At 66.1% G+C, this 50212-nt stretch carries 46 protein-coding genes and 2 pseudogenes (1 of these 48 cut by a window edge); 20 read left to right on the top strand and 28 right to left on the bottom strand.

The window, feature by feature from the left end; translation table 11 throughout:
- Positions 1 to 92 precede the first annotated feature (92 nt).
- Positions 93 to 218, top strand: a complete 126-nt coding sequence (locus P8A20_RS38495; RefSeq protein WP_306105465.1) for a hypothetical protein — start codon at positions 93 to 95, stop codon at positions 216 to 218.
- A 1216-nt stretch (positions 219 to 1434) separates the two neighbouring features.
- Here P8A20_RS38495 and P8A20_RS38490 read toward each other — a convergent pair.
- Positions 1435 to 1650: a hypothetical protein gene (locus P8A20_RS38490; RefSeq protein WP_306105464.1), complete on the bottom strand. Its 216-nt coding sequence runs from the start codon at positions 1648 to 1650 to the stop codon at positions 1435 to 1437.
- A 252-nt stretch (positions 1651 to 1902) separates the two neighbouring features.
- Here P8A20_RS38490 and P8A20_RS38485 point away from each other — a divergent pair, with 252 nt between their 5' ends.
- Positions 1903 to 2928: a hypothetical protein gene (locus P8A20_RS38485; RefSeq protein ID WP_306105463.1), complete on the top strand. Its 1026-nt coding sequence runs from the start codon at positions 1903 to 1905 to the stop codon at positions 2926 to 2928.
- 331 nt (positions 2929 to 3259) lie between these two features.
- On the opposite strand, the gene P8A20_RS38480 is transcribed toward P8A20_RS38485, so the two are convergent.
- Positions 3260 to 3574, bottom strand: coding sequence for a hypothetical protein (locus P8A20_RS38480; RefSeq protein WP_306105462.1), 315 nt, complete (start codon positions 3572 to 3574; stop codon positions 3260 to 3262).
- 328 nt (positions 3575 to 3902) lie between these two features.
- Between P8A20_RS38480 and P8A20_RS38475 the strand changes: the two genes are divergently transcribed.
- Complete coding sequence (locus tag P8A20_RS38475; RefSeq protein ID WP_306105461.1) at positions 3903 to 8774, top strand: DEAD/DEAH box helicase; 4872 nt, start codon at positions 3903 to 3905, stop codon at positions 8772 to 8774.
- Positions 8775 to 9014: 240 nt separating this feature from the next.
- On the opposite strand, the gene P8A20_RS38470 is transcribed toward P8A20_RS38475, so the two are convergent.
- Positions 9015 to 9731, bottom strand: coding sequence for a hypothetical protein (locus P8A20_RS38470; RefSeq protein WP_306105460.1), 717 nt, complete (start codon positions 9729 to 9731; stop codon positions 9015 to 9017).
- Positions 9732 to 10295: 564 nt separating this feature from the next.
- On the opposite strand from P8A20_RS38470, the pseudogene P8A20_RS38465 reads away from it, so the two are divergent.
- The 3 genes and pseudogenes from P8A20_RS38465 to P8A20_RS38455 form a co-directional block, all read left to right on the top strand.
- A pseudogene (locus tag P8A20_RS38465) lies at positions 10296 to 10589 on the top strand (WhiB family transcriptional regulator); the annotation flags it as partial.
- A 234-nt stretch (positions 10590 to 10823) separates the two neighbouring features.
- Positions 10824 to 11123 (top strand): RNA polymerase sigma factor, encoded by a 300-nt coding sequence (locus tag P8A20_RS38460; RefSeq protein ID WP_306105475.1) that lies wholly within the window; start codon positions 10824 to 10826, stop codon positions 11121 to 11123.
- Positions 11120 to 11422 carry a hypothetical protein gene (locus P8A20_RS38455; RefSeq protein WP_306105459.1) on the top strand — a complete coding sequence of 101 codons (303 nt, stop codon included), beginning with the start codon at positions 11120 to 11122 and terminating at the stop codon, positions 11420 to 11422. The genes P8A20_RS38460 and P8A20_RS38455 overlap by 4 nt, the downstream gene beginning before the upstream one ends.
- A gap of 106 nt (positions 11423 to 11528) precedes the next feature.
- On the opposite strand, the gene P8A20_RS38450 is transcribed toward P8A20_RS38455, so the two are convergent.
- Together P8A20_RS38450 and P8A20_RS38445 are read right to left on the bottom strand one after the other, a co-directional pair.
- Complete coding sequence (locus P8A20_RS38450; RefSeq protein ID WP_306105458.1) at positions 11529 to 11741, bottom strand: hypothetical protein; 213 nt, start codon at positions 11739 to 11741, stop codon at positions 11529 to 11531.
- Positions 11741 to 11932: a hypothetical protein gene (locus P8A20_RS38445; protein ID WP_306105457.1), complete on the bottom strand. Its 192-nt coding sequence runs from the start codon at positions 11930 to 11932 to the stop codon at positions 11741 to 11743. Before P8A20_RS38445 ends, P8A20_RS38450 begins: the two co-directional genes overlap by 1 nt.
- 156 nt (positions 11933 to 12088) lie before the next feature.
- On the opposite strand from P8A20_RS38445, the gene P8A20_RS38440 reads away from it, so the two are divergent.
- From P8A20_RS38440 to P8A20_RS38430, 3 genes are all read left to right on the top strand, one after another.
- Positions 12089 to 12637: a sigma-70 family RNA polymerase sigma factor gene (locus P8A20_RS38440; RefSeq protein WP_306105456.1), complete on the top strand. Its 549-nt coding sequence runs from the start codon at positions 12089 to 12091 to the stop codon at positions 12635 to 12637.
- 149 nt (positions 12638 to 12786) lie between these two features.
- On the top strand, positions 12787 to 12978 hold the full coding sequence (locus P8A20_RS38435; RefSeq protein WP_306105455.1) for a hypothetical protein: 192 nt from the start codon (positions 12787 to 12789) through the stop codon (positions 12976 to 12978).
- A 273-nt stretch (positions 12979 to 13251) separates the two neighbouring features.
- Positions 13252 to 13503 carry a hypothetical protein gene (locus P8A20_RS38430; RefSeq protein WP_306105454.1) on the top strand — a complete coding sequence of 84 codons (252 nt, stop codon included), beginning with the start codon at positions 13252 to 13254 and terminating at the stop codon, positions 13501 to 13503.
- 288 nt (positions 13504 to 13791) lie between these two features.
- On the opposite strand, the gene P8A20_RS38425 is transcribed toward P8A20_RS38430, so the two are convergent.
- The 4 genes from P8A20_RS38425 to P8A20_RS38410 form a co-directional block, all read right to left on the bottom strand.
- Positions 13792 to 14052 carry a hypothetical protein gene (locus P8A20_RS38425; RefSeq protein ID WP_306105453.1) on the bottom strand — a complete coding sequence of 87 codons (261 nt, stop codon included), beginning with the start codon at positions 14050 to 14052 and terminating at the stop codon, positions 13792 to 13794.
- A complete protein-coding gene (locus P8A20_RS38420) occupies positions 14049 to 14345 on the bottom strand; it encodes a DUF6247 family protein (protein WP_306105452.1) in 297 nt (98 codons plus the stop codon). The genes P8A20_RS38425 and P8A20_RS38420 overlap by 4 nt, the downstream gene beginning before the upstream one ends.
- Positions 14346 to 14445: 100 nt before the next feature.
- The gene (locus tag P8A20_RS38415; RefSeq protein ID WP_306105451.1) at positions 14446 to 15261 is read right to left on the bottom strand and encodes a hypothetical protein; all 816 of its coding nucleotides are present in this window, start codon (positions 15259 to 15261) and stop codon (positions 14446 to 14448) included.
- Positions 15262 to 15616: 355 nt separating this feature from the next.
- Positions 15617 to 15934 (bottom strand): DUF6221 family protein, encoded by a 318-nt coding sequence (locus P8A20_RS38410; protein ID WP_267042791.1) that lies wholly within the window; start codon positions 15932 to 15934, stop codon positions 15617 to 15619.
- 45 nt (positions 15935 to 15979) lie between these two features.
- Here P8A20_RS38410 and P8A20_RS38405 point away from each other — a divergent pair, with 45 nt between their 5' ends.
- Both P8A20_RS38405 and P8A20_RS38400 read left to right on the top strand, forming a co-directional pair.
- The gene (locus P8A20_RS38405) at positions 15980 to 16747 is read left to right on the top strand and encodes a transposase (protein WP_306105450.1); all 768 of its coding nucleotides are present in this window, start codon (positions 15980 to 15982) and stop codon (positions 16745 to 16747) included.
- 116 nt (positions 16748 to 16863) lie between these two features.
- Positions 16864 to 17808 carry a transposase family protein gene (locus tag P8A20_RS38400; RefSeq protein ID WP_371934449.1) on the top strand — a complete coding sequence of 315 codons (945 nt, stop codon included), beginning with the start codon at positions 16864 to 16866 and terminating at the stop codon, positions 17806 to 17808.
- A 128-nt stretch (positions 17809 to 17936) separates the two neighbouring features.
- Here the strand turns inward: P8A20_RS38400 and P8A20_RS38395 are convergent.
- Positions 17937 to 19141, bottom strand: a protein-coding gene (locus P8A20_RS38395; protein WP_306105448.1) for an IS3 family transposase whose coding sequence is annotated in 2 segments (ribosomal slippage) — positions 17937 to 18850 and positions 18850 to 19141 — 1206 coding nt in all. Because the reading frame shifts where the segments join, the coding sequence is not laid out codon by codon here.
- 141 nt (positions 19142 to 19282) lie between these two features.
- Complete coding sequence (locus P8A20_RS38390; protein WP_306105447.1) at positions 19283 to 22081, bottom strand: SEL1-like repeat protein; 2799 nt, start codon at positions 22079 to 22081, stop codon at positions 19283 to 19285.
- 77 nt (positions 22082 to 22158) lie between these two features.
- On the opposite strand from P8A20_RS38390, the gene P8A20_RS38385 reads away from it, so the two are divergent.
- Positions 22159 to 22365 (top strand): hypothetical protein, encoded by a 207-nt coding sequence (locus P8A20_RS38385; protein ID WP_306105446.1) that lies wholly within the window; start codon positions 22159 to 22161, stop codon positions 22363 to 22365.
- Positions 22366 to 22721: 356 nt separating this feature from the next.
- Here P8A20_RS38385 and P8A20_RS38380 read toward each other — a convergent pair whose 3' ends face one another.
- Both P8A20_RS38380 and P8A20_RS38375 read right to left on the bottom strand, forming a co-directional pair.
- Entirely contained in the window at positions 22722 to 23348 is a 627-nt protein-coding gene (locus P8A20_RS38380) for a hypothetical protein (RefSeq protein WP_306105445.1), read from the bottom strand.
- A 53-nt stretch (positions 23349 to 23401) separates the two neighbouring features.
- Positions 23402 to 24307 (bottom strand): annotated as a pseudogene (locus P8A20_RS38375) (IS3 family transposase); the annotation flags it as partial.
- 63 nt (positions 24308 to 24370) lie between these two features.
- On the opposite strand from P8A20_RS38375, the gene P8A20_RS38370 reads away from it, so the two are divergent.
- The gene (locus P8A20_RS38370) at positions 24371 to 26062 is read left to right on the top strand and encodes an ISAzo13 family transposase (RefSeq protein ID WP_445978187.1); all 1692 of its coding nucleotides are present in this window, start codon (positions 24371 to 24373) and stop codon (positions 26060 to 26062) included.
- A gap of 11 nt (positions 26063 to 26073) precedes the next feature.
- On the opposite strand, the gene P8A20_RS38365 is transcribed toward P8A20_RS38370, so the two are convergent.
- From P8A20_RS38365 to P8A20_RS38355, 3 genes are all read right to left on the bottom strand, one after another.
- Positions 26074 to 26373, bottom strand: coding sequence for a transposase (locus P8A20_RS38365; RefSeq protein WP_306105444.1), 300 nt, complete (start codon positions 26371 to 26373; stop codon positions 26074 to 26076).
- Positions 26374 to 26769: 396 nt separating this feature from the next.
- A complete protein-coding gene (locus P8A20_RS38360) occupies positions 26770 to 27705 on the bottom strand; it encodes a hypothetical protein (protein ID WP_306105443.1) in 936 nt (311 codons plus the stop codon).
- 27 nt (positions 27706 to 27732) lie between these two features.
- On the bottom strand, positions 27733 to 28887 hold the full coding sequence (locus tag P8A20_RS38355; RefSeq protein WP_306105442.1) for a hypothetical protein: 1155 nt from the start codon (positions 28885 to 28887) through the stop codon (positions 27733 to 27735).
- 334 nt (positions 28888 to 29221) lie between these two features.
- Between P8A20_RS38355 and P8A20_RS38350 the strand changes: the two genes are divergently transcribed.
- Complete coding sequence (locus P8A20_RS38350; RefSeq protein WP_306105441.1) at positions 29222 to 30646, top strand: competence protein CoiA family protein; 1425 nt, start codon at positions 29222 to 29224, stop codon at positions 30644 to 30646.
- Between the two features lie 125 nt (positions 30647 to 30771).
- Complete coding sequence (locus P8A20_RS38345) at positions 30772 to 31224, top strand: hypothetical protein (protein ID WP_306105440.1); 453 nt, start codon at positions 30772 to 30774, stop codon at positions 31222 to 31224.
- A gap of 533 nt (positions 31225 to 31757) precedes the next feature.
- On the opposite strand, the gene P8A20_RS38340 is transcribed toward P8A20_RS38345, so the two are convergent.
- The 9 genes from P8A20_RS38340 to P8A20_RS38300 all read right to left on the bottom strand — a co-directional run bounded on the left by P8A20_RS38340 (position 31758) and on the right by P8A20_RS38300 (position 41667).
- Positions 31758 to 32027, bottom strand: coding sequence for a hypothetical protein (locus tag P8A20_RS38340; protein WP_306105439.1), 270 nt, complete (start codon positions 32025 to 32027; stop codon positions 31758 to 31760).
- Between the two features lie 300 nt (positions 32028 to 32327).
- Positions 32328 to 34709, bottom strand: coding sequence for a UvrD-helicase domain-containing protein (locus tag P8A20_RS38335; RefSeq protein ID WP_306105438.1), 2382 nt, complete (start codon positions 34707 to 34709; stop codon positions 32328 to 32330).
- Between the two features lie 290 nt (positions 34710 to 34999).
- Entirely contained in the window at positions 35000 to 35998 is a 999-nt protein-coding gene (locus P8A20_RS38330; protein WP_306105437.1) for a DUF6083 domain-containing protein, read from the bottom strand.
- A 110-nt stretch (positions 35999 to 36108) separates the two neighbouring features.
- Positions 36109 to 36789, bottom strand: a complete 681-nt coding sequence (locus P8A20_RS38325; RefSeq protein ID WP_306105436.1) for a hypothetical protein — start codon at positions 36787 to 36789, stop codon at positions 36109 to 36111.
- Between the two features lie 318 nt (positions 36790 to 37107).
- Complete coding sequence (locus tag P8A20_RS38320; protein ID WP_200695352.1) at positions 37108 to 37509, bottom strand: DUF6009 family protein; 402 nt, start codon at positions 37507 to 37509, stop codon at positions 37108 to 37110.
- Positions 37506 to 39035, bottom strand: coding sequence for a DNA primase family protein (locus tag P8A20_RS38315; RefSeq protein WP_306105435.1), 1530 nt, complete (start codon positions 39033 to 39035; stop codon positions 37506 to 37508). Before P8A20_RS38315 ends, P8A20_RS38320 begins: the two co-directional genes overlap by 4 nt.
- Positions 39032 to 40144, bottom strand: coding sequence for a bifunctional DNA primase/polymerase (locus P8A20_RS38310; protein WP_306105434.1), 1113 nt, complete (start codon positions 40142 to 40144; stop codon positions 39032 to 39034). The genes P8A20_RS38315 and P8A20_RS38310 overlap by 4 nt, the downstream gene beginning before the upstream one ends.
- A 64-nt stretch (positions 40145 to 40208) precedes the next feature.
- A protein-coding gene (locus tag P8A20_RS38305; protein WP_306105433.1) for an IS5 family transposase occupies positions 40209 to 41017 on the bottom strand; the annotation gives its coding sequence in 2 pieces (ribosomal slippage) (positions 40209 to 40697 and positions 40700 to 41017; 807 coding nt in all).
- A 212-nt stretch (positions 41018 to 41229) separates the two neighbouring features.
- Entirely contained in the window at positions 41230 to 41667 is a 438-nt protein-coding gene (locus P8A20_RS38300) for an Imm1 family immunity protein (RefSeq protein ID WP_306105432.1), read from the bottom strand.
- Between the two features lie 384 nt (positions 41668 to 42051).
- On the opposite strand from P8A20_RS38300, the gene P8A20_RS38295 reads away from it, so the two are divergent.
- Entirely contained in the window at positions 42052 to 42264 is a 213-nt protein-coding gene (locus P8A20_RS38295) for a hypothetical protein (RefSeq protein ID WP_306105431.1), read from the top strand.
- A 939-nt stretch (positions 42265 to 43203) separates the two neighbouring features.
- On the opposite strand, the gene P8A20_RS38290 is transcribed toward P8A20_RS38295, so the two are convergent.
- Positions 43204 to 43743: a hypothetical protein gene (locus P8A20_RS38290; RefSeq protein WP_306105430.1), complete on the bottom strand. Its 540-nt coding sequence runs from the start codon at positions 43741 to 43743 to the stop codon at positions 43204 to 43206.
- 40 nt (positions 43744 to 43783) lie between these two features.
- Positions 43784 to 43981 (bottom strand): hypothetical protein, encoded by a 198-nt coding sequence (locus P8A20_RS38285; RefSeq protein ID WP_306105429.1) that lies wholly within the window; start codon positions 43979 to 43981, stop codon positions 43784 to 43786.
- Here P8A20_RS38285 and P8A20_RS38280 point away from each other — a divergent pair.
- On the top strand, positions 43974 to 44273 hold the full coding sequence (locus P8A20_RS38280; protein ID WP_306105428.1) for a hypothetical protein: 300 nt from the start codon (positions 43974 to 43976) through the stop codon (positions 44271 to 44273). The two genes, P8A20_RS38285 and P8A20_RS38280, sit on opposite strands and share 8 nt — an antisense overlap.
- 491 nt (positions 44274 to 44764) lie before the next feature.
- Here P8A20_RS38280 and P8A20_RS38275 read toward each other — a convergent pair whose 3' ends face one another.
- Complete coding sequence (locus tag P8A20_RS38275) at positions 44765 to 44887, bottom strand: hypothetical protein (RefSeq protein ID WP_268208585.1); 123 nt, start codon at positions 44885 to 44887, stop codon at positions 44765 to 44767.
- 162 nt (positions 44888 to 45049) lie between these two features.
- Between P8A20_RS38275 and P8A20_RS38270 the strand changes: the two genes are divergently transcribed.
- The 3 genes from P8A20_RS38270 to P8A20_RS38255 form a co-directional block, all read left to right on the top strand.
- Positions 45050 to 48091: a hypothetical protein gene (locus P8A20_RS38270; RefSeq protein ID WP_306105427.1), complete on the top strand. Its 3042-nt coding sequence runs from the start codon at positions 45050 to 45052 to the stop codon at positions 48089 to 48091.
- A gap of 384 nt (positions 48092 to 48475) precedes the next feature.
- Entirely contained in the window at positions 48476 to 49324 is an 849-nt protein-coding gene (locus tag P8A20_RS38265) for a restriction endonuclease (protein WP_306105426.1), read from the top strand.
- Between the two features lie 387 nt (positions 49325 to 49711).
- Positions 49712 to 50212, top strand: the 5' portion of a protein-coding gene (locus P8A20_RS38255; RefSeq protein WP_112489457.1) for an ABC-three component system protein. The gene runs 435 nt beyond the window's last position; 501 of the gene's 936 nt are visible here — the first part of the coding sequence; its start codon is at positions 49712 to 49714; its stop codon lies off the right edge, out of view.

The following is a 50212-nucleotide window of genomic DNA, read 5'->3' as shown; positions in this document are numbered from 1 at the left end:
TATGTTGAACCATGCTTATGCTAACCAGATGTTAGAATTCAGATCAGATCAGTGAACAAAACGTGTGACCAGTGATGTGTGCTGATGTCATCATGGCCGCCAACATCGCCGACTATTGCCGCGAGTGGGCCGATCAGGGCGACTACGAGCGCTGCGCGCTCGGGCGGTGCCCAGATCACGACGGCGGCGATCACCGCGCTCTCTGCAGTGGCAGCTGACGCTAGAGCCAGCGCAATAGTTCTCCGGTTGACCCGGCGGCATACTGGAAGACGTTGAGGACCTGCTTCATGTTCGGGTTCCCTTCAGCGCGCCGATCAGCTCCTGGGCCTGGTAACTCTGGAGGCTGGTCGGCGTTGCGTTTTTTGAGCGGTGACGACCGGAGCGAATGCCTCGGCACAGCTATAAGCCTGCCGACAGAAGCCCAGAACCCAAAATTTCACAAATCGGACATTAGGGTACTTAGCATCGTGGGAAGGGGTGGCGCTTACCCTGCCCCCAACGCGCGCGTTGGGGGCAGGGTAGCGCGACCCCTTCCACGGCGCTAGATATGCGGGCGTACAATTTTTTGTGTCACAGATCACATTCACAGTTGACGATCAATCACCTCGTATCAGTACCAACCGAGTTGAGGCGGGCCTGCCAGACCATCAGCTGAGGGCTAATCGCGCAGATGAGATGGACCAGCCGCATTTCAGATCGCGGCCTCGCACAGCAGAAAGGAGCGACCTGCTCGCCGCAGGCCTCCGCTTCCACGCCCCTCCCGACGAGACGGCTCCCGCCGCCCCTGGAGTCCCGGATCAGCCGAGAAGCAGAGCGCGGCGACGCTGAGGGCCGAGCCGGAGCATGCATGGCACGTGCACGCTTTGGCCTCGGCAGAGGCCGGGCCCGGCCCTGGCCCAGGCCGAGGCGACGCCGCCATCTGCAGCAGCAATTGGCGGCGTCGGGTGAGCCCATCGCGGATCTCCAGCGGGCGCTGAAGCTGAAGGCGTTGATGCCGGCGCCGGAGCGGCCGGTGCTCGCGCAACCGTCGGTCACTGGGTGGGTGCAGCTGCAGGGCGGATCCGCGGGGAGCCTCGATGAATAACCTGCGGCGAGCTTCGGCGGGTCTGGACGTGGCGCAGGGTGGCACCCGGTGTGGGTGCCACCCTCCGTCGCCCTGTGCCGTGTCAGGGGCGGTAGCCGCCTGGATGAGGGGCACGATCAAAAGTTCGTTGCTCTCACGACCCCACTACCTGTTCGTCGCACCATGGGCAAGGAAGCCACCGGATCCGCTCTCGTCCGCCTCGCCCGGTGGTGGATCGAGCCACAAAGCCACACAGACCGCCTTGGCAGGACAGGCTGCCCTGCCAAGGCGGTCGGCTTCGGGGCATCAGCCTCGGTTCTGGCCGTTGCGGAGTGAGGTGGCCCCTCTGATGGAGGGGCCAACCGGAATGGTCAGGGGCCAATCTCCCGGCGGAGAACCGGGATGCTGGCTCCGAAGGTCATCAGGCCGGCCATTACGCCGGCCGAGGACTGGCCTGTGCTGTAGAAGGTCAGGAACCCCATGGTGACACCGATGATCACTGCGATCATCAGCACGAGGGCGGAGTGAGTGCTGATCAGCGGAGGCTGGCTACTGGTGTCGTCAGGAGAGGGAGGTAGCGTGGTCAAGCTCGTTGCACCTTTCGAGTGTCTGGCAGAAGCGGCCCCGGGTGCGACCGGGGCCGTTCGCGTTGGTGCGAACGAACGCTGCCGCGTTCTGCCCAGCGGGGCACCCTGCCCCCCTGTGATTGCAATCCTGAAGGGCTTTCAGGGACCGCCAACGGGCGTACATTAACGCTTTGACCCGCAAAGTAGAGCTCCGCTAAGTGCTTCATTGCGGGTTAAACCGTCGAGGTCAATCCGCCAAAATTTGGGGGCCGTATGGACCGGGATGAGGAGTCCTTGAAGCGTCGGATACGGCGTCTCAGGGAGCTAGAGAAGAACGGCCGGCTTCGAGCGGTGAACGGCACACTCGCCGATGTGTGGCGTGAGGGCAGTGAGCCGAAGACGGTTCGTCTACGCCACAGCTTCGTGATCCGCAGGCCTGACGTAGTCGAGGAGCCTCCTGCGGCGCAGCTGCTGAACCCTCGCGGAGTCGCTCTCCGGTTCTACCTGCTGGCGCTCTTCGAGGCACAGTGTCGTCTTGCCCCGGGCGCTCAGTGGACGGGGGGTGACCGCCCATTTCGTGGGCGCCGCGGATGGAACGCCTTCATCGCCGTCGATGTGGCTTACAGCAGTACGACAGACACGTACGCCCGGGCTCTTGAGCGCACGCAGGAGACGAAACGGATCCGCCAGGTCAAAGGTGCGCTCCTCACCCTGGAAGGTCTGGGCGAGCAAGCACTGGTCGAGATCCCTCTCAAGAGAGGAGGCAAGTACCGGGACCACCAGGCCTTCAGGCTGATGAACGAAACGGGGCGGGGAGCCGCCGCGCTCACCCCCGATTACTACACCGTCCCGCCAGTGGACAAGCAGATGATCGAGATACCGATCGACTTCCTCCTCCAAGGGTGGGTGCAGGTTCTCCACCCATCGGAGATCTTCACCTGGCTCAGCTTCCGCCTTCTGAGCGCCCATTTCCCGGCCAGGCACCGTCTGTCCGGAAACTACCTGTACGCCAAGAAGCGTGAGCACTTCCATCTGCTTCGGGACTCGTGGGAGGACAGCTGCCAGACACTCGTGGAGTTCGGGCTCCTCCGCCGCATGCCAACGATCGCAGAGGCAACGGCCGCGAGGGCGACGCAGGGCATCTTCGGGATTCTGTTCCCGCAGTCTGGTGGGCTCGGCGGTCGGGAGGACCGCTACGAGCCGTACCGATATCAGCTGACCGACAAAGGCCTTGCCGCTGACGCCCTGGAGACGTGCATGAAGGAGCTGCTCATCAGGCTGAAGCGGCAAGGGCGGTGATTCGGGCGGTGAGGTGGCGCTTCTGCGAGGTAGCTGATGCTGCCGCCGGGCGCAGGTGCGGCTGCGCCGCGCGTAGCCGAGGGCGCACCAGGATCAGTGCTTATCCGTGGCAGGAATGGTGAGCCGGTAGGTGGCGCTGTCCAGTTCGGTTTTTTGAGGACGCCGGCTGTGGCGAGGTCGCGGAGGGCGCTGCGGGCTCGCTTCTCCTGCTGTCGCTGGTCGCCGTGGCCGTGGCCGGCGTCGCGGAGGGCCGTGACGGCGCGCTGGGTGTCCCAGGTGCCTCCTAGGGCGCGGATGGGCTTTTCCAGGGTCTGCGCAATGGTCATGGTCTTCACTGCTCCTGGTGGTACTTGCGCTTGTGGTTTTTGATGCTCTCCCGTGTCCCTCGGTAGCCGGGCTTGGTGGAGCACTCGTGGCACTCTTCCCAGACGCCGGCGTCGACGGCGGCGCGGCTGACGGAGTGGTGGGGGCCGTACCCGTGGGTGTGGAGGAACTCGGGCACGGAGGAGCCGTACTTGACGGCGACGAGGGCGGCTTCGGCGACCTTGTCATGGCCCGGGGCGAAGAACTTGCCGAGGCCGACTTCCTTCTCGCACCCGCACCAGCACGTGCCGGTGGGGATGAGGCGGGGCTTCTTCTCTGTCATGTCTCGAGAATGCCGCAACCCTTGGGTTGAGCACAAGAGTGCAACTCAAAGATGTCACCCAAGGGTAGGTGTGACAGGGCGCCGAGCACCGGGTAGGGCGGGGACACTGCCGGACGCCGAAGACCTCTGTCTCGACAGCAATATGACCGGTCACATCCGGCCTGGGAGCAACCGTCGGTCCTCCCCGGTGTCACGTACTGTTCCGGTTCTGGATCATGCCCTTGACCCATAGAATTGCGCATATTTTCGGCATTGATCTTCCGGTGCGTGAGCGGCGCGCTGGGACCGCAGTGGGGTGGGAAGCGCGTTGACTGGTACCACGACGACCGTGCACGACGTACTCAAGGCAATCCGTGACGGCTTCGCCGTGAACCGGGACCGCGGCACCCGCTTCGAGGAGCTCATGGTCCGGTACCTGAGCACCGACCCGCAGTGGACCGAGCAGTTCAGCCGCGTGTGGATGTGGTCCGACTGGCCGGGTGCGGAGCACGACAAGCGGGACACGGGCATCGACCTGGTGGCCCAGGACCGTGAGACGGGCGGGTTCTGCGCCATCCAGTGCAAGTTTTACGAGCCGCACCACACGATCCGCAAGGAGGACATCGATTCCTTCTTCACCGCCTCCGGCAAGGGTGCGTTCACCCGGCGGATGATCATCTCCACCACCGACAAGTGGAGCGACAACGCGGAAGCTGCGCTCGCCGACCAGCAGGTTTTCGTCACCCGGGTCGGGCTGTCCGACATCGCGGACAGCCCGGTGGAGTGGCACCTGCCCTCAGCCGGGGTGGATCACGAGGTCGAGATGACTCTGCGGTCGAAGAAGGCGCTGCGTTCGCATCAGAGTGCTGCGGTCGAGGACGTCTTCGCGGGCTTCGCCGAGCACGAGCGCGGCAAGCTGATCATGGCCTGCGGCACGGGCAAGACCTTCACCAGCCTGAAGATCGCGGAGCGTCTGCAGCAGGAGCGTGCCGCCTCCGGGCAGGGCGACCACACCACCGTTCTGTTCATGGTTCCTTCCATCGCTTTGCTGTCGCAGTCGCTGCGCGAGTGGTCCTACGAGGCCGAGGTTTCGCTGCGCGCCTTCGCCGTCTGCTCCGACACGAAGGTCGGCAAGCAGAAGGCGAAGGATGGCGATGACCAGGACATGGCCACCCATGACCTGGCTCTGCCGGCGACCACGGACCCGGAGCGGCTGGTCGCGCAGATGGCCAGTGTCGAGGCCACGCCGGGCCTGACGGTGGTCTTCTCCACGTACCAGTCGATCGCGACGGTCTCGGCCGCCCAGAAGAAGGGCCTGCCGCGGTTCGACCTGATCCTGTGCGACGAGGCCCACCGCACCACCGGGGTCACCCTGTCCGGGTACAACGAGTCCTCGTTCGTCCGCGTCCACGATGACAACTTCATCGGCGCCGACCACCGCCTGTACATGACCGCGACCCCGCGTGTGTACAGCGACGACACCAAGCAGGACGCCAAGAACGCGGAGGCGGCCGTCGCCTCGATGGACAACGAGGTCCAGTACGGTCCCGAGTTCCACCGCCTGGGCTTCGGCAAGGCTGTCGAGCAAGGCTTGCTCACCGACTACAAGGTCCTCATCCTCACCGTGGACGAAGACGTGGTCGCCAAGACCCTCCAGGAGGGCCTCGCCGGCGGAGACTCCGAACTGCGGATCGACGACGCCGCGAAGATCATCGGTTGCTGGAACGCGATGGCCAAGCGCACCGGCACCTTCGCCGACGGCTCCGGCTTCGGCGAGGACGAAGCCCCCATGAAGCGGGCCGTCGCGTTCTCCCGCTCCATCGCCGCCTCCCAGGAGTTCACCGAACGCTTCACCCAGGTCGTCGACGCCTACGAAGACTCAGACGACGAGATCCTGCGCTGCGAGGTCGACCACGTCGACGGCACCTACAACATCCTTCGGCGCAACCGGCTCCTGGACTGGCTCAAGCAAGACCCCGGCCAGAACCAGGCCCGCATCCTGTCCAACGCCCGCTGCCTGTCCGAAGGCGTCGACGTCCCCAGCCTGGACGCAGTGCTCTTCCTCAACCCCCGCAACTCCGTCGTCGACGTCGTCCAGTCGGTCGGACGCGTCATGCGCATCGCACCGGGCAAGAACTACGGCTACATCATCCTGCCCGTCGCCGTCCCCGCCGGGATGAGCCCGGAACAAGCCCTCGCAAAGAACGATCGCTTCAAGACCGTCTGGCAGGTCCTCCAGGCGCTGCGCGCCCACGACGACCGCTTCAACGCGACCGTCAACCAGATCGAGCTCAACAAGAAGAAGCCCGACATCATCGGCATCGGGCACATCGGCCCGGGCGACGAGACGTTCGGTGACAAGGACGGCTCCAGCACCGCGGACACCGCCAAGGACAAGGAAGCCCAGAGCGCCCAGCACGTCCAGGACGCCCTGTTCTCCATCAGTGACTGGCGTAACGCCATCTACGCCCGCATCGTCGACAAGGTCGGCGAGCGCCACTACTGGGAAACCTGGGCCAAGAACGTCGCTGAGATCGCCGAACGCCACGTCACCCGCATCAAGGCAGCGCTCGCACTGCCCGACAAGCGGGCCGCCTTCGAGGAATTCGTCACCGAGCTGCGGGCCACCATAAACCCCGACGTGAGCAGCGACATGGCGATCGACATGCTCGCCCAGCACATCATCACCAAGCCCGTCTTCGACGCCCTCTTCAAGGACTACGGCTTCGCCCAGCACAACCCGGTCTCCAAGGCCATGCAGGGCATCCTCGACATCCTCGACGACCAAGGCCTCGACGCCGAGACCAAAACCCTCGAGCGCTTCTACGACTCGGTGCGGATGCGCGCGGAGGGCATCGACAACCACGAAGGCCGCCAGCGCGTCATCGTCGAGCTTTACGACAAGTTCTTCAAAACTGCGACAAAGAAGGCAGCCGAGGCCCTGGGCATCGTCTACACCCCGGTCGAGGTCGTCGACTTCATCCTCCGCGCCACCGACCAGGCCCTGACCAAGCACCTCGGCAAGTCCCTGTCCGACGAGGGCGTCCAGATCATCGACCCCTTCGTCGGCACCGGCACCTTCCCCGTCCGCCTGCTGCAGTCCGGCCTCATCAAGCCCGAAGACCTCCTGCGCAAGTACACCAGCGAGCTCCACGCCAACGAGATCGTGCTCCTCGCGTACTACATCGCCGCCATCAACATCGAAGCCGCCTTCCACGACCTCGCCGGCGGCGACTACCAGCCCTTCGAAGGCATCGTCCTCACTGACACCTTCCAACTCGCTGAGGGCGGCGCAGCGAGGCTCGACGGCATGGACGTGTTCGAAGGCAACAGCGAACGCGCCAAAAAGCAGAAGACCCAGCCCATCACCGTCGTCATCGGCAACCCCCCGTACTCGGCGGGACAGGACAGCCAGAACGACGACAACAAGAACCTCAAGTACGAGACGCTAGACAGGCGCATTGCACAGACTTATGTCGCTCAGTCCACAGCCACTCTCAAGACGTCGCTGTACGACTCTTATATCCGTGCTATCCGCTGGGCTTCCGACCGCGTTCAAGACGAGGGCGTAGTCGCCTTTGTCTCCAACGGCGGCTACATCGACGGCAACACAGCCGACGGACTGCGCCTCTCCCTGGTGAACGAGTTCGACGCGATCTACTGCTACAACTTGCGCGGCAACCAGCGCACAGCCGGGGAACTTTCCCGTAAGGAGGGCGGCAAGATCTTCGGCTCAGGCAGCCGAAGCACCGTTGCCGTCCTGATCCTCGTCAAGGGCGGAACCGCCGCTGACAGTGGCGAAGGCTGTCAGCTCTACTACCGGGACATCGGCGACTACCTCAACCTCGAGGACAAGCTCCGCATCGTGTCCGGCCAGGCCCTCGATACGGTGGAATGGCAGCAGATCACCCCGAGTCCGGAGGGTGACTGGGTCAACCAACGCGACGAGCGGTTCACTACCTTCCAGGCCATCGGCGAGAAGGAAAAGGCTCTGCGGGAGCGGTCCGTCTTCGTCCTCCATTCCAACGGCCTCATGACTGGCCGCGACTCTTGGGTTTACAACTTCTCTCGACCGAAGCTCACGGAGAACGTCAAGTCGACGATCGATTTCTATAACGAACAGGTCCGCGGCTTCGAGGCGCACTGCGAAGAAACAGCACTGGCTTCCCCGTCAGCAGTCGACATCGACCGGTACATCGACAACGACCCGAAGAACATCAGCTGGAACCGGCCGGACAAGACGAATATCGCGAAGGGGCGGCGGTATGCCTTCGACGGCCAACGTCTCTTCACGTCCACGTACCGGCCGTTCACGAAGCAGCATCTGTACTTTGACTCGCAGCTGAACGACATCGTTTCCCAGCTCCCCCGCCTTTTCCCGACGCCCGAGCACGAGAACCTCGGCTTCTACGTCGTTGGAGAAGGGTCCGCAGTGCCGTTCTCGGTCATAATGCTCGACCGCCTACCCGACCGTCACGTCACGGGAGCAGGCAGCGGTGGCAAGTTCTTCCCCCGCTACGCCTACCGCGAGCTGAGCACCGGCGATGACCTCTTCGCATCTACCGAAGGCACCAGCGACGGCGACGCCTACGAGCGTGTCGACAACATCACCGACACCGCCCTCGCGGGGTACCGCAAGACGTACCCCGACCTGGCCATCACCAAGGACGATGTCTTCTACTACACCTACGGCTTGCTCCACTCCCCGGAGTACCGCGAGCGCTTCGCCGCGGATTTGAAGAAATCCCTGCCACGCATCCCCAAGGTGCGTGACTTCCACGGCTTCGCCGAGGCCGGCCGCAAGCTCGCCGACCTGCACATCAACTACGAACAGGCCGAGCCGTACAAGGGCATCGTCAAGACGGTGACCGGCGACGCGTCCGCCACGCCCCCCAGCGAGCTGTACCGGGTCGCCAAGATGAAGATCCCGAAGATCAAAGGGCAGGCTGACCGGTCGACGATCGTCTACAACACCCGGGTCAAGCTGACCAACATCCCGGAAGAGGCGTACCGCTACCAGCTCGGTGCCCGCTCCGCGATCGAGTGGATCATCGACCGCTACCAGGTAAAGGTCGACAAGGCCTCGGAAATCGTCAACGACCCCAACGACTGGTCCGACGACCCGCGGTACATCATCGATCTGCTCAAGCGAATCGTCACGGTCAGCCTGGAAACGATGAAAATCATCGACAACCTTCCGGAGCTGGACATCTTGGAATAGCTGGCAGGTCATGTCCTCCGCGCCGACACAGCGAGGGGTCCGGGTCGGTTTTGGCGTGTGGGTAGCGAGGCAATCCTGGGAGCCGCATCTGATACAGGCCCGCCATAGCGTCGGCGTCACTACACCACCAAGCGCGCTAAGGGCCGAGATGAGGGCTCAGGCGGCATACACACGCTGGTCATGGAGACGCCCCGCGCATGGAGGGGGCCCTCGATCGAGGGCCCCCTCCATGCGCCTTCGTTACTTGAGTGTCTTGGGCTGCCAGCGGGCGGCGGCTCCGATGGCGCGCGCCTCGTCGGAGACATCTGCCCGGAGTTGCTCTAGACGCTCGGCGTCGGCCTCTCCGCCGACGGCCGCTGCGTCCCATCCAGCACGGAACGCGGTCTTGTCGAGCGCGGCACGGACATCGCGAAGTGCAAGAAGCCCGGCCTCAATGACGTCCAGGGGCGCCGGGGTGGTGCGGCGCGGTGCCGGGCTCTTCTCAGCCGTGGCCACCTCGAGCTTCATCTCCTGCGCCGCGGCCTTCAGGGAGGCGACGGTGACCTTTCCGCCGTCCGCCTCCGCCCTCTCCAGCACTGTTCGGGCCTTGTCCTGCCCGTGCGTCTCGACGATCGGTGCCAGGACCTTCGCCTGTGCGGGCAGCAGGGGCCGGTTCGTCGCCTTGACGAGCGGGGCCACCAGGGCGAGGCACTTGCCGTCCTTGATGAATTCACAGACGGCCGTACGGTCCATGTGGAGCACGGTGGCTGCGTACTCGTCCAGCGACGCGTAACCGACCTCCTTGTGGAACTCGTCCCCCACGAGGATCGCCAGCGCCGCCCCGGCCTCGATGCGCCTGCGGACCCGGGCCGCGCGGACACTCCCCATCTCGGTGAGCTGCGCCCGGCGCAGTGCGTCCTCGACAACGGCCAGGCGCTCGGCCGGAGTGCCAGTGACCTCATCACGCTGGAGCGGCACGGCTGGAGGTGTCCGGCTCCGCGGCGTCCCGCTTCGGAGCGCGCCCGGGGGAGCAACCGGCGAGGCCGGCGGCGCGACGCCGGGTGTCAGGCCGAATAGGTCCCCCGTCGTGTCGGTCATGCGGCGTGGTCCCTTTCAGCGGCTCGGAGCAGTACCTCGCGGGCGAGGTCCTCGGCCACAGATGCCGAGGAACGGAGACCGCCCGCCCGTGGCCGTCCCGCTCGCCCCGGTCGGAAGATTCCCAAAGAAAAATGCAGCCGCGACGTCACGCAGCGGCCCCTCGCAGGCACTGACCCTTCGACAGCACCAACCAAGTTCATCGATCGGAGCCAGCGATGCTGGAGTATGAGGTTGCAGCCCTCGTTGCTGTGGCCGGTTGTCTAACGGGCATGTTGCGGATGTGGATCCGGGTGCACGGCGACAAGAGCATGGCTCGCACCCGCAGCCGGCATCGCAGTGAGATGATCCGGGGCCTGCCCTGCGGCAGCCGGGTTACCGACGAACACGACAAGATCACCGTTGAAGTCGGCAGACCGCGGACGACTGAAAGCCAAGGGGGCGGCAGTGTCATCGTGGGTCATTGAATGGTCAGAACAGGCGGCCTGCTCCACCGCTGATTCAGACGACCTGTTCGTGCAGTCCACGGCACAAGGTCGGAGCAAGACGGTGTGCACCGGCTGCCCCGTGCGCACCGAGTGCCTGGCCGACGCGCTCGACAACCGGGTCGAGTTCGGTGTCTGGGGTGGCATGACCGAACGGGAACGACGCGCCCTGCTGCGTAGGCGCCCCACCGTCAGGTCCTGGCGCGCTCTGCTTCAGAGCGCCCGCACCGAGTTCGAGCGGAGCAGCGGGCTCCTGGTGGAGGAACGGCCCAAGCCGCCGCAGGAGCAGTCAGTCCTGTCGGCGGAACAGGAGCAGCAGTACGGGGTCCTCTTTCGGGCCCGTTTCGTGCCGACCGTCGGGTTTCTGATCGCTGCGGGCGCGGGCCGGTACGATGCCGAAGATGCGGTACAGAGCGCCTTCGTGCAGCTGGCCCGAGTGTGGGAGTCGGTCACTCACCCCGCAGCCTGGCTGCGGACCACCGCCTGGCGGATGTGGCTCAAGGCCAAGGGGAAGGAAAAGACCTGGTCCCTGGACTCCGCTGCTCTGGGCGAGGTGACCATCCCTGACCCGTGTGGCGACATCGCCGAGCAGGTCGACCTCGTGCAGCTGCTGCGGCGGCTTCCTGCCCTGCAGCGCACGGTAATGGCCTTCGAAATCGACGGGGCCACACCCACGCAGACCGCTGATGCGCTCGGAGTCCCAGGCCCCAACGTTCGTCAGAACCTGCGCAGGGCACGTCAGAGCCTCGAGCGCATGCTCCAGGAACAGGACGAAGGAGGTGCACTGTGAGCAGCTCACCCAAGCGCCCTGCCGCCCAGCCGGAGGATGGCGTGCTGGCCTCGGCTATGCAGCGCCTGACCACCGCACTGAACGCGACCACAGACGTCGAAGGCAGGCTGGCCGCTGCCCTCTATGCCGCGACCCTGCCGCCCGCGCCCCTCGTGACTACCTCTGTCGACGCGTTCCTCGCTCACGGCCGAGAAGAGCTCCACACCACGCTTGAGGCAACCACGGATGTGGAAAGCCATCTGACCTTGGCACGGTACGAAGTCGACCTCGGGACTGCTGCACGGATAGGTGACACCTGACCTGGCTTGCTGGCTCGTCAGCTCGCTGGCTAACCACGAGCTGACGGGGTGCAGAACGCAAGCGGGGCGCCGGCCCCGGGATGGCTGGCGCCCCGCTGCCGTGCCGTCAGGCCAGTTCGGGTGTGGGCGCCTCGGTCCGGCTGCCGCTCAAAACATCCACGATGCGGAAGTCGTCGCGCTCCAGGGCTTCGACGATCGCCACGGCCATGCTCTCAAGCCCGTCCGTGTCGGCAGGTAGTCCGCCGTGCGCCTTCCGGTAGGCGACCATGGTGTCCACGATCCTGACCACAACCTCGATGTTCTCCGCACTGCTCTGCATCACGCCTCCTGTTCGTTGCTGCCGCCGTTGACCGCGCGGAGCCGCCGGTGAGCCTTGAACGCCCCCGGGTTCCGGCCAGTCATCGGCAAGGGGACGCCACGGTTGCCCAGGGCGGACACGGCCCACGCGGCCAGCCGGGACAGGGTTACGGCGGCCAGCGGGAAATCCAACGGAGCCCCCGAAGCGATCATCAGGGTATCCGCGCCGAGAACTTCGTGATGCTGCCTCACGTTCGGCGAGTGCCGAGCGTCCTGGTGTAAAGAAGCCAGGCGATGAGAGTACCCGGGGGATTACGACCTCCCCTGATCGGCTGGGGCAGCAGCTACTCATGATCGGAGCACGGCCCGATGACGCAGTCGTCCGGTGGTCCCTACGAGGATCGATCAGTCGAAGAGCAGATTCAGCACCTGAAGAGCCGCGAGAAGCACTTCAAGCGGGTGATCGAGAAGCGCATCGCGCGTGGACACATCGATGACGTGTGGCAGGAGGCACTCCTTCACATGTTCAAGCGTCTGCAGTCCGGGCCCCCGGTCGCGAAGCTGGACGCCTACATGGCGACCGTCTGCGTGAACGCGGCGACCGACCTGCTCCGCCAGCTCGGCCGACAGGCCGACGCCTTCGCCGGCGGAGACCTGGACGAGTTCAGCGAGACCGGCATCGTGATCGATTTCGACCGCGATGTGGACCTTGTGAGGGTCCAGTCAGTCATGCGCGAGGAACTGACTCCGCAGCAGCACAAGGTCTACATCCTCAAGCACTACTACGGGCTCGACTCCCGCAGCATCGCCGAACTGGTCGGTGCAGCGAGTGACAGCGCTGTGCGCCAGATGATCAGGGCAGCCAACCGGAGGCTTCGCGAACCGGCCGTGATGCGCCGGCTCGCCGCGGAGGACTAGCTCCTCCCTCTGGCCTACGGCTTGGGGTACCGAAACCCCCCGCAAATTCGGTACCCCCGACCCGCAGACCGGAGGGGAGGGCTAGCCCTGCTAGGCGCGCCTTCTCCCACCCACCCACCCACCCACCCACCCTTCCCGAAGGAATCACTGTGTTCGAACGAATCACCAACGCTTTCGCCGTGGTGCGGACTCTGCTGTCAGTGCTCTGGATCCGCGCGTACCGGCTCGTCGACAACCTGCTCACCGGTTCACCGGCGTGGGGGCGGTCTCCCGCTCGGCGGGCCACCGCCGCGCGGCTGCGCACTCACCGACTGGTGCGCCCGAACGTGGCTACGGATTAGGTGGATGAGCACTTGAACGGTCTCCTGTCAGAAGCCAACGAGTGATCCGACCCACCACATGAGTCACTGAATAATCCGATCAACGTCACCGGTCACGGTGAACACCTCATCGCGGCAGCAACTCGGGGGAGCCGGGCCCGTCGCTCACGCGACGGGCCCGGCCTGCGTCGTAAGGAACAACAACCGCGCAGCCGGAACCACCAGCCACTCGTTGGCACCCCCCTTCGCACCACCAGGCGCTGCGACCCCGTCCCCCCGAGGACTTCACCGAACATGACCACCCCAGCCCAGCTCCGGACCCAGAACCAGACGCTCACCCAGGACCTGGAGCGAGCCACCACAAAGATCAAGTACCTGAAGATCGCGCTCGCCGTCATGACCGGCATCATCGCGTCGCTCATCACCTACCTCATCGTCGGCAACCTCAACGCGACGCCGCTCCTCAGCGTCGGTTGGAGCGCCAGCGCGTTCATCGTCACCACCGGCTTCGTCTTCACCATCCAGGAGAAAATCTCGCATTCGTAACCACGAACACCCCAGAAGCCGAACGATTCGCCGGCACACACCTCCATGACCGCCGCGGTGCCCACGACCGGCAGAGCGGACACGGCCCTCGCGGGCGTCCGGGTGACATCGCTGCGCCGGGACCGATAAGCGCCGAGGAGCCGGGCTGTGGCCCCTCTGCGGGCCGAGCTGGGGCGTGTGCGGCACGAAGCACGCCCCAGCCATGGCCGAGGCGCAACATCTGCGGGAGCAGCTGGTGGTGCGGGGCGAGCACATCGCGGACCTGCATGGATCTTGTTCGCCAGGTCGCTAGCCGAGCCAGACGATGTCCAGGACCGCCAGGTGCCGAGTGAGCTGGCTGATCACGTACACGACGGAAAGCTGGCCGATGGAGGCCGCGCGGACGCCTTCGCCTTCGGGATCCCCGGTGTTCCACTGCGGCCAGCCCCACGGAGAGCGCACCGCGATGTCAAGGACGTCGCGGACCATCTCCCTGGCGGCCGGGGGAAGCTCGGTGAGTGTCTTCGCAGCCTGCGGTGACAGGCGTACCGCCCACGGTTCAGCGGTCATCCGCGGGCACCCAGGACGTCGTCCAGGTCCACGAAGGCTGCCTCGTCGCGACCGGAGTCCATGTAGGCGTCCACGGCCGGAGCCGCGGCGACGCGGAGCTGCCAGGTACGCACGACATCATGCAGCGGGGTCAGGCTGTAGGTGTGGCGGGAGTCATCAAGAGCCTTGTTCCAGTCCCGCTCGAAGGCCGTCACCCACGTCCCCGCGCGCCGGTCGGCCCGCAGCTGGGCGAGCACGTGGGCTGCGGCGGCCGGGGCCGGCGGGGCAGGGGCTTCCTCAGGCTGCGCGCTCATCGGGTCCTCCAGTGGTCGTACTGCCACGGTAGCCGTCACCGGGGCGCCGGAGGAGAGGTCGGCTTCCTCTGGGTGATCTGTCCGCCCGGCAGACGGTTCCCTATGGGGTGGCGGGTTGGTGGGGGTGCCCGAACTCGTCGTCGTCCGGGCTGGTGTCCTCTCCGGCGGACTCGCACAGCGGCCCGCCTTCCGGGGCTGCCCATACACCGGTCCAGCGTGGGTGACGGTCGGTGAGGGGCCGGTGGCATCCCCTACAGAGGAACAGTGGGGCTCCGTGGCCGCGGAGCCGTGCCGCCATGGCCTGCTCGCCGACCTCCGGAACGTTCTCGATGGCGGGGTGGAAGGCGTCGAAGCAGACCGACATGTTCCACGCCGCCGTGTCACAGGCGTCGGCCCAGGTGAGCTCGTCGGTCACCGGGTACCTGGCTCGCCAGCCGAATGTGGGCAGCCCGCCGTCCTCGGTCGGCTCCGCGAAAGCGGTGAGCACCGCCGCGTCGTAGTCGGGCCGAACCGCACGGATCTCTTCCTCGAGGAGGAGGCGCAGGACTTCGTGCAGCTCGTTGAGGGTGGCGAGGATCGCCTTCTCGGTGTTGGCGTGCGTGTCGGACTGAAGCCATGCGCAGCGGATCATGGCGTCGAGGGGCCAACCCGTGAGGACGGCTTGCTCAATCACGGGCTGGCCGCCTGTCAGGACGAGGCGGTGGCGCATCGGGAGGCCCTCGATGTCGCCCTGCCACTCAACGTCTTCTCCGGCTTCCGCGGCCTGGACGGCGTCCTGCACTGTGGGGTAGCGGTCGCGCAGCGGGTAGAACTCATCCGCGTCCGCCCGATCCGGTGCGGGCTCGGATGCCTGCCTCGTCGCCGTGGTGTCCGTGCGCCGGACGGGCTGACGGGGATGACGCTTCTTCTTCGGCACGTTGTCTCCTGAGGTGCTCAGGCCTTCGCCGGACCTTCATCATGTCCGTCCAAGTTTTGATTTTTCCGGGCTTGTATTGGCGTGTGATGTACGGGGCGGGGAAGCTCCATCAGTCTTTGGAGAGCTTTGAGTGCGATTCTGATGTTTGCCTTTGCGGCTTGTTCGGTGATATGGAGATAAGCGGCGACTTCTGAAATATTTTGGTCGGCGAGGTAGAACAGCCTCAGGCATTCAGCCTGCAAGGGTGCACGGCCTTCGAGATCCGCTAAGGGCTGTCCCGTAAACGATCTTCAGAGGGCGACGCGCGGCCCAGCACGCGGCCTTGCTGGGTCCTCTGCTCGTGTGCTGCCCGGCTTCAGGCCCGTGCGGGGAAGTCAGGATGGTCGGCGTAGGGCGAGGCAAGGTCACGTAGGTCGTGGCACGGCCAGGGGTCGCGGGCGTGACGGGCCAGGATGCGCCGCTTGGCTTCGACCTCGCGCAGGACGCGGGCCGGGTCGTGCAGTGCCACATGCAGAGCAATCGTGGGGTGGAATCCGGAGAGGTCAACCTGGCAGAAGTCGACCGTGTGTCCGTGGGCAGACCATTCCCCGCATCCGTCGCCGTCGCAGCGTCGGGCCAAGTCGGCCTCCTCGTCGAGCCGCGCCTTGAGAAACTTCACCAGCTTTTCAGTCATGGGAGCATTCTCGACGTTGTGCCGGCACCATGAAACGATCTTGTGGTGTCTGGTGTGATCACGGCGTCGGAGTCGTCCTGGATAACCCCGTTCACGGGGCTGAGCCCGCGTGTCTTCGGCAGGTTGGTGACTGAACTGCGCCGCGAGGGTGCGGATCCGGTGCGCAAGGGCCGCCCGTGGTCCCTTCCGCTGGAAGACCGGGTGCTGCTTGTCGCGGCGTACTGGCGCACGAACCTCACGTTGCGCCAGCTTGCCCCGCTCTTCGGGATCTCGAAGTCCGCGGCCGACCGAATCATCGATGACCTCGGCCCGTCGCTCGCGCTGCAGCCCCGCAAGCGATTCCGCAAGGACACCGTGCTCATCGTGGACGGCACTCTGGTGCCCACCCGCGATCACACCATCGCCGAGCAGTCCAAGAACTACCGGTACTCCACCAACCACCAGGTCGTCATCGACGCTGACACCCGGCTCATCGTGCTGGTCGGCCGGCCACTGCCCGGCAACCGCAACGACTGCAAGGCGTGGGAGGAGTCCGGCGCGAAGGCCGCCGTCGGCAAGACGATGACGATCGCCGACGGCGGCTATCCGGGCACCGGGCTCGTAATGCCCCACCGACGCCGCAAAGGCGAAGAGCTGCCCGACTGGAAGCAGGCCCACAACAAGTCCCACAAACAGGTCCGCGCCCGCGTCGAGCACGTCTTCGCCCGCATGAAGACCTGGAAGATCCTTCGCGACTGCCGCCTCAAGGGCGACGGGGTCCACCACGCCATGCTCGGAATCGCCCGCCTACACAACCTCAACCTCGCCGGATAGACGGGCAGTCGGGTTGGTCACCGACCACGTCCACACGCCTCAGAGATCATTTACGGGACAAGACTTACGAGCTCGTGCACGGTTAGCGGTGAGACGTCGATCTCGGATCGGCGATCATGGGCTGCGTGGTGGGGAACGTGACGCGCACAGCGATCATCAGCGACCGGAGGATCACGGGCTTGTCGGCCGCTGTGATCGCTGAACTCGTGTCGGAGGTGGGGCCGTTGTGGCATGAACGTCATCAGGCCAGGCTTGCGTCCAGGCCGCGGAAGCGTGCAGTTGGCGCTGGTGCGAAGCACCGCATGGTTTTCGTCGACCGGCTCCTGGCCACGCTCGTGCACCTTCGCCACGGGGTTACTCATGACGTGCTGGCCTGCTGGTTCGACGTGGACCGCTCGACCGTCACCCGTGCCATCGGCGAGGTGCGGCCCCTGCTCGCGGAGCGGGGATGCACGGTCAGCCCTGACGTGCGGCTGCGAACGCTGGCCGAGGTCGTTGACCATCTCGGCCAGGCCGGGAAGACCGGCATCATCGACGGCACCGAGATCCGTGTCCGCCGCCCTTCCGTCGGCCGCAAGGACCGGGACAAGTTCATCTCCGGCAAGAACAAGCAGAACGCCGTGAAGGCCATGGTGTTCACCGACGGGGACGGGCGGCTGCTGTTCTGCAGCCCGACCAAGCCCGGAAGCTGCGCGGACATCACCCACGCCCGCGAGTTAGGGCTGGTCAAGCTCCTGACCGACGGTCCAGCGGTCGAGATCCTCGCCGATGCCGGCTACCAAGGACTCGGAGCACAGACCGGCGGCCGCGTCGTGACGCCACCGCACCGCAAGTTCAAGAAGAACGCCCCGGACTGGTACGAGGAAATGCACGAGCGCCAGCGCAAAACGCACTCCTCACGCCGCATCCGGGTCGAACACGGCATCGCCCACCTGAAGAACTGGCGGGCGCTGGCCCGCCACCTCGGCCGCCGCGAGCACATGGACGACACCATCCAAGCCATCGCCGGCCTACTGTCCCAGCAACAGACCGCAGACCGGATCCCGGCTTGGCAGACGTGAGCACCACGGCTCCGCCTGGCACTGCGACGTCTCACCGCTAACCGTGCACGAGCTCGTTAGCTCATGCACTACATGGGGCAAACGGGTCCGCGGGAAGATGGGCCTTGACCCCGAATTCTGAACACGGGTTATGCGGCTTGTGGCAGCGTAGTTGGTGTGCGGTGGAGGGCGTTCTCGAAGGCGATGGGTGATCGTTGTCCGAGGCGGGAGTGTCGGCGTCGGGTGTTGTAGCGGTGGAGCCATCGGAAGGCGTCGAGTCGGGCCTCGCGCTCGGTCGGCCAGCTTTTTCGTCCTTGCAGGGTCTCGCGTTTGAAGGTCGCGTTGAAGGATTCGGCGAGTGCGTTGTCCGCGCTGGACCCGACCGCGCTCATGCTTCGCCGCACCCCTGCTGACCTGCAGGCTTCGGCGAAAATTTTGCTCGTGTACTGGGCTCCGTGGTCGGTGTGCATGATCGATCCGGCGAGACTGCCGCGGGTTCGGATCGCTGCGGTCAGGGCGTCGGTGACGAGGTCCGCGCGCATGTGGTCGGCGATCGCCCAGCCGGCCAGACGGCGTGATGCGAGGTCGATGACGGTCGCCAGGTAGCAGAACTTCCCGCCCTCGATGGGCAGGTAGGTGATGTCGCCGACGTACTTCGTGTTCGGCCTGTCCGCGGTGAAGTCGCGGCCGATCAGGTCCGGGGCCTTGGCGGCGGCCGGGTCGGGGACAGTGGTGCGGTGCCGGCGGCGCAACCGGATTCCTTCGATCCCGGACGCCCGCATGATCCGGGCGACGCGCTTGTGATTGACCGCGACACCGTTCTCCTCGCGGAGCTCGGCGGTGATCCTCGGGGCTCCGTAGGTGCCGTCCGATTCCTGGTGCACCGCCCGTATCCGGGCGGCCAGGCGGGCGTCGGCCACCTGCCGGGCGGCCCGGTCCGCAGCCGTCCGCCGCCAGTAGTAGAAGCTCGAGCGGCTGACACCGAGGATGCTGCAGAGCCGCTTCACGCCGTGACGGCGCTGGAGGTCGGCGACACACTGGAAGCGGTTCACCAGCGCGTCTCCCCGGCGAAATACTTCGCCGCTTTGCGCAGGATCTCCCGTTCCTCCTCCAGCTCACGGACCTTCTTCCGCAAGGCGGCGTTCTCCGCCTCCAGCGGTGCCGGCGGCAGGCCTGGTTCCTGTGTCCGCCGTCCTCGGGGACGGCTCACCCCGGCTGCCCGGACCCAGTTCCGCAGGGTCTCCGGGTTGATCCCCAGATCGGCTGCGACCGACCTGATCGTCGCATCCGGCCGCGACTCGTACAGCGCGACCGCGTCCGCCTTGAACTGCGGCGGGTAGTTCTTCATGACCACGAGATGTCCGTTCTCAGATCCTCAGGATCCAGTGTCTCGTGTGTCCAACATCCGGGGTCAAGGCCCGATCACCGGTGCGCTTGGACGCAAGGTCTCCGAGCCACGGAGCAGCCCTGAGGCTCATTGTCACCATCCCGGGACTTAATACTCGCCCTCCGGACTTGTCGTCCGCTGCCGCCGGCCTCGCTCCCAGGGCACTGTGGGAGTCCCATCCGGGTCAAGACCCCAAGGCCATCGGTTCAGGCTCACCGTGTAAACGGGACGTCCGGTGTCGGCAGCCTGCAGGTATAGAGCATCGGCTCCGCTCAGGTCCCCAAGCCCTTCTCGTAGATGCGCGAGCTGCACCAAGGCGGCAGTGTGGCCGAGGTCGGCTGCGCGCTGGACCAATCTCTCGGCGCTATGGGCATCCCCGCGTTTTTCCCAAAGTTGCGCAAGTTGGACCATTGCCGCAGTGTCACCAGCGTTGACGGCCTCCTGATAGAGGCTCTCGGCACTGTCCTCGTCGCCGCTACCCTCTCGCATCTGTGCGAGGAGGATGAAACCTTCCGTGTCATTGCTAGTGGCAGCGTTATGGGCCAAGGCTTCGGCGCCCTCCAGGTCCCCGTGGCGCTCTCGCAGCCCGACGAGCTTAACCAGAGCACTGGTATCGCCGTTGTCAGCAGCTTGCTGGTACAAGGCTTCGGCACCCTCCCTATCCCCACGTTTCTCCCGTGCCCGCGCCAACTGCATCATCGCTTCTACAGCACCAGCATTGACTGCCTGCTCGTACAGGCTCGCGGCGCCCACGTTGTCCCCTCGTCGCTCCCGCGCCCGTGCCAATTGGAGTAGGGCATCGATGTCGCCGTTGTCAGCAGCGTGCTGGTACAGGGTTTCGGCCCCGCTCATGTGGCCGTTTGGTTCGTGCAATCCAGCCGTACCGGTACCTTCTATGTCCCCGTGGCGCTCTCGCAGCCCGACGAGCTTAACCAGAGCACTGGTATCGCCGTTGTCAGCAGCTTGCTGGTACAAGGCTTCGGCACCCTCCCTATCCCCACGTTTCTCCCGTGCCCGCGCCAGCCACATCATCGCTTCTACAGCACCAGCATTAGCTGCCCGCTGGTACCAGGCTTCAGCGCCTACGTTCTCCTCACGCATCTGCCGTGCTTGTGCCTGCGAGCGTTGCATCATCGTTTCGACATCGGTTGTTGCGGCATCACCGGCGGTGGTTGCCTCTTCCAACACCGTCGCGACGACTCGGTTCTCCGATGCTTCTCTCAGCTTGGCCAGTCGAACCATGGCGATGGTGTTGCCAGCCTCAGCTGCCTGCTCAAAATAAGCCTCCGCGCTGTCTCGATCCCCGGCGAACTGCGCCAGCTCGGCTAACCGGACCTGGGCGTGCGTACTGCCAGTGGCTGCGGCGCGGTAGCGAAGGTGGTGGGCCCATTGCAGCCGATGGCGGTCCTGAGCAGCATTCGCGAGACTGTTGAGGTCGTCTGGACTGATGAGGTGGGCGTGGGCGGCGTGCCAGAAAGACGCTGGTGGGCAGAGTAGATGCCGACTGGTCCGGCCATGTTGTTCCAGGTAGTCAGCGAGCCGGAATATCGGACCGCTTCCAGCGGCCGCAGTGGCCACCGTTGTGCTATCCAGCTCGCCTGGTGGCCGACGCCGCGGCCGGATGCCAGTACGCCGCAGGGGAGCCTGTTTGCCATGCACAGGCTCGGCAAGTTCGGCATAGGCACGCTCCGCCCAGTCCTCGGGAAGCTGGTCGTAATCGAGATCGGCGAGATAGTCGGTGGCAGCATCTGTAAGGAAGGCTTGGGGCAAGTGAAGGCCCACGCCGAGGCGGCGAGCATCCATCGCCGTGTTCAATATTGCTTGGGCAGCCGGGGTGCCCTGCTGGTGGCGGCGCAGCAGCTCCGGTGCGCCTGCTAGATCCTGTGTCATTCGCCCGTCTGTACTGGTACGGGTGAGTGCGTCGGCCAGCAATCGGTCTCCGTTCTCGGCAAGGGCGGCTGCCCCCGCGAGAGCCTCGCGGTCGAAGGCTTCTGGGACGACCACGGTGCGGCCGGCGAGGAGCTCTCTCGCGCGACTGTGCGGATCCGGCGCTCTTGGGGCGGGCTGGGCAGTGAGCTGCGCGGCAAACTCGGGCCACAAGGTACCCAGAATGAGTACAGGTCCACGGGCGGAATCGGTAAGCAACTGGTGCACGGCGGCTGCGATGCGCTCGCCGTGGGCGACATCACCAAGGTAATGCTGGGCTTCGTTGAGCCAGACCACCGTCCGCGCCCCCACGCGCATCAGATCAGAGAATGCGGCCTCGGCCCGGGTGGGATCGAAGGGATGCCACAGCCTCCATCCCTGACCAGCAAGTGGCTGTACTGCTTCCCAGCACGCCCGAGTCTTTCCGGTCGATGAGGACCCAACCAGCATTACCAGTGCACTGGAGCCGGTACCCGCAGCATGCACTTCGTCAGCCAAAACTCGGTCGTGGGCCCGGGAAACATAGCCGGGAAGGATGCGCCCTGTGCCAGCTTTCGAGCCGGGCGTGATCAAGGCGGGCCCGGCCGGGTGGACCTCCAACTCGTGCGGGTTCCATTGCTTGATTGGTCGGCCAGGACATGCGCGCGCCTCATCGTCACTGTTGTCCCAGACTGCCGGTCCGCCGTTGCCGTCGACGGCGCTCCGGCGTAACTCCAGCAGTTCGCTTTTCGACAGTTTCAGCGCTTGGGCCAAGGCCGCCACTGTCGCGGCCGAAGGCACCGGGCCGTTCGGCTGAAAGGCCGTCTGGACCGTCGTTCGGCCCAAGTCGGCCCGGGCGGCCAACTGCGTCTTGGTGAGGCGGGCCTTGGCCAGACCGTCCTCCAGCCGCTCCCGCAGTGCAGTGAGTGCCGTGTTGCGCTCTGTCTTGCCGCTCTGCACCGGGCCGCTCCCGTATCCGATGTGTTCGTCGGTGTTCATCATCGATCGGGCGAACCACGGCGAGCAACGGTTCCAGGACATTCGGTCACGTCAACGCTTCCAAATTCTTGGAGATCGTCATGCCGGAGCCGGCCGTCGTCGTGTTCACCGCTGCACTCGTGGTCATCCTCGCCCTGCTTACCGCTGCCGGGGCAAGTAAGCTCGCCCGCCTGGACGGCGCCACATACCCCGCCGCCCTCATGCGGGGGGCCGCCGCTTTCGCCGCTGTGCTCACCGTTGCCGCCGCTGTGACCGCGGCGCTCGCCCCCTTCTTGTCTGGCCGGTGATCATGCTGACGCCAGCCCTTCGATGTTGGGGCGGTACGGAGGGAGACCGGAGAGCGATGACATTCGCCGTCCAGCTAGAGCTACCTTCCGCCTGATGATGGGCGCTCCACACACCATGGGCCCGCTGCTTGGGCAGCAGGCCCATGTCATGCGCGAACTCAGGGCGATTGATTGTCGGACCGCTGCATACGGCTGGCCGGTTGAGTTAGCGTCAGCTGAGCGTTGATCGACTGGATGTTCTGGTATCTCCGGTCCTGGCAAAGCGGCAGGGACTGTGGCATACCGATGGAACAACGGTGCTGTCCGTTTCTTGTGAACATGGAACACCAAGCTCCTGAGTGCCTCCCCCGGATGGACTAGCGGTGGCACGTCCTTCTGTCGTCGTAGAGTGCTTTCGCCCTTGCCGTCAGTTGTGTCGCTGCGTAGAGCATGTTGAGGAGTACGTCGGTGGAGCTGGAGAGACGTACTTGGACCACGTTGCCCACCTGGCTTTCGACGCTCCGCTCTAGCACCCCTAGCGTGGCCCATTCCCTGCCGTGTGCGAAGCCGCTGCAAATCTGCCAGAGGTTTTGGGCAAGGGTCTCCTTTCCGTCTCCCGCGACCTGGTCCACGAACGCCAGCTGCCGCTGCGTGCTCCATCGGCCACAGATGTCGTGCGGGTCCAGTCTGTTCTCCACTGCGAGGCTCCTGATCTCCTCTACGCGTTCGGCGTGCGGTCGGCCGGAGGTCTGGAGTCCGGAAAGGTCCATGAAGTCCTTGCCTTGGCGGACGTTTTCGTAGGCCCGTTTCAGGCATCGCCGTATTCGCTCATCGCGGCTGGCGGGTTCCAGCAGCCAGATCGCCTCTCCTGCGGCTTCGACGGCTGCGCGCAGCAGACTGTACGGGGCGTAGGAGTGGATGACTCTCGCTTCGAAGAGCAGGGCCTGAACCGCGTGCAGGTGGTCTGCCGCGTGCGTGAAGCACTGATACGCAGCGCTCGACACCATAAGCGTGGGAACCCGGGCGTCGGGCCTTGACCCCGAATTCTGAACACGGGTTATGCGGCTTGTGGCAGCGTAGTTGGTGTGCGGTGGAGGGCGTTCTCGAAGGCGATGGGTGATCGTTGTCCGAGGCGGGAGTGTCGGCGTCGGGTGTTGTAGCGGTGGAGCCATCGGAAAGCGTCGAGTCGGGCCTCGCGCTCGGTCGGCCAGCTTTTTCGTCCTTGCAGGGTCTCGCGTTTGAAGGTCGCGTTGAAGGATTCGGCGAGTGCGTTGTCCGCGCTGGACCCGACCGCGCTCATGCTTCGCCGCACCCCTGCTGACCTGCAGGCTTCGGCGAAGATTTTGCTCGTGTACTGGGCTCCGTGGTCGGTGTGCATGATCGATCCGGCGAGGCTGCCGCGGGTTCGGATCGCTGCGGTCAGGGCGTCGGTGACGAGGTCCGCGCGCATGTGGTCGGCGATCGCCCAGCCGGCCAGACGGCGTGATGCGAGGTCGATGACGGTCGCCAGGTAGCAGAACTTCCCGCCCTCGATGGGCAGGTAGGTGATGTCGCCGACGTACTTCGTGTTCGGCTGGCCTGCGGTGAAGTCGCGGCCGATCAGGTCCGGGGCCTTGGCGGCGGCCGGGTCGGGGACAGTGGTGCGGTGCCGGCGGCGCAACCGGATTCCTTCGATCCCGGACGCCCGCATGATCCGGGCGACGCGCTTGTGATTGACCGCGACACCGTTCTCCTCGCGGAGCTCGGCGGTGATCCTCGGGGCTCCGTAGGTGCCGTCCGATTCCTGGTGCACCGCCCGTATCCGGGCGGCCAGGCGGGCGTCGGCCACCTGCCGGGCGGCCCGGTCCGCAGCCGTCCGCCGCCAGTAGTAGAAGCTCGAGCGGCTGACACCGAGGATGCTGCAGAGCCGCTTCACGCCGTGACGGCGCTGGAGGTCGGCGACACACTGGAAGCGGTTCAGGACCCGTAATTTAACTACTGCCGGTTTCTGGCCGATACCTCCGCGACTCGATGCAGTTGGGCTGTTGTGGCCATTGCGGATGAAGTCCTGACGGTGCTGGATACGAAGTTCGCGGTGGTGCTGCCGCATCTGGACGAGCGGCAGCGCCGTCTGTATCTGGCTTCCGAGGCGGAGGCTCTGGGGCATGGGGGGATCGCGGCCGTGGCCAGGCTGGCGGAGGTTTCGGAGTCGACTGTGGCACGAGGGCGTGCGGAACTCGCGCTCGGAGCAACAGTGTTGGGGCGGATCCGTAGACCGGGCGGCGGGCGTAAGTCCGCTGCCGAGCGCGACCCTGGTCTGCTGGCGGCTCTCGAGTTGCTGATCGAGCCGCGTGCGGTGGGTGATCCAGTGTGCCCGTTGCGCTGGACCACCGCCTCGCTGCGGGACTTGTCCCAGGAATTGACCGTTGCTGGTCATCCGGTCAGTGCCCCGGTAGTCGGTGGTCTGCTGCGTGCGATGGGCTTCAGTCTGCAGGGCATGGCCAAGACGCGGGCCGGCAGTCAGGTGCCCGACCGAGACGCCCAGTTCCGTCACATCAACACCGCTGCCGAACGTTTCCTGTCGCAGGGCCTGCCGGTGGTGAGTGTGGATGCGAAGCAGAAGGAACCGATCGGCGACTTCGCACGCCGCGGCCGCACCTACCGCCCCAAAGGGCAACCGATCACCGCTCCGGATCACGACTTCTTCCGCCCCGACACCCCGTTCGCCATTCCATACGGCATCTACGACCTGGGCCGCGACAGCGGCTGGGTGAATGTGGGCACCGACCGCAACACCGCTGCCTTCGCGGTGGAGTCCCTGCGCCGCTGGTGGAAGGTCCAAGGGCGCCTCGATTATCCCAGCACCGATCGCTTGCTCGTCACCGCCGATGCCGGAGGGGCCAACTCGGCGGACTCCCGCCTGTTCAAAATGGGCCTGGCCGACTTCGCCGACCAGTCCGGGCTGAGTATCACCGTCATGCACTTCCCACCAGGTACTTCAAAATGGAACAAGGTGGAGCATCGTCTGTTCTCCCGGATCACCCACAGCCTGCGCGGGCAGCCGCTGACCAGCTACGAGGTACTGCTGGAGACCATCTCGGCCACCCGCACCAGCACCGGACTGACCGTCCAGGCCGTGCTGGACGAGAACGCATACCCCACCGGGCGCGTGCTCACCCGAGCCGAACGCCAGAGCGCCGAGCGACGCGTCGAACGCGATGAGTTTCATGGTGAGTGGAACTACACCATCGCCCCGCAGAACCCCGGCCAGCAGCCTCCGGAAGATTCACGGGCCGAGTCGGGCCCTCCGATCCCGGCCGGGGCCACCTTCCTCCTCACCCACCCCGCACTCACTGGCATGACCCGAGAACACTTCGAGCAGCTCGTGCTCCAGCTCGAACCGTGCCAACTGCTCTTGACCGAAGCCGAACGCCAGAGCGCAGACAGGGACGGTCGCGGACGTAACCCCGGTTTCGGGACCCTCGATCACCGCCACCGGGTCCTGGTCGCCGTGCTCCGCAGCCGCAACACCGTCACCTTGACTCTCGCGGCCGAACTGATGGGCCGCAAGCGCAACGTGCTGAGCTACCACGCCGGGAGGTCCAAACCGATGCTGGCCTTCGCCGGACCCGAGCTCGCCAGAGTCCTCGTCCTCCACAGGCCCCACCCTCCCCGTACGCTCGAAGCCTTGAAGCGCCTGATCGAGCACCACGACGAGATCAACTCAAGCAGTAGTTAAATTACGGGTCCTCACCAGCGCGTCTCCCCGGCGAAATACTTCGCCGCTTTGCGCAGGATCTCCCGTTCCTCCTCCAGCTCACGGACCTTCTTCCGCAAGGCGGCGTTCTCCGCCTCCAGCGGTGCCGGCGGCAGGCCTGGTTCCTGTGTCCGCCGCCCTCGGGGACGGCTCACCCCGGCTGCCCGGACCCAGCTCCGCAGCGTCTCCGGGTTGATCCCCAGATCGGCTGCGACCGACCTGATCGTCGCTTCCGGCCGCGACTCGTACAGCGCGACCGCGTCCGCCTTGAACTGTGGCGGGTAGTTCTTCATGACCACGAGATGTCCGTTCTCAGATCCTCAGGATCCAGTGTCTCGTGTGTCCAACATCCGGGGTCAAGGCCCGTCATCGCCGCTCAAGCTGCTGCCTTCCTCCACTTCGGGGCAGGTCTCATCTGTATCTCTGATCCATCCGTTGATCTGACGGAGGGATTGGGCAACGTACGGCGGCACGGGGATTCGGTCTTTCGACATGGCTCATGGTCCCGCAGAAGCGGCACCTTGTATCCCGATTTTCACCCGCGCCCAGAGTGAGGCCTGCGTAGGCCGGCCTGGTAGGCGGAGCCCTCATTGGAACTCGCCGGCGTACGACTGACACCGCACGCTCTTCGGCCCACAAGCCGAGCAGCCTTGTGAAGGGGGCTGGTGCGTCTGCCCTTACGTGTGCTTCTACTCTGGCGCGGGCTGTCGGCCGATCCGGGGAGGGTGGGGCCCTGCAACTGCACCAGTATCAGGCGCCGCCAAGCCAGCAACAAAAGTCGGGACGAGTACGCGAATGCGGCTTTCTGGGATGTCTCCGGCCATTGCTTTGACGGCTAGTTCGGTACCGGGTGTGGCAGCCGCACCGAAGAGTTGACGAAGGAGGCGCAGTCCTTCGGTAGCTACAGTGCCTACCCGCGGGTCTTTGCAGAGCGTCGCGAAGGAGCTCCTTACCTGACGGGCTGGAACGTTCGACATGATCCGGTAGATGTCGCCGGCGTCCTTGGCGGATAGCCGGTCTGCCCTCCCCTTCTCGGCATCGATGATCCGTTCGTGCAGCTTGTACGCCTTGGCCACGAGAAGCGCCGCGGGTCCGGCTACGTACGCTTGCACGCTGCGGTCGTCGTCCGGTGTGAGGCTGGAGATGGTCATCAGCGAGCGGTCCACGGCTGCCACCTCGAGGCCGGGGACCTTCTTGGCGGCCCAGCCGTCGTGTGGCGGCATCTCGGTGCTGCGCCTCTTCTTCGAGGCCGGCGCCAGGTTCGAGGGGACGAGGAGATCGACCTCTACGCTGACTTCAACCTCGCCCACCTGTTCGGTGCGTTCCCATAGGCCGACCTGCCGCTTGCCGTTCTTGTCGAGCTTGAGGGTGAAGCCGGCAGCATGCATTGCTTCCTCGAGCAGCGGCTGTTCGCCCAGGACTTCTGGGTCGATGCTGATGTCGCCGTCGGACGTGTAGGAGGCGCTGCTGATGGCCGCCTCGATGGTGCGGAGGTACACGGCTTGGGCACCGACGACGGTGAGCGCCTCTCGGTGGTTCTCCAATGCGATGAGCGCGTCCAGGAGCACCTTGCGGGCGGCTTGGTTCAGTTCGCCTTCATCGGTGCCTGCTGCTGCTTGCGACATCGTTCCCCCTCCGGACGTGGCGCAAGTCTAGAAGCGGGTGGGCTCGTCCCGGCGTGAAAGATCAGATCTGCGCCAGACATGTTCGTGGTCGGCCATGAATTCCAGGATTTGCTCGCCCTCGGCCGGCATGCGGCCCGGCCCCGAGAGGCAGTCCGTTGCAAGCTGGCTCAGCCCGACCTGCCACATGTCGCCGACGAGCATCGGCCGCTGCCACACGCTGTCGTCCTTCGCTCGCAGGATCAGCACGTCAGCGCCTTCCGGCACGGGCATGAGACCGAGCGTATCTGCCCATGCCTCCACGTTGAGCTCATGCTCTTGGACGTAGAGCATGAGCTGTCCTCCGACGGCCAGCGGCGCCAGAGGTCTGGCCGCGTAGGAGCCGGTAACCAGAACCTCGCGCCGAATGCTGTTAGTGCCGTCGTCGGCCATATTCGCCAGCTTGCGCAGCACTGCTTTGATGCCGTTCGGGGCGAGCATGCCGGTCGGCTCGGCGGTGCGCAGGAGGTCCGTCTGGTTTGCCCTGGCCCGCAGCAGCCCCTGCCAGTCCACCGAAACGATGTCCCTGCCGTCGCGCTTGATCAGCAGTTGATCGTCCAGGGCGTCGAGCAACCGCGACACGTAGGGCAGGCTCAAATCGGCCCCGTGGGCCAGTGCTGAGGCGCGGTAGGGCGGAGCAAAGTCAGCCAGAAGCCGTACAAGTCGGCCGGCCTTGAGGCCGGTGAGCAGCGGCTTGCTGGACGGCGGCCTGTGCCCGGCGGGAGCACGGTCAGCGCCCTGGGTGTGGATGACAATGGCGGGCCGACTCACACGCAGGGAAACGTTGCCGGTCAGGTCCAGGTAGTCGATTCCGTTCGCGCGCAGCGCTTCCTGCGCCAGCGGGCTGATCCACGGAGAGATCACCAGCAGTCGGGTGTGCGAGTTCACCCGACGTACGAGATGCGCCATAGACGTCAGGACTCCGCCAGCGTCCTTCGGGGTGACTCTTTGCCGGGCCTCGACAAGTAGCGAGACGTAGACGCCGTCATCGGACTTGATCTGGAGCATCGCATCCCAGCCGTGGTCCCCGCCGGGGAGCTGGTCAGGTCGCAGAGCGACCTCCCAGTCGGGTCCGAGCAGCTGCTGCAGATGCGTACACCCCTGCTCAAGCAGGTTCTTCTCCCTCTGGTGTGCGCTCGTCTCCATGCCCTCAGCATGCCATGGCAAGTAGGCTCTCATCGAAAAACTTGCCGAATATTAGAACTTTCCTGGCCTTGTTAAGTTGATAGATTCAGCAAGCTTCGCGATCTGGGGGACTTTCCTCAACAAGGAAAGTCCCCCAGATCAGCAAGCTGCATCGCTCGTCCCGCGCCGAGGCGCAGCCGAGGAGCCCTGATGCAGGAGGGCCGGCGGGCTCCGTGAGCTCCGAGCCAGCTGTCTCTCCAAGCGCAGGTCAAGGGCGCTTGTCAGTGGGCCCTGGTATCTCCTGTCGTGCCAGGTACGCCACAGAGAACGCCGGATCGCCAGGGAGATGCGATTCATGCCCTTCACTGCGCTGCACGCCGACTACGGCCGCCTCGATGCCACCCTCGCCGACCTCGGGCACCACCTGGACTGGGCCCAGGTCCACAAAGCCCGCCCCCGCCCTGCGCTCCTCTGTCCGCAGTGTGAGTGGGGTCTGCACGCCAAGGTCTCCCGCTACGGAGTGCGGTTCTTCTGCCACGACCCCGGACGGCCACCCTCGTGCGAGCTGTCGAACGAGTCATGGGAGCACCACATGCTCAAGCTGGAGCTGGCAGCCGCGATTCGGGAGGCGGGCTGGTTCGCGGAGCTCGAGGTGGCGGCCGCGGACGGTTCGTGGCGCGCGGACGTCATGGCCACCTCTGTTGACGGCACCCAGCGCATGGCGTGGGAGGCCCAGTTGTCCCAGATCACCAACGACGACATCGAGTACCGCACGGAACGCTATCGGGGTGAGGGCATCCGGGTGTGCTGGGTGTCCCCGCACAAGAAGCCGCCGCAGTGGATCAGCGCGGTGCCCGCGGTGCGGGTGCGGGCACCGGAGGACCGGGGTGGGGGCTGGATGGTGGACGACGGTCTCGCCGGGTTCGACTACGCCGCCGGCGGCTGGGGCTTCCGCGAGGAGCAGCTGCAGCAGTTCGTTCGGTGGGTGCTGGGCGGGCAGGTGGTGTCGGTGGAGAGCTATCCGCGCTACCGGCGCGTGCCGCGGGTGGTGGACGGCAAGCAGGTGCGGTTTCGCCGGGGCCGGTGGTGGACGTCCCTGCAGTCGGCCGACGCGCAGACGAGGCATGAGTCGATGCGGCGGCGCCAGGATGCGGCCAAGGAGGAGCGTGAGGCGCGCCAGCGGGAACGGGAGGAGGTGGCGGAGCGTCGGCGCAAGGAGCTGGAGGAGAGGGAGCGGATCCAGAGAGCGGAGGAGGCCGAACGCCGGGCCAAGAAGGAGGCGGAGGAGTTCCGTATCCGCATGGAAGCGTGGGAGCGGAAGTGGGCCGAGGAGAAAGCCCAGCGCGAGCGGGAGAAGGCCGAAAAGGCTCAGCGCCACGCTCGGGAAGAGGCTGAGCGGGAGGAGCGGGAGCGCCAGGCCGTGGGAGCGGCGAACGCGTGGTGGGGCCGGCTGTCGACACAGCAGAAGAAGGAACTCCTCGCCGCCGTGACTGAGCGGGCCTGGCGCGAGGAGAAGCTCTGGATCACAATCCCCGACAACCCGCTGATGGATCCCGCCTACGCATACGGGGTGCCGCTGTACACCCAGGGCAAGCGGCGCCGGTCCCTGTACGGAATCGTGCGCCCCTGCCCAAGCCTGATAGCCGCTTCGTCCCGGGCACGGGAGGAGCACGCTCTGGTCCGCAGCGCCCAGGAGGCGAAGGAGCTGCAAGAGGCAGGGCACGAAGGACGCATCACGCACTTCGACCTGCCCGAGCACGAACAGCTCTTCATGTACTGACAGTGGGCTGACGAGTAGGCCGAAGTTTGTGCTCCCCGCTGAGCCAGCGAGAACCGACGCACGCTATACAGAGTCGTACACGAGTCGACACCCTGTGGGGAGTCGTACACGACACTGGAGAGGTCATGGATCAAGAGGCAATGCGCAGCGCTGTCGTCGGCGCACTCTCCGACGTAGAGGCGGTGAAGGAGAAGCTCACGGGGTTGCTAGCCGAGATCGACGGCACTGCATCCTCGGTAAGCATCCCCCGTCAAGGTCTCTGGACCAAGGAGCAAGTCGGCCTGCTGTGGGGCAGAGCCAGTCACCTCACCGGAGTTCACGCACTCTTCCAAACCACCGCCGAGCAGGCCGGAACGACGGTCACCTTCACAACCCTCATCGAGCGTTCCGGACTCGACGAACGCCAGCAACGCAACGAACACGCACGTCTCAGCCGGCTCGCCAGCGAGCTGTTCGGCGAAAAACGGTGGCCTATTGAAAACTGGCAGGGCGGCTACAACACCCACAGCGGCAAATCCGAAATGCTCTACCGGATGGACCCGCAGATCGCCGAGTGGTGGCTCACCCTGGTCGACTGACGACACAGCGGGCTCCAAGTCACCGTCAGTGGATGTGTGATCCGCTGGAATCGCTGCGAGTCAGTGCGCTTCCTGCGGTTCACCGCAGACCGTACATACGCCAGGCTGCATGATCCCGACGTGGAAGTCGTGGTGGAAGCCGCCCGGCCCCTCGTAGTCGCGCATCGCTTTGCTCGCGCAGTCCCGGTTGTCCGCGACCCGGCACCGACCACAGCAGTCGTGACTCGTGATGAAATTCTTCGCCTTCTTGCTGCACGCATTGTGGCCGCAGCTCCGGTACCCGCCGGAGCCGCTGTTCCAGTGGGTGCCGAAGCTGCCCGGGTCGTCTCGAAATCTGCTGAGGACCGCCTCGTCCGACTCGCCAGCGGCACGCGGCCTTGCGTTTACGACGAGGTGACCGACTACTACGGCTACGCCCAGAACGGCCCATGGCCATCTGCTACTCATGTGTTCCCTCTTGTGGTCGGTTCAGCGGCGCCGGAATCGGCTGCCGCCGCCGGCCGGAATGAGTACCTGGCGCGGCAGGGGGCGACCTATGCATTTGGCTTGACCCACCCCACGGGGGCGTTGTCGGCGTACTGCTCGCGGTCGCGTTCGGGCAGCGGTGTGTTCTTCGGCGGGATCAGCGCCCGCGCAGGCTTCTCGGGCTGCGCCTGCACCACCTTCACCCACGACGAGCGCTCCGGCTGTGGCAGCCGAGGCGGCTCCACCAAACCCGCCATGATGCGGGCCGCACGCTCGCGGGCCGCAGCCTTCGCCGCAGCCTTCCGGGCCCGCTTCGCTTCCGGTGTCTCCTTCGGCATGGCCACAGGTTATGGGCTCGCGAACCGTGGCGCGGCAGACTAGGAAGAACCCACCTGGGCTGTCTCACGGTCGATTTCGGTTCCGACATCGGACTCATGTCGAGGACCTGCCGCATGCATGGCCAGCTGCTAACCCCGCCGGGTGCCGACCCCTCGAAGGGCGAGGATCGAGGCGATGCCCCAGGCGAGGCCGGTTAAAGCGCAGGCGATGCCGGGTGGGTCCGGGGGTGGCGGCCCAGACCATGGCCACGCTGCAGGCGCCCCAGCCGGCCCAGGTGAGGCTGAGCTCTTTGAACCCGGTCAGCTCCGCTTGCTGGAGCGGGTGGAGCGCAGGTCTTCACGTAGGGCCGTGCGCAGCTGCGGGAGCGTGGTACGGGCGCCCAGCGTGGTGAGGAATTCGGGGACGCTCCAGCGGATCAGGGTGCCTTGCCGGGCGAGGTAGAAGCCGATGTCGTGGATGTCGTATTGGTTGTCGTAGTCGAGGAGGAGGTAGCCGGCGAGCTGCTGTACCTCTTCTCTGCCCAGGCGGTGGGGTCGGGTGACGGCCTTGCAGTCGATGAGGAAGCCGCCGGTGATGAAGTCGGCGTCGGCGTGGACGTCGGTGCTGCCGGTGAACGTCGGTCCGCATACGCGTTGGTGGGCGGGGAGGTCGCGCAGGGGTGTGAAGGGCTTGTCGGCGAGGTTCATCTGCTCGTCGATGTCTTCGAGGACGTAGGCCGGTACGGCGCGTGTTAGGCCGTTGATGGTGGTGTGCTCGTCGACCAGGGTGAGGAGGTTGCGTTTGCGGGGGAAGGTGCCGTTGCGGTAGATCGCCTCGAAGAAGCTGGTGACGAAGCAGAGCCTGGTCAGTTCGTCGTCGTCGAGGCGGCGGGTGGCGTCTGACAGGTGGGCGCGGAGGCGCCCCAGGATGCTGCTGCCGATCATGTAGAGGTTCTGGCGTACCGCGGTGCTGGGTGCTCCGTCGATGGGATGGTTGCTGCCGATGATGTCGACGCCGGCCTGTGCGGCGGGTCCCGGGTCGGAGCCGAGGGCCAGGCGCAGCCGGTAGTCGATGGTGTGGCCGAGGGCGGCGTAGTCGGGGCGGCGTTCGTTCAGGGGCTGGACGGGGTGCGGGAGGCCTTGGATGTGCTGGAGGTAGGAGGCGATGACGCGTTCAGGGTGGGGCAGGTGGCGGGCCAGGAACGTGGACATCGGGGAGCGCGGGTATTTGAGCTGTCCGGTCAGGGGCAGGCGCGCCAGTGGAAGGCCTTCGGGGGTGGTGTGCGCTGTCGCGGTGGTGAAGCGGGTCTGCAGGCGTTTGATGCCGGCGGTGTCGAGTTGTGTGCGGGCCCGGGTGACGGCCACGTAGACGAGGCGTGCGAGGGCGGGGTGCACGGCGCTGGTGTCGTCGGGCGGGGTGAAGCCGGGGCCGATGCGGACGCGGTTCCATTCGCGGCCCTTGGCCTTGTGGACGGTGGAGACGACGACGCGGGCTTGTTCCTCGTCGCTCATCTGCTGGACTGTGCGGATGATCTGGTGGGGGCCGTAGGTGTCGACGATGTCGACGATCGCTTTGAGGTCGGCGGCGGCGGAGTCCTGCTCGGCGTACTCCTGAACTTCGCCCCAGGAGGAGAAGAGGGCGAGGTCGTGGTGCGAGGTGCGGCGGCCGGCCTGCAGGTCGATGGCCGCCTTCGCGATGCTCAGCAGGGGCTTTCCGCCGCCGACCAGGGCGACGGGCACCTTCCGGTCCAGGAAGCGCAGGACTTCCGCGAGGGCGTCGGCGTTGCCCCGGCACAGAACGGCGTCGGGGACGTCCACCTCGGTCAGCTCGGACGGTTCCGCGGCGTGACCGGTGAGCTGCATGCTCGAGGTGGCCGCGCGGAGCCAGTGGTTGGCGACATCTGCGATGGGCGGGCCGAAGCGGAAGGATTGGGTGAGCTCCATCCTCGTGCCAGGGAAACTGCTCATGATGTCCTTGGCGTGACGCCATTCGTAGATCTGCTGGGAGGGGTCTCCGACGCAGACGCGCTGGGCCTGTTGCGCGAGGAAGATCTCTTCGAGGACCGGGTTGGTGTCCTGTGCCTCGTCCAGCAGGATGTAGTCGGCGCGCAGCCGGGGGCGGGTGAGCGCCCACATCTTCAGGTAGTGGTCATGCTTGAAGGGCAGGGTGCCGTTCGGGGAGCAGATGTCGTCCCAGGCCCACCGTGCCCGGGGCAGCAGTCCTTGGACGACGTATTGCTGGCCCGCGTCGTCGAGCCCGTGGACCGTGCCCAGGTGGCGGGCGGTGACCTGTTCGTCGGTGGAGTAGCAGAAGTGCTTGACCATCTCCATCACGAGGTGGGCCAGGGTCGTGGCTTTCAAACGGCGGCTGCCGACGGCCAGGTCCCGGTCCAGGTTGAGGAGCTGCGCCGTGCGCCACAGCGGCATGTGCCGTGTGGCCTCCAGGCGGGCCTGGAAACGGCTTCCCACCGCACGGTAGGCCAGTGCGTGCGAGGTGCTGCAGTGAACGTTGGACCCGAACCGGGCCTTGGCCTCCAGCGCGATGGGCTTGTTGAACGCGATGTACATGCCGCGACGGCGTGACGCGGCACCCATCATCACCAGCGTCGACGTCTTCCCCGTACCCGCACCGGCCACCAGAGCGAGATCATGGCCGGCGGTGAAGGCGTCTCGTGCTGCCGCCTGCTCCTCGGTCGCCTTCACTTTCGTCCCCTTCGCGCGTTTGCTACCCGCTCACTCCGCCAACCAGCACAGGCCGACCGGGCAGAGTCTGGTCAGGCGCAGCATGGCCGAAGGCACTGACAACCTGCAGCTAGATGGGGAATGACTGTTCGGAAACGCAAACAGATGGCCGAAATATGGTCTGTCGCCGGGCCCCGGCCCCGGCGCACGGACACGGCGGTCGGGGCGGTCTCGGTGGCCACGCCGAAGCGCCTGGCCGACACCGGTCTGAACGGAGCACGGACCCACTGCAGAAAGCTTCGTTGCCCCGCTTAGGGAACTTCCTCGGGCGCCTGCCCCCAACGCTGGTGAACGGCACGACGGCGGCGCAGGAGCTTCTCGCACTGCCAGCACATCCACCCCTCCTCCGGTGAGAGTACCGAAGTGTTTGTGCACGAGGGGCCTGCGCATTTCGTGCGTTCGCCCGGCCCGTCGTGGATCACGAGGAGGGCGTCCTCGGTGTTCAGGTCGTAGCCGGTGGGCCGTTCGGTCAGGACGAACGCATCGTGACGCAGCGGGTGGAAGGGGACGAATTCGTTCTCGGTGTGGTCTGGCTGGGGGGAGTTGAAGTGGTCGTGGCAGCGCTGGTTCCACCAGCGAAGGGAGACATTGAAGTCGGGCAGGTGCCATACCCAGATGCTGCCCCCGGTGAGGTTGAGGACCATCTGGCCCAGGCGGCCGGTGGCCTGCTCCTCGTTGATGGCGACCCGTTCCCAGCGCCCTTCGCTCAGATCGGCGACGCGGCCCTCACACCGGTGCTCGGTGTGCTCGTCCCTGGCAATGCATTGCAGATCCTCGATCGCGCACGGGCCGATCCGCAGCAGGCTGTGATAGCCGACCACATGGCGCACCTGGCGTACCTTCTCTGGCCCGGGGCTTTCGACCTCTTCCGCTGCCACCGGATCGTCCGGCTCGACGAAGGGTTCGAACTCGCCCCGCTCGATCGCCGTGCGCATCCGGACTGCGAGTCGGCGGACGAGGTCCTGGATGGTGGGCGGGAGGTCGGGATGGTCGACTGCGGGGCAAATGGCGGGGTGAGGGACCCGGCAGTAACCGTTGGAGGCGTCTGTGCCCGGGTAGGCCACCCCGCGGTTGATGTGCCAGCGCAGACTCGTCGGCACGCGGCGACTGGGGAACTCGTTGGTCAGCGGGATCCGCAGGGCGTCGTAGCGCTGGAACCACTCGACGGGTGTACCGCAGTACTTGCAGAGGGATGCCCCGGCCTGCCGAAGGATCTTCGTCTGGTTCGAGCGGTGGAGGTGCATGGACATGGGGTGCGCTCCCGCTCCCGGCTCGCCGTGGTGCCTGCATCACGACAACGAGGTCTGATGACTCAGGACACGGCAAGGAGGGAGCGGCATGAGCGCTGGCCGGGCGGGGGTCAGAGAGAGGTCAGGCGCCAGGCCCGTACGGACGGGCTCTCAGGTGCTGCTTCCTCTGCCAGTTGCAGCGGGCCGTGAGGTTTGGCCACCCGCTCGGCGAGCCACGCTTCCAGATGTTCCGCGTGCGGCCTCTCTCCGAACCGGGTTCGGGGTACATACGGCATGAGCACTGAGGTCGCCAGGAGCTCGGCTGCGGTAGCCGGCTCAGCGAGGGCGCGGTGGTCTTTCCACTCCTGGAAGAAGAGGGTCCACACATGGTCGGGGTTGACGTCGTGTTCCTCTCCCACGGGAGCTGGAGAAGGCGCTGCCGGATCTGGCGCCTTGGGACAGTTAAGGCTGTTGCGTTCATCTCGCCAGGCCCACGATTCCTCTGAGCCGTGGGCGTCCAAGCGCTTCTCGAGGTACACGCCGCAGTAACGGCACAGCCGGGCACGAAGGATTTGTGGGTTGCACCGCGGGCAGTCCTTCTGGTCGATGCGGCGCCTACCAGGGCTGTGACACTTTCCGCACCAGTCTGCCGGCAGAGGCTGGTGGTCCCCGGGATAGATCGGATCCGCCTGCCGGGCGGCCGTCATCACGGCAGCCCGGGCGGTGGCAATGCTGGCGTAGGCCACTGCCGCAGAAAACCGACCGGCTTCGGCATGCTGCTCGGCTACGTCGAGGAACTCCTCCGGTGCCACCTGTGCCTCCTGGCAGTAGTCAGCGGCCGCTCAATCGTTGGCGGCACAGGAGTAACTGATCGACCGGGCTCCAGGTTCTTCCGCCGACAGAAGCTGTCTAGGACACCGCAACTCAGAGATCGCCAACTGGGAGCGAGCCCTCAGCACTCTCCCCTGCTGCCGTCTGAATCCGAGTGGGCAATCGGGCATCAGAGAGAGTCCATGAGGTTCTCAAGTTCGGCCATCTTCCGGTCGTAGACCTCCAGGCCGGCCAGCACTGGGGTGACAGCGGTCGCGGCCTTCTCCGGTGTGAATGGCCGCCGCAGTGATCACTCGGGGTCAGAGGGGGAGGGTTATGCCGAGTTCCTGCATGGCAGTGGAGGGAGGGCCGCCTTCGGATCGCTCGGTCTTGTACCCCTTGACGCCGGCTCCGAGAGTGCGGGGGTCGACGGCTTCCGCGGGAGCGCCGGTGGCGTAGAGCCCTTCGGGCTGTGTGTCCCGGTCGTGAGGGAGGAGCCAGAAAACGCGGCGGCGGAAGGTGCCTGAAGAACGGGAAGCTTTGGCTTGGGGGCTAAGCAGGGCATACCCGATCATCCGTCCATCGCGGTGGTAGGGGGGCTTGCCGCGGCGGGTGGGCAGGCGGTCCAGGCTTTGGCGGACGTAGTCGAGGTCGGTGGTCTCTTCGAGCCAGACGAGTTCGATCTCGTGGCTGATCTCGTCCTCGGTGATCAGGGAGCTCATGTGGTCGCCTGCCTCTCCTGCTCGGGGAGCAGTCCGATGCCTGGGTAGTACTTGCGCTGGTTGGAGAGGATCATTTCCTTGGGGGATGCCAGGCCGGCGAGTTCGCGGGCTCGGGCGGCGAAGGCGCGTGAGGTCATGGCGGGGGCTCCTTCTTCCTGGCACCAGGTGCGGTAGGCGGTGTAGAGGCCTGTCTGCTCGGCCCGTAGTTCGGGGCCGAGGGTGCAGCATTCTTCGAAGAAGCGGCCGGTGTGGTCTTCGGTTTCGGCGTAGGCGGTGGTGGCGATGCGTACGCGTTCGGGTCCGGTGAGGTCTTTGTCGCCGGCGAGGTAGCGGCGGGCTCCGTCAATGAGCCAGCCGAGGATGCCGGGGCCTTCTTCGGTGACGAGGATGTCGGCGAGGTTGTCGATTTTGCGGTCGTCGGAGACGACCCGGGTGAAGGGGATCAGGCGCATGCGGCGCCAGAACGCGAATCCGCCGGTGCCGACCTCGGGTCGGTGGTTGCCCAGGAGCCAGAGTTTGTGGGTGGGCTGGAAGCTGAAGAAGTCCTGGCGCATCCGGCGGGCCTTGATGCGGTCACCGCCGGTCAGCAGCTTGACCCTCGCTTCGTCGAACTTGTCTCCGTGCTTGACCTCGGAGCAGACGATGACTCGTCGTCCGTGGAGCTCGGCCAGGTCGGTGGGGTGTCCTTCGTAGGGTCGTGCCATGAGGAAGCCGGGCGGGGCGGCGTCGGCGTAGTCGCCGAGGAGCTTCATGAGGACGTCGAGGAGGACTGACTTGCCGTTCTTTCCTGAGCCGAAGAGGAAGGGCAGGACTTGTCCTCCGACGTCGCCGGTGACGGAGTAGCCGAGAAGGAGTTGGAGGAACTCGATCATCTCGGTGCCTTCGGCGTCGTCGCCGAAGGTGTCGGTGAGGAAGCGGTTCCAGCGGGGAGTCGGGCTGGGTCGGGGCCCGACGGAGGTCGAGCGGGAGTGGAAGTCCTTGTTGGGGTCCGGGGTCTTCAGCAGGCCGGTGCGCAGGTCGACGATGCCGTCGGGGGTGCACAGGGCGTAGGCGTCGGCGTCGAGCCGTGCGGCATTGAGGACCATGCCCGGGGCTGATTTGGCCTGGGTGAGCATGGCGTTCATGCCGGTGGTGGACAGTGCTCGGCGGCGGTGCTGCTGGAGGGCCTGGGTGGTGTAGAGGCCGCGAGGGTCGCTGGAAGCGATGCTTTCTGCGAGGTCGCCAGCGGCCCAGACGACGGTGTCGTCCTCGTCGATCTGCCAGCGGGTGGTGTCCCACCTGTACCAGCCCATGCCGGGGACATGACGGTAGTCGTTGGCGTAGAGCTTGACGAACAGTTTGGCGTTGCCCCGGTCGGTGAGCGTGTCCGGCAGCAGCCCGTGCTGGGTCGCTTCCCCTGCGCTGGCAGTCGCGGGTGGTGCGAGGGCTTGGGCCGGCAGCGGCAGGGTGGCTTGTTCGCGGATCTGTGCGGCGACGAGTTGCGGGTCGAAGTGGAAGAGCATGTTGTCGTTGCCGGGTGATGTCATCGGACGCTCCCGGGGTACAGGGGGCGCTTGAGCCCGGCGGCCATGCCGCTGCGGATGATCTGTTCAGCCCGGTGGTTCTGGCCGGGGCGGGCGGCGGCCGCGGTCTGCAGGAGAAGGTCCTCGGCTTCCTGCTGGGAGAGGCGGCTTGCGGCGACGAGGCCGCCGAGGGTGTAGGCGGCGCGGTTGAGGACGTCGGAGAACCCTCCTCCCTCGGCGACTTGGCCGCATGCTTCGACCGGGGCGAGCACTGAGGCGAGGGTGTTGTGGGTGTGGTTGCGGCCGCCGCCCGCGGCGATGACGGCCTGCTGCGCTCGCGGGGGCACGGCACGGGGGGCAGGGACGTCCGAGGCAGGTAGGTGGCCGGTGCGTTCGAGTTCCTGGGCCAGCCAGTCAGGCAGGACTGCAGGACGGCGCACAGAGCCAAGCGGAGTGTAGGTCCCGGCGGCCGTGGTGGTGCCCGGCGCGACGATGTAGCCGCCGTTGGCCCGGACATCTACCTGCCAGGCCAGAGCACGCCCTGGGCTGGAGCCGCTGGAGCACTGCCAGGAGCGGCTGTCCCCCACCCGGTACCAGACGTGGAGCCCTCCGGAGGGTGTCCGCACGCGCAGGGTGCCGGCGTCGTCTGCCGGGCTGGGCATGTCCCGCAGGGCTGCGAGTACGGCGATGGTGTGGAAGCCGTTGGTGAGGCCGGCAAGGTTGACCTGGTCGCTGATGGGGATGCCCGGCAGGATCCTGTCGCGGCCAGGAGACTTCGTGGCGTGGGCGTCGATGTCGATGACGACCAGCCCTGCGGGGCCGCAGGCAACGCCGGTGCCGAACTGCGGGTTCTTGCCCCACCAGCGGTCGATTCGGCGCTGGTCCAGCGTCGCCGCGTGGAAACTGTGGCACCAGCGCCCCTCGGACGGGCAGGCGCATTCTGCACGGGAGTGGCCGGGTTGGCGGCACATTTCACAGTTTGCCGCGGGGGTCTTACGGCCGGGGGCCAAGGGGTGGACCGGCCAGCCCTGGCGGGCGCACCACCTTGCCGTAGCAAGTGGCACATCAGCGACGGAAGGAAGGAAGCCTTCGTCCCGTGAGTCGCTGGGGTAAATGCGCAGGTCAGCAGGCATCAACACCCCCTCAAAGCGACCGAAGCGACTGAACAACAAACGCACCTTAGAGCTCGTAACACGATCATGATCTGACCCTTTTGAGGCGTCTGAAGCAGATGAGGCTGCAGGCGAGGGAGACGAAGGCGTCGTGGAGTTCGGTGCGGCGTTCCCAACGGGCTGCGAGGCGTTTGAAGTGGTGGAGCAGGGCGAAGGTCTGCTCCACCACGTAGCGGAGCTTGCCCCGGCCCTTGATATTGGGTGATCCCTTGCGGGAGATGACAGGCAGGATCCGCCGGTGACGGAGCTCGTCGCGGTGTGCGTTGGAGTCGTAGCCCTTGTCACCGAGCAGGGCGTCGGGCCGTCGGCGGGGGCGGCCTGGACGGCCCGAGACGGGAGGGATCCCGTCGACCAGGGCGAGGGTCTGGGTGACGTCGTTGACGTTGGCCGCGGTCGTGATGACCTTGAGCGGGGTGCCGCGTCCGTCGCAGATCAGATGGTGTTTGCTGCCCGTTTTCCGCCGGTCGACCGGCGACGGACCGGTGTCGGCGCCCCCTTTTTCGCGCGAATGTGGGAACCCTCCACACACGCACGTGACCAGTCGAGTTCACCAGCCGCATTCAGCTCGGCGAGCGGGACCCGGTGCAGCCGGTCGAAGACTCCTGCCTTCTGCCACCGGTCCAGACGCCGCCAGCACGTCTGTCCCGAGCCGAACCCCAGCTCCAAGGGCAGAAGTTGCCAGGCTATGTCGTTGTAGAGGACGAACAGAATGCCCTGCAGGCAGAGCCGGTCCGACACCGGCCGCGGCCCCGGCGACCGATCCGGCCACGGCGGCAGCAACGGCTCGATCAACGCCCACAACTCATCGTCCACGATCCACGGTCGAGTACCCACACCCTCACGAACGGCCGAATCGTCGCACCGGTAACGCCCAACCAGGACACTTCAACAAGATCGTGTTACGAGCTCTGAGGGCCTGTAAGAGATTCCCTGCAAAAGTCTTGAATATCCTCCACTATTCGTTCTACTCCCCGGTGGCCCGTCACGAAAGATCGAGGGTAGTGGATGCTGACACTCGCCAGTCGATTATCCAATCCCGGGGTGCGTCAAATTCCCGGCGCTTCCTGCCACTTGACACACGCGGGACGCATCCCTCCAGAAAGAAGAAACTCCTTTACCGCCTCACGCACTAGAGGGAGTGGGATTTCTGCCATGGAAGGAAATTCCGTTGGATTCCCCGCGATGTGATAGACGACATCCCCACCTTGAGATTTCGAGGAATCAATTGAGATGTGGTTCTTGTCGTCAATGAAACTTACGATTCCGACCTGCCGCTTCCCGTTCACCCCAACCAAAAACTCATGGTCGGGAAATCCTGAAGGAAGCAGTTTGCGCTGCAGGCACTGAAGCGTGGCCATATTCTCGAATTCTTCTCCGAAGGCAAGAGATTCGATCAACGCATCGACATCCTCGGATGAGTAAATCATCGCGGGGTTATCTGCGTGTTGCTGCTTGTAGTAGGCCTGCACTTGAATCTTCGTCACTTTCCGCCTATCCGTTCCTGTACGTATGGGAAGTGTATCCGCCCTTCCTTATATGGGTGTACAGTCAGTTGCTTTTGCCGAAAATGGAAGTCTGATCACTCAATACGCGACTGGGGTTGCGCGAGGAGAGGGTGGAATCGTGCGCGCCCGATAGAGGGTCAGGAGCATGACCGATCCTCGATTCACGAAGCGGCCCACGGGCCGCAGTCAGGCGTCGCAACCCACGGTCGCCGCCGTCGGCGGTATCTGACGTGGTCTTCGCGTCCCTCGGGGCGTTTCGTGCGATTGGGGTCCGTCAGGAATTGAGAGAGGTACTCCGGTCTGGCCGCTGATCCGTAGCCCTTGCGGCGGGCCGAGTGTGGAGGGCGCGGGGCGGGGCGTCCGGTGTCTCAGAAGCGCGCTCAGGCTGTTGAGATCGCGCTTGCGGAGCTGTGTCGGGCCGGGGGCTACGAGCGGGGCCTGGCCGCGCGGTTGGCCCGCACGCACGGCGGTGGTGCGAGCACGTGGGAGCGGGCCGTCGCCGACGCACGGACCACGTACGCCGCCGAGCTCGGCGCGCACGACGGGGCGCAGCGGCCGGCCGTCCCGCCGGAGTAGGAACACAGAAGTGCCGCCACCTGGTCGCCGGTTGGTCGCGGGTCCGGAGCCCCTGCGACGGCCAGACAGCGGGACAGGCCAGGTAGAAGAGGGGAAGTCCGAGCACGCACCGCCGGAAGGATGGGGTTTGACCTGCGGTTGTGCGAGGAGCGGCGCGCGGCGGCTGTAACAGGTGTTGTCGCACCTGCTGTCACAGGCGGTGTCACGCCGCATCCAGGGCTCCCTGGGAGCGGGGCGGCACCATGTGGTGCCGCCGGGAGGCTCCGGGCCTGCGTCAAGGGAAACGCGGCAGGGTGCTGAGGGGGATGCCAAGCATCGAGCGTTAACGCGCTACAGAAGATCACGCAGGGGACGATGCGATGGCTATGCGTGGGCTTAAAGGGTTTCTCGCACCCCATCCGCTAGCCAAAAAATTCCGATGATTAAAACAAATATGCCACCGGCCCTGAGCGTGTTCACTGTGGCCGCCCCGACGTTCACGAAGTCGGAGACTCGCACGAAGATTCTCCCTGTCACATTCCAAAAGTTTCCGTGATGGGTTGTAACAGGGGTGTTGGCGTCGAAGCCAAAGAACGGCTATCGGTACAGAGAACTCCCCAGGGCAGCAAAAGTATTCGGCTGAGCTCGGTGCAGGCCTCGAAGTCAATGCAGGTAAGAACCCCTATACCTGGGCCAGCGAAAAGGTAGTAACGGAAACGAGGGGGGCGGGTTCGGATGCTAACAATCCTTGGCGGTGTCATAATTCTGTTTTTCGGAATCTCACTTCTGGGAACCTTTAAATTCCCGATGTCGTCTGCATTGCTACTGAGAGCCGACGCGCCAATACTAAAGGCCGTCAAGGTCGCGTTGGCAGAGCTGCGCCGGGCCGGGGGCTACCAACGCGGCATGGCCGCGCGGTTGGCCCGCACACACGGCGGCCGTTGTGTCGGTCTTTGAGGGTCACCTCAAGAAGCCGAAGAGGCCGTTCCTCCTGGCCTCTTCCCGGCCTTCCTCCTCCTCGGCGGCCCGGGCCGCGGTATCCGCCTGCTCGCGTCTTCTGGTGCGGGTGCAGTCGCTGCAGTCAGTGCCGGTGGGCCGGGGCTCCCAGTCGTTGGGCAAGACTTCGCGGCCGCAGGTCGGGCACGGCCACGCCGCCGCCTTCTGCCGGCGCTCGGCCTCTTCCTCCTCCTGGCGCTCGCGTTTCTCCTGAGCGTGGTGCTCGAGGCGGCGTTGCTCTTCGCGTGCGTGGTAGGGGCGGTAGTCGTCGGGGTTGGCGAGGGCGTGCTCAAGGCTTTCGAAGGCGGGCTGTCCCAGGGTGTCGAGGGCAGGCTGTCCGATGGTGTCGGGGGCGGGGTGTCCGAAGCGCCACCAGACGGGGCCGTGGGGTCCGCGCTGCTGGAGGCGGGTCAGGGTGGTGGCCAGGACGGGGATGGTGCGGGCGTAGTCCCGGTAGCCGTCCCTGGAGGCCCCGTCATAGCTGCTACAGCCGTGCGAACTCACCGCGAAAACTCACTGCCGCAGGTCAGCGGCCTGCCAGCGGTCAGTTGACGACCTGGACCTCGTGGACGGCGGCAGTGAACTCCGTGGTCCTGGTCTCGGTGAAGGTCCCGCCATCGTTGAGGGCGGGCGCGGTCCAGGTGACGGTCCAGGCTGCGGTCGCGGTCCCCTTGAACCGTCCGCCCGGCTGTTCGTAGGAGGGACGCTCGTACAGGTGCCCGCAGTCCGGCGACGTGGTCACCTCCTGCGACTTCCTGTACGGGGTGCCGGGCCCGTGGCAGATGACGGTCGCGCCGTCACCCATCGCCCACCGCACCCTCGTTACCTTCGCGGTGGCGGTGACGGTGACACCGCCGGCCGTGGCCGTAGCGGTCGCCGGCCCGAACGTCGAAGGGGACGAGGTCGCCCACATCCACATCGGCATCCCCACCACATACGTCCCCGCGGCCCGGGGACTGGCCACCTTCGGCCCGTCCAGGCGCATCGGCGCAGCCGCCCGCCGCGCGACCAGTGGCGCACTCTTCGAGGTGTGACGTAGAGCAACTGATCGGCTGCTTCTGTCGTCCATAAAAGGCATGACGTCTGCAAGCCCGTCTCTGACTCCTCCCGAATGGCCGCATTGCGGTGACGGCTCCACGCCGGAGGACCCTGTCGGCTGCCGCGGCATCCATGTCTCGGGCCGCAGCCGGTGCCTGGCTCATCTGGCCTCGGCATGCACCTTCCCCCTCAGTCCCAACACCACAGCCCTGCTGCAGCCCTGCGTGCAGGCTAATTGACAGAACTCCCCGCCACAGAACCCACAGCCCCACTCCACCCCCGGAGAGCAGCCTGGGGCAGGCACCTGACGGCCCACGGGGTTGCCATCTGGCGCGTCTTTTGCCCCGCGGTCGCGGTCCAGTCGCGGAAATCGGTGGAGAGGGGATCTGCGGCCTTGGACGGGCGTGTGTTACATCGCTGCCGGGGCCGGGCGTTCCGTGCACAGCACGAGAGGCCCGGCCCTGGAGCTCTGCGGCCTTGCAAGGGGCTACGGGGTGATCTGGTTGAGGAGCCAGGCGGTGATAGCGCGGACAGCGCCAGAGACGGTTCCGGTGAGGGCGGCGCAGGCCAGGGCCAGACGCTCGGGGCGTGTCATGGGTGTTCGGGACATGGGACCTCCACTGAATGTGTAGCGAGTGGGCGGTCGCCCGGCTCGATGACCACGATCGAGGCGGGTTGAAGATCATCTCCCGGTTGCGACGTGGCATCAGGTGGGCTCGGTGTATCGGCTGTTCAGGCCGACTCGGGGCCAGGGTCGGGGCAGGATGGTGCGATGAGTCGCGACAAGGAAGGCGGTCCGGCCCGGCGGCCGCGTGTGCTGGCGAGGGCGCGGGTCGGCTGGCCCCGGCCGCTGCGGGAGCTCAAGGATCTGGTGTACAAGGTGTACCTCGCGGCGGGGACACCGAGCTTGGACGAGATAGCCGAGGCCATCCGCAAGGGCGACCTGGTGGGATCGCCGAGCCGGGACACCGTCCGGCGCTGCATCAGCGACCCGTCCCTACCGCCCAGCCAGGCCGACATCGTCTCCATCGCTGCGGTGCTGGCCCGCCTTGCCCGGTGGGACGGGCAGGACATGACTGCGCGGGTGCGCGGACTGTGGGTCGAGGCACGGATGGCTACGGGGGTGGGGCGGCCTGTCGGCGAGTTCGAGGACGACCTTGTCCTGACCGATCTGGAGGTCCACCCGGCCCTCGATGTCGACGGTGCCCGCGGCCGGCTCGGAGTGCTGCCGGCTTATGTCCCTCGTGAGTTCGACCGGCAGGTGCAGTCGGTGGTTGAGGCCGCTGAGGCTGGACGCAGCGGCCTCGTCGCTCTGGTCGGGGATTCGTCGACAGGCAAGACCCGCGCTCTATGGGAAGCGGTGCGGAGCCTGCCGGAGCCCTGGCGGCTCTGGCATCCACTCGCCCCCACCCGACCGGATGCGGTCCTGGCCGAACTGGCCGACGTGGCCCCGCACACGGTGATCTGGCTGAACGAGGCCCAGTTCTACCTTGCTCCGGAGCCGCTGGGTGAGCAGGTGGCCGCGGGTCTGCGGGAGCTGCTGCGCGATCCGGCGCGGGGCCCGGTGCTGGTGATGGCGACCCTGTGGCCCGGGGAATGGCAGACGCTCACCACACGCACCGACCCGGACCGGCACACACAGGCCAGGGAGCTGCTGGGCGGGCACAGGATCGATGTGCCGGAGACGTTCACGCCGGACGACCTGGTGACGCTGGCCGCGACGGCCGGGGCTGATCCACGGCTCAGGGAGGCGGCCGAACGCGCGCAGGACCGCCAGGTCGCACAGTACCTGGCCGGCGTGCTCGCCCTGATGAACCGCTATCACGCGGCTCGGGGCGTCACCCGGGCTCTGGTCCACGCGGCCATGGACGCCCGTCGTCTCGGTGCCGGCCCGCACATCCCCCTGGCCTGGCTTGTCGAGGCGGCGCCCGGTTACCTCACCGAGACCGAATGGAACGCCACCGATAGGGACTGGCTCGCCCAGGCCATCGATTACGTCACCCAGGACTGCACCGGCATCCCCGGCATCCTCACCCCCGTCGAAACCACCACGCCACGCAACCAGCGAAAGCGCCGCCCGGCCGGCGGAGTCGAGCCGGCCGGGCGGCATGCCCGGGACACGTACGGGCCGCAGTACCAGCTGGCCGACTACCTCGACCAGTACGGCCGCCGCCACCGCGCCGACCAGATCCCGCCCATCGACTTCTGGACCACAGCCGCCAGCCACGCCCACCCCGCCGACCTCTACACCCTCGGCAACGCCGCGTGGGACCGAGGCCTTTACCGCGACTCGACCCAACTCCACAAACACGCCACCACCCACGGCAACGGCAACCCTTACGCCGCCAGCCAACTCATCCACCACCTTCGCACTCTGCACCCCAAGGACCCCCGTCCCGCCGAATGGGCCAGCACCCACGCTGCCCTCGACGACCCAGACGGGGTGAGCAGTCTGCTGAATGCGCTGCGGGAGATCGGGGCGGAAGAGCAGCTCGGTGCGCTGCTGGCCCGAGACCCCGCCACGCACGTAACCCTCGACAACCCAGCCGCGGTGGCCGGCCTGCTGGCCGAGCTGCAGGAGGTCGGGGCGGAAGAGCAGATCGGTGCGCTGCTGGCCCAAGGTCCTGCAACGCACGTCGTCATTGACAACCCGCTCGCGTTGGCTAGTCTGCTGCACGAGCTGCGGGCAGTCGGGGCGGAGGAGCAGATTGATGCGCTGCTTGCCCAAGATCCCGCTGCGCACGTCGCCCTCAACGACCATCAGCCCGTGGGCATTCTATTTAGTGAGCTGCAGGAAATCGGGGCGGAAGAGCAGCTTGGTGCTTTGGCGTCTCGTGCCGCCGCACACGTCGCCCTCGACAACCCGTACACAGTGATCGACCTGCTGCTATCGCTGCGGGGGATCGGGGCGGAAGAGCAGCTCGGTGCGCTGCTGGCTCGAGACCTCGCCACGCACATCCCCCTCGACGACCCAGCCGAAGTGGGCAACCTGCTGTACAGGCTGCAGGAGATCGGGGCGGTAGAGCAGTTCATGGCTCTGGCGCCCCGTGCCGCCGCAGACGTCGCCCTCGACGACCCAATTGGAGTGGCCATTCTGCTGGACAGGCTGCGGCAGATCGGGGCGGTAGAGCAGTTCATGGCTCTGGCGTCCCGTGCCGCCGCAGACGTCGCCCTCGACGACCCAATTGGAGTGGCCATTCTGCTGGACAGGCTGCGGGATTCCGGGACGGTAGAGCAGTTCGGTGCGCTGCTGGCCCGAGACCCCGCCACGCACGTAACCCTCGACAACCCGCACGCGGTGGCCATTCTGCTGGACAGGCTGCGGGAGATCGGGGCTGGAGAGCAGTTCGGTGCGCTGCTGGCCCGAGACCCCGCCACGCACGTAACCCTCGACAACCCGCACGCGGTGGCCTTCCTGCTTTTCCGGCTGCGGGAGCTCGGGGAGGAGGAACAGTTCGGTGCGCTGCTGGCCCGAGACCCCGCCACGCACGTAACCCTCGACAACCCGCACGCGGTGGCCGACCTGCTGTACATGCTGCGGGATTCCGGGGCGGTAGAGCAGTTCGACGCTCTACTGGCCCAAAACCCTGCCATGCACGTAACCCTCGGGCACCCAGCCGCAGTGACCGACCTGCTGGACAGGCTGCGGGAGATCGGGGCGGAGGAACAGCTTGGCGTGCTGGTTGGTCGGCTCCCTGCGGCAGGGTGCTTTGATCAGTTCAGGGAGTTCTGCGAAGGTCCGGGACGGTTCCGCTTCGGCCGGGAGCCAGAGGGAAGTGCCGCAGCATCGTGGACATGGGAGGACTTGGAGTGACCTTCTCGTGGCACACCCTATTGAGCTGAGGTCCCTGCGGTAGGCCAGCGCAGGGACAATGCCCTGGACCCGTGCAGGGCACTTGTGACTAGCCGCTCCCACAACAGCCGGTCAACCTCGTGACAGGCGGAAGACAGCAGCCACTTGGCCACCTCATAGCAGCGAGCCTGCCCGCAACCAACCCCATGACCAGGCACCCAGCGCCCTGTCCCGCTGACACCCACGTAATGCCACCAACGCGCCCACTCACACCTTCCCCAGAGTGTCCGGGCGGCTGCAGTCCTCCAAAGCGCGATGCGGGCACCCTGGCGGCATGGTGGTGTCAGTGGCGGGTCGTAGGGTCTCGGGGAGTTGGTGGTGGCGGGGTCGTCGGGGGAGGCGGGCGTGGGGCGGGTTCGGCCTGAGTATCCGTACGGGGTGGTCAACAGCTGGAAGCTGGGGCTCATCGTGCTGGGGGCGCTCGCGGTGCCTGTGCTGGACAACCTGACGGGCGGGGGGATGCGGGTCCAGGACGTATCCGCCGCGCTGACGCTGGGGCTGCTGCTCGCCCTGCCCGTCGAGTTCGCCGCCCGCACCGCCTTCCGACGCCGCGTGCGGCGGTACGAGGAGGAAGCCGGGCGCCTGCGTGCGGAGGCGGAGCGGCTCCGCGACCGGCAGCGGAGCCTGGAAGCGGAGCTGCGGCGGCAGAAGGAGCTACTGCAACTCGCGTTGACCCGGGAGGCGGAAGCCCAGCGCTTGCTGCGCCAGAGAGAGCAGTTGGCCCACCGGAAGGCGTGGGAGGCCGGGCTCGAACGCAGCCGCAGTGCCCGGAAGGTAACGTTCAGCCCCGACGTCCGGGTTATAGACGGGGCTTCGCCGGCTGGGTTCGAGGAGATGGTGCGACGGCTGCTGGAGCGGGACGGCCTGCAGGCCAAGGTCGTCGGCGGCCGCGGCGACCAGGCAGTGGACGTGCTCGCGGTCGACGCCGCCAAACGCACCCTCGCGGTGCAGTGCAAGCACACAACCCGGGGACGCAGGGTCGGCTCGGAGGTCCTGTATCGGATCAACGGAACGGCCGGGCCCGTGTACGAGGCCGCGCAGTCAATGGTCGTGACGAACGGGTTCTTCACCCGCGACGCAGCCGCCTGGGGAAAGCGGCACGGGATCCTGCTGATCGACCGAAAGGCCCTCCTCGCGTGGGCGCAGGACGCCGACCACGTCTGCCGGGTCGTCGCCCTCACACCGCCGTACTGAGCACGAACAGCTACCGCGCTGGGCATACAGCCCACCCAGGCCCCGCCCTCCCACCCTGGAATCGACGCGCACAAGCGAGGCCCGAGCAAAGCGCAACAGGTATTTCGAAGGGGCCTGGCGGCCCTCACACAATCGGCAGAGCGGGAGGGCGCAAACCGATTAGTGCCCAGGTGCCACAGCGCCGCAGTCGACGGTGAGGCGGAGCCGGTGCCCGTGAAGCTCGGCGTATCGAGCTCTAACACCAAGGCGCGACAAGCTCGACGCCGGCAGCGTACCGCCCTTGGGGCTGGGCGTGGACCGGGTGTCGGCAACCGCAGAATCCGATCGAGGGGTGTTGGGTTCAGCTACACACAGCTACGCTGCCAGCTCTGTGCGCAAGGGGGGTTCATGCGGTTTGAGCAGCGGATGTATGCACACGTCAAGTTCCTCGAGTTGATGGCGGAGCTCTACGAGAACGAGTTCGAGGACTTCTTCCATCGGCTGATGTGTTTGCGCTATCCAGACTTCCTCGACGTGCGCACGGCTGGCAGTCTGGGTGACAGGTCGGCCGATGGCCTCAGCCTGCATTCGCGAAAGCTGTACGCCTGCTACGCACCCCAGACGGTGAAGCTGGACAAGATCCGCAAGAAGTTCGACGGGGACCTCTCAGGGGCGATCGCCAAGCGAAACGGCGAATTCGACACCTTTGTCTTCGTGCACAACGACAGGCGGGGTGTGCATCCGGAGGTGACGTCTCTGCTGGCAAGCGCGCGGGACAGCATGCCTTCGCTGCGATTCGAGCAGATGGGCACCCGGCGGCTGTGGCGCGAGTGCATGCAGCTTGATCAGATGGAGACCGAGGACGTCCTCCGCTGCGAGATCCCCATCAAGGACACGACTTTCGGCATC

This window comes from Streptomyces sp. Alt3, assembly GCF_030719215.1.
GTDB lineage: Bacteria > Actinomycetota > Actinomycetes > Streptomycetales > Streptomycetaceae > Streptomyces > Streptomyces glycanivorans.
This window is presented reverse-complemented; position numbering and strand designations above follow the sequence as displayed.

Bases quoted from the DNA above. Each gene is read 5' to 3' on its own strand.
- P8A20_RS38495 (WP_306105465.1), top strand. From the start codon at position 93: ATGGCCGCCAACATCGCCGACTATTGCCGCGAGTGGGCCGATCAGGGC.
- P8A20_RS38330 (WP_306105437.1), bottom strand. From the start codon at position 35,998: ATGTCCATGCACCTCCACCGCTCGAACCAGACGAAGATCCTTCGGCAG.
- P8A20_RS38275 (WP_268208585.1), bottom strand. From the start codon at position 44,887: ATGTCCCGAACACCCATGACACGCCCCGAGCGTCTGGCCCTGGCCTGC.
- P8A20_RS38425 (WP_306105453.1), bottom strand. From the start codon at position 14,052: ATGACCGCTGAACCGTGGGCGGTACGCCTGTCACCGCAGGCTGCGAAG.
- P8A20_RS38345 (WP_306105440.1), top strand. From the start codon at position 30,772: ATGGATCAAGAGGCAATGCGCAGCGCTGTCGTCGGCGCACTCTCCGAC.
- P8A20_RS38460 (WP_306105475.1), top strand. From the start codon at position 10,824: ATGTGGCTCAAGGCCAAGGGGAAGGAAAAGACCTGGTCCCTGGACTCC.
- P8A20_RS38385 (WP_306105446.1), top strand. From the start codon at position 22,159: ATGCCGGAGCCGGCCGTCGTCGTGTTCACCGCTGCACTCGTGGTCATC.
- P8A20_RS38320 (WP_200695352.1), bottom strand. From the start codon at position 37,509: ATGAGCTCCCTGATCACCGAGGACGAGATCAGCCACGAGATCGAACTC.
- P8A20_RS38445 (WP_306105457.1), bottom strand. From the start codon at position 11,932: ATGATCGCTTCGGGGGCTCCGTTGGATTTCCCGCTGGCCGCCGTAACC.
- P8A20_RS38365 (WP_306105444.1), bottom strand. From the start codon at position 26,373: ATGAAGAACTACCCGCCACAGTTCAAGGCGGACGCGGTCGCGCTGTAC.
- P8A20_RS38360 (WP_306105443.1), bottom strand. From the start codon at position 27,705: ATGTCGCAAGCAGCAGCAGGCACCGATGAAGGCGAACTGAACCAAGCC.
- P8A20_RS38450 (WP_306105458.1), bottom strand. From the start codon at position 11,741: ATGCAGAGCAGTGCGGAGAACATCGAGGTTGTGGTCAGGATCGTGGAC.
- P8A20_RS38440 (WP_306105456.1), top strand. From the start codon at position 12,089: ATGACGCAGTCGTCCGGTGGTCCCTACGAGGATCGATCAGTCGAAGAG.
- P8A20_RS38310 (WP_306105434.1), bottom strand. From the start codon at position 40,144: ATGCCTGCTGACCTGCGCATTTACCCCAGCGACTCACGGGACGAAGGC.
- P8A20_RS38430 (WP_306105454.1), top strand. From the start codon at position 13,252: ATGACCACCCCAGCCCAGCTCCGGACCCAGAACCAGACGCTCACCCAG.
- P8A20_RS38315 (WP_306105435.1), bottom strand. From the start codon at position 39,035: ATGACATCACCCGGCAACGACAACATGCTCTTCCACTTCGACCCGCAA.
- P8A20_RS38410 (WP_267042791.1), bottom strand. From the start codon at position 15,934: ATGACTGAAAAGCTGGTGAAGTTTCTCAAGGCGCGGCTCGACGAGGAG.
- P8A20_RS38485 (WP_306105463.1), top strand. From the start codon at position 1,903: ATGGACCGGGATGAGGAGTCCTTGAAGCGTCGGATACGGCGTCTCAGG.
- P8A20_RS38350 (WP_306105441.1), top strand. From the start codon at position 29,222: ATGCCCTTCACTGCGCTGCACGCCGACTACGGCCGCCTCGATGCCACC.
- P8A20_RS38340 (WP_306105439.1), bottom strand. From the start codon at position 32,027: ATGCCGAAGGAGACACCGGAAGCGAAGCGGGCCCGGAAGGCTGCGGCG.
- P8A20_RS38270 (WP_306105427.1), top strand. From the start codon at position 45,050: ATGAGTCGCGACAAGGAAGGCGGTCCGGCCCGGCGGCCGCGTGTGCTG.
- P8A20_RS38390 (WP_306105447.1), bottom strand. From the start codon at position 22,081: ATGATGAACACCGACGAACACATCGGATACGGGAGCGGCCCGGTGCAG.
- P8A20_RS38420 (WP_306105452.1), bottom strand. From the start codon at position 14,345: ATGAGCGCGCAGCCTGAGGAAGCCCCTGCCCCGCCGGCCCCGGCCGCC.
- P8A20_RS38400 (WP_371934449.1), top strand. From the start codon at position 16,864: ATGGGCTGCGTGGTGGGGAACGTGACGCGCACAGCGATCATCAGCGAC.
- P8A20_RS38355 (WP_306105442.1), bottom strand. From the start codon at position 28,887: ATGGAGACGAGCGCACACCAGAGGGAGAAGAACCTGCTTGAGCAGGGG.
- P8A20_RS38480 (WP_306105462.1), bottom strand. From the start codon at position 3,574: ATGACAGAGAAGAAGCCCCGCCTCATCCCCACCGGCACGTGCTGGTGC.